At 61.5% G+C, this 47,419-nt stretch carries 46 protein-coding genes and 1 rRNA gene (1 of these 47 running past the window's edge); 26 read left to right on the top strand and 21 right to left on the bottom strand.

What is annotated here, in order from left to right; all coding sequences use genetic code 11:
- The first annotated feature begins 83 nt into the window (after nucleotides 1-83).
- Together rrf and LQT98_RS02615 are read left to right on the top strand one after the other, a co-directional pair.
- Nucleotides 84-198, top strand: a 5S ribosomal RNA gene (gene rrf / locus LQT98_RS02620).
- A 93-nt stretch (nucleotides 199-291) separates the two neighbouring features.
- Nucleotides 292-2,712, top strand: a complete 2,421-nt coding sequence (locus LQT98_RS02615) for an ATP-binding protein (protein WP_231461017.1) — start codon at nucleotides 292-294, stop codon at nucleotides 2,710-2,712.
- An 8-nt stretch (nucleotides 2,713-2,720) separates the two neighbouring features.
- On the opposite strand, the gene LQT98_RS02610 is transcribed toward LQT98_RS02615, so the two are convergent.
- From LQT98_RS02610 to LQT98_RS02590, 5 genes are all read right to left on the bottom strand, one after another.
- A complete protein-coding gene (locus tag LQT98_RS02610; protein WP_231461016.1) occupies nucleotides 2,721-3,719 on the bottom strand; it encodes a GlxA family transcriptional regulator in 999 nt (332 codons plus the stop codon).
- A gap of 88 nt (nucleotides 3,720-3,807) precedes the next feature.
- Nucleotides 3,808-4,596 carry an ABC transporter ATP-binding protein gene (locus LQT98_RS02605; protein ID WP_048407701.1) on the bottom strand — a complete coding sequence of 263 codons (789 nt, stop codon included), beginning with the start codon at nucleotides 4,594-4,596 and terminating at the stop codon, nucleotides 3,808-3,810.
- A 27-nt stretch (nucleotides 4,597-4,623) separates the two neighbouring features.
- The gene (locus LQT98_RS02600) at nucleotides 4,624-5,355 is read right to left on the bottom strand and encodes an ABC transporter permease (protein ID WP_082150787.1); all 732 of its coding nucleotides are present in this window, start codon (nucleotides 5,353-5,355) and stop codon (nucleotides 4,624-4,626) included.
- The gene (locus tag LQT98_RS02595; protein ID WP_048407702.1) at nucleotides 5,352-6,041 is read right to left on the bottom strand and encodes an ABC transporter permease; all 690 of its coding nucleotides are present in this window, start codon (nucleotides 6,039-6,041) and stop codon (nucleotides 5,352-5,354) included. The genes LQT98_RS02600 and LQT98_RS02595 overlap by 4 nt, the downstream gene beginning before the upstream one ends.
- Nucleotides 6,042-6,205: 164 nt before the next feature.
- Nucleotides 6,206-6,970 carry an ABC transporter substrate-binding protein gene (locus LQT98_RS02590; protein WP_048407703.1) on the bottom strand — a complete coding sequence of 255 codons (765 nt, stop codon included), beginning with the start codon at nucleotides 6,968-6,970 and terminating at the stop codon, nucleotides 6,206-6,208.
- Nucleotides 6,971-7,487: 517 nt separating this feature from the next.
- Between LQT98_RS02590 and LQT98_RS02585 the strand changes: the two genes are divergently transcribed.
- Nucleotides 7,488-12,299 (top strand): NAD-glutamate dehydrogenase, encoded by a 4,812-nt coding sequence (locus LQT98_RS02585; RefSeq protein WP_231461015.1) that lies wholly within the window; start codon nucleotides 7,488-7,490, stop codon nucleotides 12,297-12,299.
- Between the two features lie 64 nt (nucleotides 12,300-12,363).
- Here LQT98_RS02585 and LQT98_RS02580 read toward each other — a convergent pair whose 3' ends face one another.
- From LQT98_RS02580 to coaBC, 3 genes are all read right to left on the bottom strand, one after another.
- The gene (locus tag LQT98_RS02580) at nucleotides 12,364-13,377 is read right to left on the bottom strand and encodes a GGDEF domain-containing protein (protein WP_231461014.1); all 1,014 of its coding nucleotides are present in this window, start codon (nucleotides 13,375-13,377) and stop codon (nucleotides 12,364-12,366) included.
- Between the two features lie 121 nt (nucleotides 13,378-13,498).
- Nucleotides 13,499-13,954: a dUTP diphosphatase gene (gene dut / locus LQT98_RS02575; protein ID WP_019101154.1), complete on the bottom strand. Its 456-nt coding sequence runs from the start codon at nucleotides 13,952-13,954 to the stop codon at nucleotides 13,499-13,501.
- A gap of 66 nt (nucleotides 13,955-14,020) precedes the next feature.
- Nucleotides 14,021-15,205 carry a bifunctional phosphopantothenoylcysteine decarboxylase/phosphopantothenate--cysteine ligase CoaBC gene (coaBC, locus tag LQT98_RS02570; RefSeq protein WP_231461013.1) on the bottom strand — a complete coding sequence of 395 codons (1,185 nt, stop codon included), beginning with the start codon at nucleotides 15,203-15,205 and terminating at the stop codon, nucleotides 14,021-14,023.
- Nucleotides 15,206-15,362: 157 nt separating this feature from the next.
- Here coaBC and radC point away from each other — a divergent pair, with 157 nt between their 5' ends.
- From radC to LQT98_RS02540, 6 genes are all read left to right on the top strand, one after another.
- Nucleotides 15,363-16,037, top strand: coding sequence for a RadC family protein (radC, locus tag LQT98_RS02565; RefSeq protein WP_048407707.1), 675 nt, complete (start codon nucleotides 15,363-15,365; stop codon nucleotides 16,035-16,037).
- Between the two features lie 128 nt (nucleotides 16,038-16,165).
- The gene (locus LQT98_RS02560) at nucleotides 16,166-16,417 is read left to right on the top strand and encodes a hypothetical protein (RefSeq protein WP_019101157.1); all 252 of its coding nucleotides are present in this window, start codon (nucleotides 16,166-16,168) and stop codon (nucleotides 16,415-16,417) included.
- A gap of 162 nt (nucleotides 16,418-16,579) precedes the next feature.
- Complete coding sequence (locus tag LQT98_RS02555) at nucleotides 16,580-16,957, top strand: oxidoreductase (protein ID WP_048407708.1); 378 nt, start codon at nucleotides 16,580-16,582, stop codon at nucleotides 16,955-16,957.
- A 229-nt stretch (nucleotides 16,958-17,186) separates the two neighbouring features.
- On the top strand, nucleotides 17,187-17,645 hold the full coding sequence (locus LQT98_RS02550) for a DUF2844 domain-containing protein (protein WP_231461012.1): 459 nt from the start codon (nucleotides 17,187-17,189) through the stop codon (nucleotides 17,643-17,645).
- Nucleotides 17,646-17,662: 17 nt separating this feature from the next.
- Nucleotides 17,663-18,898 (top strand): DUF3443 domain-containing protein, encoded by a 1,236-nt coding sequence (locus LQT98_RS02545; RefSeq protein ID WP_331282518.1) that lies wholly within the window; start codon nucleotides 17,663-17,665, stop codon nucleotides 18,896-18,898.
- A 182-nt stretch (nucleotides 18,899-19,080) separates the two neighbouring features.
- A complete protein-coding gene (locus tag LQT98_RS02540; RefSeq protein WP_231461010.1) occupies nucleotides 19,081-19,644 on the top strand; it encodes a flavin reductase family protein in 564 nt (187 codons plus the stop codon).
- A gap of 58 nt (nucleotides 19,645-19,702) precedes the next feature.
- Here LQT98_RS02540 and tyrS read toward each other — a convergent pair whose 3' ends face one another.
- A complete protein-coding gene (gene tyrS / locus LQT98_RS02535) occupies nucleotides 19,703-20,977 on the bottom strand; it encodes a tyrosine--tRNA ligase (protein ID WP_231461009.1) in 1,275 nt (424 codons plus the stop codon).
- Between the two features lie 302 nt (nucleotides 20,978-21,279).
- Between tyrS and LQT98_RS02530 the strand changes: the two genes are divergently transcribed.
- Nucleotides 21,280-21,939, top strand: a complete 660-nt coding sequence (locus tag LQT98_RS02530; protein ID WP_048407713.1) for a cytochrome b/b6 domain-containing protein — start codon at nucleotides 21,280-21,282, stop codon at nucleotides 21,937-21,939.
- A 60-nt stretch (nucleotides 21,940-21,999) separates the two neighbouring features.
- On the opposite strand, the gene LQT98_RS02525 is transcribed toward LQT98_RS02530, so the two are convergent.
- Nucleotides 22,000-22,437, bottom strand: a complete 438-nt coding sequence (locus LQT98_RS02525) for a c-type cytochrome (RefSeq protein WP_231461008.1) — start codon at nucleotides 22,435-22,437, stop codon at nucleotides 22,000-22,002.
- Between the two features lie 83 nt (nucleotides 22,438-22,520).
- The gene (locus tag LQT98_RS02520) at nucleotides 22,521-22,949 is read right to left on the bottom strand and encodes a c-type cytochrome (protein ID WP_048407714.1); all 429 of its coding nucleotides are present in this window, start codon (nucleotides 22,947-22,949) and stop codon (nucleotides 22,521-22,523) included.
- A 173-nt stretch (nucleotides 22,950-23,122) separates the two neighbouring features.
- Here LQT98_RS02520 and LQT98_RS02515 point away from each other — a divergent pair, with 173 nt between their 5' ends.
- The 6 genes from LQT98_RS02515 to LQT98_RS02490 are packed head-to-tail and all read left to right on the top strand — an operon-like array spanning nucleotide 23,123 to nucleotide 27,207.
- Nucleotides 23,123-23,557, top strand: a complete 435-nt coding sequence (locus LQT98_RS02515; protein ID WP_048407715.1) for a transcriptional repressor — start codon at nucleotides 23,123-23,125, stop codon at nucleotides 23,555-23,557.
- 21 nt (nucleotides 23,558-23,578) lie between these two features.
- Nucleotides 23,579-24,496, top strand: a complete 918-nt coding sequence (locus tag LQT98_RS02510) for a CobW family GTP-binding protein (RefSeq protein WP_231461007.1) — start codon at nucleotides 23,579-23,581, stop codon at nucleotides 24,494-24,496.
- Nucleotides 24,493-24,663, top strand: coding sequence for a hypothetical protein (locus LQT98_RS02505; protein WP_156183680.1), 171 nt, complete (start codon nucleotides 24,493-24,495; stop codon nucleotides 24,661-24,663). Before LQT98_RS02510 ends, LQT98_RS02505 begins: the two co-directional genes overlap by 4 nt.
- On the top strand, nucleotides 24,660-25,403 hold the full coding sequence (locus LQT98_RS02500) for a metal ABC transporter ATP-binding protein (protein WP_231461006.1): 744 nt from the start codon (nucleotides 24,660-24,662) through the stop codon (nucleotides 25,401-25,403). Before LQT98_RS02505 ends, LQT98_RS02500 begins: the two co-directional genes overlap by 4 nt.
- Nucleotides 25,404-25,405: 2 nt before the next feature.
- Nucleotides 25,406-26,278 (top strand): metal ABC transporter permease, encoded by an 873-nt coding sequence (locus LQT98_RS02495; protein ID WP_197081335.1) that lies wholly within the window; start codon nucleotides 25,406-25,408, stop codon nucleotides 26,276-26,278.
- A gap of 23 nt (nucleotides 26,279-26,301) precedes the next feature.
- A complete protein-coding gene (locus LQT98_RS02490; protein WP_048407719.1) occupies nucleotides 26,302-27,207 on the top strand; it encodes a metal ABC transporter solute-binding protein, Zn/Mn family in 906 nt (301 codons plus the stop codon).
- On the opposite strand, the gene LQT98_RS02485 is transcribed toward LQT98_RS02490, so the two are convergent.
- Nucleotides 27,200-27,865 (bottom strand): sulfite exporter TauE/SafE family protein, encoded by a 666-nt coding sequence (locus LQT98_RS02485; protein ID WP_231461005.1) that lies wholly within the window; start codon nucleotides 27,863-27,865, stop codon nucleotides 27,200-27,202. The two genes, LQT98_RS02490 and LQT98_RS02485, sit on opposite strands and share 8 nt — an antisense overlap.
- A gap of 306 nt (nucleotides 27,866-28,171) precedes the next feature.
- On the opposite strand from LQT98_RS02485, the gene LQT98_RS02480 reads away from it, so the two are divergent.
- Entirely contained in the window at nucleotides 28,172-28,957 is a 786-nt protein-coding gene (locus LQT98_RS02480; protein WP_231461004.1) for an enoyl-CoA hydratase, read from the top strand.
- A gap of 126 nt (nucleotides 28,958-29,083) precedes the next feature.
- Here the strand turns inward: LQT98_RS02480 and LQT98_RS02475 are convergent, their stop codons facing one another.
- From LQT98_RS02475 to LQT98_RS02465, 3 genes are all read right to left on the bottom strand, one after another.
- On the bottom strand, nucleotides 29,084-31,162 hold the full coding sequence (locus LQT98_RS02475; RefSeq protein WP_231461003.1) for a prolyl oligopeptidase family serine peptidase: 2,079 nt from the start codon (nucleotides 31,160-31,162) through the stop codon (nucleotides 29,084-29,086).
- 178 nt (nucleotides 31,163-31,340) lie between these two features.
- A complete protein-coding gene (locus tag LQT98_RS02470) occupies nucleotides 31,341-32,033 on the bottom strand; it encodes a DsbA family protein (protein WP_231461002.1) in 693 nt (230 codons plus the stop codon).
- Complete coding sequence (locus tag LQT98_RS02465) at nucleotides 32,027-32,908, bottom strand: MBL fold metallo-hydrolase (RefSeq protein WP_231461001.1); 882 nt, start codon at nucleotides 32,906-32,908, stop codon at nucleotides 32,027-32,029. Before LQT98_RS02465 ends, LQT98_RS02470 begins: the two co-directional genes overlap by 7 nt.
- Nucleotides 32,909-33,672: 764 nt before the next feature.
- Between LQT98_RS02465 and LQT98_RS02460 the strand changes: the two genes are divergently transcribed.
- From LQT98_RS02460 to LQT98_RS02445, 4 genes are read left to right on the top strand one after another with little or no spacing between them, the layout of a single operon-like run.
- Entirely contained in the window at nucleotides 33,673-34,596 is a 924-nt protein-coding gene (locus LQT98_RS02460; RefSeq protein ID WP_231461000.1) for a branched-chain amino acid ABC transporter permease, read from the top strand.
- Between the two features lie 18 nt (nucleotides 34,597-34,614).
- Complete coding sequence (locus LQT98_RS02455; RefSeq protein ID WP_048407726.1) at nucleotides 34,615-35,715, top strand: ABC transporter permease subunit; 1,101 nt, start codon at nucleotides 34,615-34,617, stop codon at nucleotides 35,713-35,715.
- A gap of 3 nt (nucleotides 35,716-35,718) precedes the next feature.
- Nucleotides 35,719-36,489, top strand: coding sequence for an ABC transporter ATP-binding protein (locus LQT98_RS02450; RefSeq protein ID WP_048407727.1), 771 nt, complete (start codon nucleotides 35,719-35,721; stop codon nucleotides 36,487-36,489).
- Nucleotides 36,486-37,196 carry an ABC transporter ATP-binding protein gene (locus tag LQT98_RS02445; protein WP_048407728.1) on the top strand — a complete coding sequence of 237 codons (711 nt, stop codon included), beginning with the start codon at nucleotides 36,486-36,488 and terminating at the stop codon, nucleotides 37,194-37,196. The genes LQT98_RS02450 and LQT98_RS02445 overlap by 4 nt, the downstream gene beginning before the upstream one ends.
- Nucleotides 37,197-37,376: 180 nt before the next feature.
- On the opposite strand, the gene LQT98_RS02440 is transcribed toward LQT98_RS02445, so the two are convergent.
- Entirely contained in the window at nucleotides 37,377-38,270 is an 894-nt protein-coding gene (locus LQT98_RS02440; protein WP_231460999.1) for a LysR family transcriptional regulator, read from the bottom strand.
- Nucleotides 38,271-38,395: 125 nt separating this feature from the next.
- On the opposite strand from LQT98_RS02440, the gene htpX reads away from it, so the two are divergent.
- The 5 genes from htpX (at nucleotide 38,396) to LQT98_RS02415 (ending at nucleotide 44,260) form a co-directional block, all read left to right on the top strand.
- Nucleotides 38,396-39,277: a protease HtpX gene (htpX, locus tag LQT98_RS02435; RefSeq protein WP_231460998.1), complete on the top strand. Its 882-nt coding sequence runs from the start codon at nucleotides 38,396-38,398 to the stop codon at nucleotides 39,275-39,277.
- A gap of 101 nt (nucleotides 39,278-39,378) precedes the next feature.
- On the top strand, nucleotides 39,379-40,365 hold the full coding sequence (locus LQT98_RS02430; RefSeq protein WP_048407731.1) for a TerC family protein: 987 nt from the start codon (nucleotides 39,379-39,381) through the stop codon (nucleotides 40,363-40,365).
- 158 nt (nucleotides 40,366-40,523) lie between these two features.
- The gene (locus tag LQT98_RS02425) at nucleotides 40,524-41,243 is read left to right on the top strand and encodes a response regulator (RefSeq protein ID WP_048407732.1); all 720 of its coding nucleotides are present in this window, start codon (nucleotides 40,524-40,526) and stop codon (nucleotides 41,241-41,243) included.
- A complete protein-coding gene (locus LQT98_RS02420) occupies nucleotides 41,240-42,688 on the top strand; it encodes an ATP-binding protein (RefSeq protein ID WP_048407733.1) in 1,449 nt (482 codons plus the stop codon). The genes LQT98_RS02425 and LQT98_RS02420 overlap by 4 nt, the downstream gene beginning before the upstream one ends.
- Nucleotides 42,689-43,180: 492 nt before the next feature.
- Nucleotides 43,181-44,260: a porin gene (locus tag LQT98_RS02415; RefSeq protein WP_048407734.1), complete on the top strand. Its 1,080-nt coding sequence runs from the start codon at nucleotides 43,181-43,183 to the stop codon at nucleotides 44,258-44,260.
- Nucleotides 44,261-44,354: 94 nt separating this feature from the next.
- On the opposite strand, the gene LQT98_RS02410 is transcribed toward LQT98_RS02415, so the two are convergent.
- From LQT98_RS02410 to LQT98_RS02390, 5 genes are all read right to left on the bottom strand, one after another.
- The gene (locus LQT98_RS02410; RefSeq protein ID WP_048407735.1) at nucleotides 44,355-44,660 is read right to left on the bottom strand and encodes a hypothetical protein; all 306 of its coding nucleotides are present in this window, start codon (nucleotides 44,658-44,660) and stop codon (nucleotides 44,355-44,357) included.
- A 125-nt stretch (nucleotides 44,661-44,785) separates the two neighbouring features.
- Nucleotides 44,786-45,649 carry a Rossmann-fold NAD(P)-binding domain-containing protein gene (locus LQT98_RS02405; RefSeq protein WP_231460997.1) on the bottom strand — a complete coding sequence of 288 codons (864 nt, stop codon included), beginning with the start codon at nucleotides 45,647-45,649 and terminating at the stop codon, nucleotides 44,786-44,788.
- A 184-nt stretch (nucleotides 45,650-45,833) separates the two neighbouring features.
- On the bottom strand, nucleotides 45,834-46,781 hold the full coding sequence (gene lipA, locus LQT98_RS02400; RefSeq protein ID WP_231460996.1) for a lipoyl synthase: 948 nt from the start codon (nucleotides 46,779-46,781) through the stop codon (nucleotides 45,834-45,836).
- Nucleotides 46,778-47,401: a lipoyl(octanoyl) transferase LipB gene (gene lipB / locus LQT98_RS02395; RefSeq protein WP_048407738.1), complete on the bottom strand. Its 624-nt coding sequence runs from the start codon at nucleotides 47,399-47,401 to the stop codon at nucleotides 46,778-46,780. Before lipB ends, lipA begins: the two co-directional genes overlap by 4 nt.
- A gap of 16 nt (nucleotides 47,402-47,417) precedes the next feature.
- On the bottom strand, nucleotides 47,418-47,419 hold a 2-nt sliver of the coding sequence (locus tag LQT98_RS02390; RefSeq protein WP_048407739.1) for an HP0495 family protein. 265 nt of this gene lie beyond the right edge of the window; just 2 of its 267 coding nucleotides fall inside the window; its start codon lies off the right edge, out of view — the gene reads right to left on this strand; the stop codon is cut by the window's right edge — 2 of its three bases fall inside, at nucleotides 47,418-47,419.

Genomic DNA, 47,419 nt, shown 5'->3' with positions numbered 1-47,419 from the left:
GTTGTGCGACACAATTGAATACCGAATATATGTGGGTTGATCGAGTATCAACCTAGGCTTCTTTAAGTTTGTACCAGTTTATGTCTGGTGGCCATAGCGAGGTGGTCCCACGCCTTCCCATCCCGAACAGGACCGTGAAACGCCTTAGCGCCGATGATAGTGTGGCATTCGCCATGTGAAAGTAGGACACCGCCAGACGCCCCATTGCAAAGCCCAGCTCACTCGAGCTGGGCTTTATGCATTGGCGCGGTGGAAACGCCGACACGAAAGCCTCCCCTCGGGGAGGCTTTGTTGCGTTTGGGGCGTCGGGTGATACGTCGGCGCGTATCGGTCACATCGGTTCAAGCTTTTATCGACTTTCCCTTTGATTTTCAAGTTATTGCATGCCATTCCCTGTATTTATGGCCGGAATTGCGTCTAATTGCTCAGCAAAAACTATTGGTAATGAATAGAATTCCAGCATCAAGACTGGGAATCAAGGCGGAGATTTTGAGAAAGTTCAGGCGGGACGGGGTGCACTTGTTCGTACTGGCATGGGTGCTCAGCGCTTTGCTGGTGGCGGTGCTGTGGGGTATCGGCGAGTTGCAGCGCTTGAGGGATGAGTTCGAGTCGGTGGCGCAACGCGCGCATGCGCTAGTGGCGCGCAAGTTGGATCAGAACGAATCGGTGCTGGCGTCCGTGGATGCGCTGATGGTGGCCAGCCGGCCGTTTGAGGCAGCCGCCTTGGGCACCTTTGCCCGTGAGTTGCTGCCGCATTACCCGCAACTCCATTCCTTTGTGTTTTTCCAGAGTGTGTCCATGTCGGAACGGCAGGCTTTTCTACATCAGATGAGCGGCAAGTTTGGCGAAACCTTCTATATCCGCGACTTTGATGTGGCTGGACGCCGAGAGTGGCGGCCTGCGGCGGTGCGCCCGCAGTCACTGGTGATTTCTATGTTGGAGCCGGACCGTCCCGAGGCCGGCCCGATGTTCGGCTACGACATCCTGGGGGATGATTATTTCAGGCCTGCCTTGCTCCGTGCGCTGGAGTCGGGGCGGCGGGTATCCAGTGGTGCCTTCGAATTGCATGAGGGCGGTGGCCGCGCATATTTGTTATTGCAGCCGTTGTTCGAGCAGGAAGCCAGGACGCAGGGTCGTTTGATTGGGGTGGTGGGGCTGGTCGTGTTCTGTGATCGTTTATTGCAGGCTCCGGCCTTGGAGCGTCTGTTGCCTGGGCTGGACCTGGCCTTGTATCAAGGAGGGGAGGCCTCGGGTGGTCCACCGCTGTTCCAGCGTCTGCATACATCGTCCGAGCGTGATTGGTGGCCGGTATTGCGGCGCCTGGAAGCCAGGCTGCCGCTAGCGAGCGAAGCACAGCCTTTCGTGCTGGGGGTGGCCCGGGATCTGAGGGTAACGGATCTGGCTATCCTGCCTTTGCTGTGGCAGCAGTCGTTATTGCTGGCGTTCTTTGTGTTCGCCGGCCTGCTTCATCTGCAGCGCATGGCTTTGCGGCAGGAGCGCCTGCAATCGGACGAAGCGATTTTTCTGCAGAGCGAGCGAGCCTCGGTCACCTTGAGCGCGATTCATGATGGGGTGATCATTTTGCGGCAGGATCACGCGATTGAGTTGGCCAATCCGATGGCGCTGGAGTTGATGGGAATGGATGCCGGCGAGGTGGTGGGGCGGGTCTGCCACGAGGTGTTCCATTTGCAGGCGGAGTTGGCTGCCGAGTTTGCCGAGGATCCGATTCGCGAATGCTTCCGCACCGCGCAGCCGGTAGTGCTGGCGGAACGGATGCAGCTGACGTCGGCTCGCGGGCAGATCCGCTCGGTGGAGGGCGGGGTTTCGCCGTTGTTTTCCCGCGATGGCAGCCTGATAGGGGTGGTATGCGCATTGCGCGACCTGGGGCCGCTGCGTTTGCGGACGGTGGCGGCGCTGGAAGCCAGTGAAAGCAAGGTCAAGGAGCATCTGGAAAAGCTGTCGCATGTCGCTAGGCTACATACCATGGGCGAGATGGCTTCCGGCATCGCGCATGAGTTGAATCAGCCATTGACGGCGATTGCCAATTATTGCCAGGCCAGCATCCAATTACTGGAGGGGGTGGAGGATGCTCCCGCGCAAGTGAATGCGGCTTTACGGTTGGCGGTAGCGCAGGCGGAGCGGGCAGGGGAGATCATCAAGCGTTTGCGAGCCCTGGTCAGCAAGAGGGCGATCGAGACGCGGCTGATCGATTTGAATCAGGTGGTTGGCAATTGCATGTTCTTGGCCGAGTACGATTTGAAGGAGCGTGGCATCGAAGTGGTGCAGCTGCTGTCCGGATATCCGGTGGCGGTGTTCGCGGATAGCATCCAGCTTGAGCAGGTGGTGTTGAATCTACTGTCGAATGCGATGGATGCCTTGCGCGATGAGCCGGTGATGAAGCGCCATGTGATCGTGCATACCCGGCGCGAGGGCAAAAAGGCGATTCTGGAGGTCCGCGATACCGGACGCGGCATTACGCCGAGTTCGCTGGAGGTGCTGTTCCATCCATTCTTTTCCACCAAGCCGAATGGCATGGGGTTGGGTTTGTCCATTTGCCAGACGATAGTGGAGCAGTATGGTGGTTTGATCTCGGCGGAGAACATTCCAGCCAGCGGCGCCTGCTTCCGCATAGAGCTGCCGCTATCACGCCAAGGGGAGCCGGCGCGTCCGGTGATGCCTTCGCCGGACGGTTGCGGCGCTGGCGTGCTTTGACGCGTGGCTTAGGGCCGGATTTCCTGGATGGCGGTTTGGGTGCGGTGCGAGCGTTCTTCGCGCGGTGTGATGCCGAAATGGTTGCGGTAGGTGCTGGAGAAGTGCGGGCCGCTGGAGAAGCCGCAAGCGAGGCCGATCTGGACGATGGATTTGCTGGTTTGCTGCAATAGCTGGCGTGCTCGACTCAGCCGTAATTCCAGATAGTATTTCGAAGGCACCGTGCTCAGGTATTGCTTGAACAGCCGTTCTAGCTGGCGTCGGGAGACGCCGACGTAGTAGGCGATATCGTCGGTGCTCAGCGGCTCTTCGATATTGGCCTCCATCAGGCTGACCGCTTCCGTCAACTTGGGCTGGCTGCCGCCGATGCGGGTGGCGAGCGGAATGCGCTGACGCTCGTTGCCGGGGCGGATGCGTTCCATGCTGAACAGTTCCGACAGCTGAGCGACGAACTCATGTCCATGCTGGCTGCCCACTTGGGTCAGCATGAAGTCGAAAGTGGCCGCGCCGCCGGCACAGCTGAGGCGTTTGCCGTCGATCTCGAATAGATTGGACGAGGTAATGATGTCGGGGAATTCTTCGGTGAAGCGACTGATCTCGCGCCAGTGTATCGTGGCGCGTAGACCGTTGAAGTAGCCGGTGCGAGCCAGCCAGTAGCTGCCGCAGCCTATGCCTCCCAAGCTTATTTTGTCCGGGTTGCAGGAGGCCAGCCCTTTGCTCAGCGTGTCCAGACTGAAGTCGGGATTGATGTCATCGGCGAGCACCAGCAGGCAGTCCAGCTTGGGCGCGCCATCCAATGGCAGGTCCACGGCGAGCCGGGTGCCGTTGGAGAGCGGCACCGCTTGTCCGTCAAGGGAAAGCAGCAGGGTTTCGTAGAGTTTCTTTTCCGCTAGCCAGTTGGCGTGCAGCAGGACCTCGGAAGCCATGGCGTAGTCAGCCATCGAGGCATGGGGCAAGAGCAGGAAGCCGTAGCGCATTGGCTTGACGGGGTGGGACGGATGCTGACCCATGGGTTTTCGCGGAAGAAGAATGGATATTATAAAAACACACCATGCCGGGTGGCCCGGCATGGTGTGCGACATTTTCCTATTGTACGATTTATTTCAGGCTGCCGGAGAGGAATTGTACCAATCGCTCGCTCTGCGGACGGACCAGCACTTCCTTGGGATGGCCTTGTTCCTCGATCCGCCCCTGGTGTAGGAAGATGACGTGGTTGGATACTTCGCGCGCAAAGCCCATTTCATGGGTGACCACCACCATGGTGCGGCCTTCGCCGGCAAGGTCCTTCATCACGCGCAGCACTTCGCCGACCAGTTCCGGGTCCAGCGCCGAGGTGGGCTCGTCGAACAGCATGACTTCCGGCTCCATGGCCAGCGCGCGGGCGATGGCGACGCGCTGTTGCTGACCTCCGGACATATGGGCCGGATATTTGTCCTCCACGCCGCGCAGGCCGACCTTGTCCAGGTATTTGCGGGCGCGGGCGCAAGCTTCGTCGCGGCTCAGTCCCAGCACGTGAATCGGAGCCTCGATGATGTTTTCCAGCACTGTCATGTGTGCCCACAGATTGAAATGCTGGAATACCATGGCCAGTTTGGTGCGGATGCGCGCCAACTGCTGGGCGTCGGCGGCCTTGAGCGCGCCGTTCTTGCGGTCGGTGATCAGCTTGAGTTCTTCGCCAGCAGCCAGGATGCGGCCGCTATTGGGTTGTTCCAGCATGTTGATGCAGCGCAGGAAGGTGCTTTTGCCTGAGCCGGAGGAGCCGATGATGCTGATCACGTCGCCGGCGTGCGCGGTTAGCGACACGCCTTTCAGCACTTCGTGCGCGCCGTAGCTCTTATGCAGATCGCTGACTTGCAGCTTCAGGTTTTTATCGGTGGGGGTGTGCATGATGGTATTCCTGTATTGCTATCCGCATTAATGCTTGCGTGGGGCCAGATAGGCCAGCCAGCGTTTTTCCGCCTGCTTCATCAGCCAGACCAGCAGGAAGGTGAGCGCCAGGTAAATGGCGGCTGCGGTGAGGAAGGGCTCGAAAGCCATATAGCTGTCGGCATAGATGCGGCGCGCCACGCCGGTGATGTCGGCCAGCGTCACCAGGCCCGCGATTGCGGTGCTTTGCAGCATCATGATGACTTCATTGCTATAGGCCGGCAGCGCGCGGCGCAGCGCGGAGGGCAGCACGATGCGGCGCATCATCAGCCATTTGCTCATGCCCATGGACTGGGCTGCTTCGATCTCGCCCCAATGGGTGTTGCGGATCTGACCGGCGATGATTTCGGTGGTATAGGCCGCGGTGTTCAGGGTAAAGGCGAGGATGGCGCAGAAGTACGCGTCTTGCAGGTAGTTCCAGGCCCAACTGTCGCGAACCCAGTTGAACTGGGCCAGGCCGTAGTAGATGATGAAAAGCTGCACCAAGAGCGGCGTGCCGCGGAAGATGTAGCTATAGACGCGGACGAAGCCAGAGGCCAGGCGGTTCTTGGACACCCGCATCAGCGCCATGGGTACCGCCATCGCCATGCCTAGCAGCAGGGAGATGAACAGCAGTTCCAGCGTCAGCAACAGGCCGTCGCGGGTGCTCATGACGGCGTGGCCGTCGCCGCCGCCGAAGAAGGCGGGCAGCTTTTCCAGAACCAGTTGGAAGTCGATCACAGTTCGCTCTCCTTGACGCCCAGCGAGTAGCGTTTTTCCAATTGTCCAAGTACCAGATTGGATACCCCTGTGATCAGCAGGAATAGCAGGCCGACGATCATATAGACGGTGAAGGGCTCCTGCGTTGTCGATTTGGCCGCGTCGGCGCGGTACATCACGTCGTTCAGGCCGATCACGGACACCAGGGCGGTGGATTTGACCAGCACCAGCCAGTTATTGGAAAAGCTGGGCAGCGCGAAGCGGATCATTTGAGGAACGGTAATGCGGAAGAACACGCGCAGCGGCGTCATGCCGTAGGCCATGCCGGCTTCCATCTGCCCTTTGGGCACTGCCATCATCGCGCCGCGGAAGGTTTCCGTCATATACGCGCCGAAGATGAAGCCCAGGGTCAGCACGCCGGCGATGAAGGGATCGATATTGGGGCTAGTCCAGCCCATATAGCCGCAAAAATCGTTGATCATCATCTGGACGCCGAAGAACAGCAGAAACATCCAGACCAGGTCCGGCACGCCGCGGACCACGGTGGAGTAGAGTTCCGCCAGCCAGACCAGCGGCTTGGAGTGAGCGGATTTGAACAATGCGCCAATCAGGCCCAGCACGATGGACACGGCCAGTGCTGAGCCGGCCAGCTGCAATGTGAGCACCGCTCCTTGCAGGATGCTGGGAAGGTAACCTTGCAAAAACATAGTGATACTGCCTCGTTCGTCAACCTTGCGCGCAAGGCTGGTCCTTGCCCTGCCGGCCTTGGGGCTGCAGAGCAAAAAAATCCCGGCTTGCGCGCGGATCGGGCGGCAGTAAGCCGCCCGGCGCCTAGTGGTCAGCCGGGACGGTTGCGATCGCTGTTGGGGGATTAACCGCCGTAGACGTCGAAGCTAAAGTACTTGTCCTGCACCTTCTTGTAGCTGCCGTCCTTGCGCACTTGGTCTATGGCCTTGTTCAGGCGCTCGGCCAATGCCTTATTGCCTTTCTTGACGGCGATACCCGCGCCCAGGCCGAAGTATTTGACGTCGGCGTAGTTCGGGCCGACAAAGGCGTATCCCTTGCCGTTCGCGGTTTTCAGGAATTCCTGGTCGCCTACGGCGCCATCGACGAACACGGCGTCAACGCGGCCGGACTTCAGGTCCAGGAAGGATTCCGGAGATTTGGCGTACGGCACGATGGTGGCGCCGGACTTGCCCCAGTAGTCCTTGGCGAACTTTTCCTGGGTGGACGCGCGCAGCACGCCTATCTTCTTGCCCTTGAAGCTGTTCTGGTCGACCGCAGTGCCGGACTTGGCGACGATGCGGCTGGCGATGTTGTAGTACTTACGGCTGAAATCGACGGCTTTCTTGCGCTCCTCGGTGATCTGCATCGAGGACAGGATGGCGTCGAACTTGTTGGCGTTGAGGGCGGGGATCAAGCCGTCCCAGTCTTGCGGAACGATTTGACAGCTGACTTTCATGGCGGCGCAAAGGGCATTGGCCATATCGATGTCGAAACCTTGCGGTTTGCCATCGGCGCCTTGTTTGGAGAACGGCGGGTAGTTGAGGTCAACCCCAAAACGCAGAGTCTCTGCTTGGACGGAAAAACCGGACAGCAGAGCTGCCGCTGCGGAGGCGATCAGGACTTTTTTCATGGAGTGAATTTCTACTTCTCTATCGGGCGGTTGGTCTGGATATGAATCGGACGCAAACCCAAGCTTGTAAACCCGGCGCTTGAAACGAGGCTGCTCACGATGTCTCGCCCAAGCCGGAACCATTGTAGTTTTTTCTACTTTTGCCAGTAGTTGGCCGCAGCTTGCAACGGTTATCCGCCGTGCGCAAGATGGGGCCATTGTCTGGCAATCGGTGTGAGCAGGTGGTTGCATTCTACCTGATATTGGGGCTTGGTGTGAAATTGCTTGAAAATCAATGATTTATATTTTGTTTTCGGACTTGTGTACAATGTGGCGCCAGGAAAGGAACTTGTAAGCTGCCGTCGCATTGCTGTAAGCAAAAAAGTGGTGTTTGCCGCCATTTATCGTTTTGGCATCGGTCGGCCGCGCACAGCTTTTCCACGAAACTGTACGTCCACGTCGCATTAAGGAAATCCCAGCATGATGGGGGTATCTACAATGCCTCGACACACTCCGTGCACACAACAAGAGAAGCAACATGTCGCTTACCAATAAGACCGAACTCGCGAGCCTGATCGCCGATATTCAGGCCGTAGCAGAGACCAAGCTTTCCGAAAAGGAGAAACACCAGCTCGAACCCTTCTTCCCGATTTACTTCGAGGAAGCCGAGCATGCCGACCTCCGGCAGTTTTCGTCGCTGGACTTGTTCGGTGCGGCGTCGGCGCATTATGCGTTCGGCGCCAAGCGCAGCGCCGGCCAACACAAGGCGCGCATCTACAACCCCGATTTCGAGCGCGATGGCTGGCAAAGCACCCATACCGTGATTGAAGTGGTCAACGACGATATGCCGTTCCTGATCGACTCCATCACCATGCTGCTGTCGCGCCACAATCTGAATCTGCACCTGCTGGTGCATCCGGTGCTGTCGGTCGGCCGCGACAAGAGCGGCGTGATCCAGGCGGTGAAGCGCACCGAAGACCGCAGTCTGCCCCTGGAGTCCTTCATCCATGTGCAGATCGACCGAGTGACCGATCCGGTGGCCTTGAAGCAGCTGGAAACGGATTTGAACCGCGTGATCGCCGATATCCGCCTGGTGGTAAGCGACGAACCCAAGATGCGCGAAGTGCTGGCCGAGATCAGCAAGGATCTGTCCGTGGTCAAGGGCAAGCGCGCGACGGAAGCCAAAGAGGCGGTGGACTTCCTGGCCTGGATGTCCAAGCGCAATTTCCTGTTCATGGGCTATTGCGATTACGATCTGGTGCGCCGCGACGGCAAGGACAGCCTGCGCATCGTCAAGCAGTCCGGCCTGGGCATCCTGCAAGACCAGGGCGATAAAGAGTACTCCGCCAGCTTCGAACAGCTGCCGCAGGAATTGCGCGAGCTCGCGCATCTGCCGCAACTGATCATTCTGAACAAATCGCAGACTCGCTCCATCATCCATCGTCCGGCCTATATCGATTTCGTCGGCATCAAGCGTTTCAACGACAAGGGCGAGGTGATAGGCGAGCGTCGCTTCCTGGGCCTGTATACCGCCAGCGCCTACCAGGATTCGCCGAAGGATGTGCCCATCCTGCGCCAGAAAGTGGCGACCGTGGTCAACAACTGCGACTACGTCGACGACAGCTATAAATCCAAGACGCTGGGCTTCGTGCTGGAAAGTTATCCGCGCGACGAGCTGTTTGAAATTCCGTCCGAGGTGCTGGGGCCGATCGCCGAAGGCATCGTCAGCCTGCAGGAACGTCCGCGCGTGCGCCTGTTCGTGCGCAAGGACCGCTATCACCGCTATGTCAGCTGCCTGGTCTATGTGCCGCGCGACAGTTTCAATACCGAGGTGCGCCTGAAGATCGAAAAAGTGCTGATGAACGCCTTCAACGGCACCAGCGCCGAGTTCAGCGTGCAGATCAGCGACAGCTCGCTGGCGCGCGTGCATTACATCATCCGCACCAATGCCGCCAAGCTGCCGGAGTTCCACGAGTCCGACATCGAGGCGGAAATCGCCCGCCTGGTGCGCGGCTGGGTGGAGGAGTTGCACCAGCTGCTGGTGGAAACCCATGGCGAGGAGCAGGGCAACGCGCTGTTCAACCGCTACAAGGGCGCGTTTCCGGTGGCTTATCGCGAAGAGTTCGCGGTGCGCAACGCGGTGCTGGACATCCAGCATGTGGAATCGGTGAATGCCGATTCGCCGCTGGCGATGAAGCTGTATCGCCCGTTCCACCGCGGCGCGGCGGTCTTCAATCTGAAGCTGTTCCGCGAGGGCGAGGCGTTGGGCCTGTCCGCCAGTCTGCCCATCCTTGAGAATATGGGCGTCAAGGTCCGCGACGAACATCCGTACTGCGTGCAGCGCGCGGATGGCCGCCAAGTATGGATCAGCGATTTCGGCCTGGATGTTGGTTCCGCCGACGAGCAGATCGCTCGTGAGGAAGTGCAGCAGGACTTCCAGGAGCTGCTGACCCAGGTATTCGCCAAGCGTTGCGAGAACGACGGTTTCAACCGTCTGGCGCTGGTGGCCGGACTGGATTGGCGTGAAATTTCGCTGGTGCGCGCCTTGGCCAAGTATCTGCGCCAGGGCGGTCTGACCTTCAGCCAGGCTTACATCGAGCAGTGCGTGGCTAACTACCCGGCCATCACTCGCCTGCTGGTCGAACTGTTTGCCGTGCGCCTGGATCCGGCCCATGCCGACGATGCTCGCGCCGATGCCCTGCTGGCCAAGTTGCGCGAGCAACTGGACGGCGTGGCCAACCTGGATGAAGACCGCATCCTGAACGGTTTCCTGTCGGTGATCCTGGCCACCCGCCGCACCAACTTCTGGCAGAAGGGTGCCGACGGCGAGTTCAAGTCCTATATCTCGTTCAAGCTGGAATCCAATCTGATTCCCTTCCTGCCGCAGCCGCGCCCGATGTTTGAGATCTGGGTCTATAGCCCGCGCGTGGAGGGCGTGCATCTGCGCGGCTCCAAGGTGGCGCGCGGCGGCCTGCGCTGGTCCGATCGCATGGAAGACTTCCGCACCGAGGTGCTGGGCCTGGTGAAGGCGCAGATGGTGAAGAATTCGGTGATCGTGCCCATGGGTTCCAAGGGCGGTTTTGTCGGCAAGCAGTTGCCGGCGCCGAGCGAGCGCGAGGCCTTCCTGGCCGAAGGCGTGGCTTGCTACAAGATCTTCATCTCCGCCTTGCTGGATGTGACCGACAATCTGGTCAACGGTCAGATCGTGCCGCCGGTCGATGTGCGCCGCCTGGATCCGGATGATCCGTACCTGGTGGTGGCCGCCGACAAGGGCACGGCTACTTTCTCCGACATCGCCAACGGTATTTCCGCCGATTACGGCTTCTGGCTGGGAGACGCTTTCGCCTCCGGTGGCTCGGCAGGTTACGACCACAAGGGCATGGGCATTACCGCCCGCGGCGCTTGGGAATCGGTGAAGCGTCATTTCCGCCACCTGGGCATCAATACCCAGGAGCAGGACTTTACGGTGATTGGCATCGGCGACATGGCCGGCGACGTGTTCGGCAACGGCATGCTGCTATCCGAGCACATCTGCCTGAAAGCGGCGTTCAACCATCTGCACATCTTCCTGGATCCGACGCCGGACGCGGCCAAGAGCTATGCCGAGCGCGCGCGCCTGTTCAAGCTGCCGCGTTCCAGCTGGACTGATTACAACCGCGATCTGATCTCCAAGGGCGGCGGTATTTTCGAGCGCTCCGCCAAGTCCATCCCGCTGTCGCCGGAAGTGAAGGCCTGGCTGGAAACCGACAAGGACAGCATGGCGCCGAACGAGCTGATCCATGTGATCCTCAAGGCCAAGATCGACCTGCTGTACAACGGCGGCATCGGCACCTATATCAAGGCGTCGACCCAGAGCCACGCCGACGCGCGTGATCGCGCCAACGACCCGGTGCGTGTCGATGGTCGCGATTTGCAAGCCCGGGTGGTGGCCGAGGGCGGCAACCTGACTTGCACCCAGCTGGGACGCGTTGAGTTTGCGTTGAACGGCGGCCGCATCGCCACCGACGCCATCGACAACTCCGCCGGCGTGGATTGCTCCGACCATGAGGTCAACATCAAGATTCTGCTGGGCGGCGTGATGCAGGCCGGCGACATGACCTTGAAGCAGCGCAACCAGTTACTGGCGGAGATGACGGACGAGGTGGCGCAGCTGGTGTTGCGCAACAACATCCAGCAAACCCAGATTCTGGCGATCAAGCGTCAGGAAGCGCCTGCGATGCTGACCACCCATGCGCGCATGATCGCGCACATGGAGAAGACCGGCGAGCTGAACCGCGAAATCGAGTACCTGCCGTCCGAAACCCAGATCAATGAGCGCCGTCTGGCGCGCCAGGGTCTGACCGTGCCGGAAATCGCGGTACTGCTGTCCTATAGCAAGATTTCTCTGGATCAGGCGATTCTGGCCACCGATGTGCCGGATGACGCGGACTTCCTGCCCATCCTGACCAATTACTTCCCGAAACCGCTGCAGCAGCGCTTCGGCGCGCAGATGCAGCAGCATCAGCTGAAGCGCGAGATCATTGCCAACCAGTTGGCCAACCAGATCATCAACCGCATGGGCACCACCTTTGTGTTCCGCATGCAGGAAGAGTCTCCGTTCTCCGCCGGCGATATCGCCCGCGCTTGGTGGATCGCCAGCCGCGTGTTCGATGCCGAGCGTCTGTGGAGCGAGATCGAAGCGTTGGACAACAAGGTGCCGGCCGATCATCAAGTGGAAATGATGGTGCTGGTGCGCACGCTGGTGGAGCGCGTGACGCGTTGGGTGTTGCGCAGCAAGCGTCCGTTCACCTCGGTGAACGCGGTGATCGAGCAATACGCGGCCAAGGTGCAGGCGCTGTTGGCGAAGCTGCCGCAGCTGATCGCCTCCGACAGCTACCCGGCGGTCGCCGCGCTGGAAGAGAAGCTGACGCAGCCGGGCATGCCGCAGGCGCTGGCGCAGGTGTTGGCGCGCCTGGAGTTCGCGGTGCCGCTGACCGACATCATCGAAATCAGCGAAGGCAGCAAGCTGCCGCTGGAACTGCTGGCCAAGAACTACTACCAGTTGGGCCATGCGATGCAGCTGGATTGGCTGCGCGACGCGATCACCAGCTTGCCGCGCGACAACCGCTGGCAGTCGCTGGCGCGTTCCGCGCTGCGCGACGACTTGTATCGCGTGCACCGCAATCTGGCGGGACAGGCCTTGCAGGACGCGGCCGGAGCGGAAGCCTTTGCCCAGCAGTGGATGGAGAAGCGCCACCACGAGGTGGAGGTCTGCGCGCAGATGTTCGCCGAACTGCAGTCGTTCAGCGCGCTGGATCTGGCGATGCTGTCGGCCGGCATGCGCGAATTGAGCAACCACCTGCTGTCGTAAGCGCTTAGCGTTCAGCAAGCAAAAGCCGGCTCGTCAGAGCCGGCTTTTTTGCGTCCGTGAAATGCTAGAACAGATCGATTTCGCCGAAGCGCTGGGTATTGTCGAGCAGGCCGCCCGCAATCAACTCCTCGTAGCCGTGTACCTGATTGCGGCCATTGGACTTGGCGTAATACAGCGCCCGATCCGCTTGTTCCACCAATTGCCCCGGCAGCAGTTGCGGCAGGATGCGGGTATAGCCCAGGCTGACGGTGAGGCTGCCCACTTGCGGGAATGGGTATTGCTCGACGCGGACACGGAAGCGCTCCAGCGCCACCGCGGCCTGTTCGGGTGCCAGCCCCTGGAAGATGATGGCGAACTCCTCGCCGCCGTAGCGGAACAGGCTGTCGTCTTCGCGGAAGGATTGCTGCATCAACTGCGCCAGCAGCAACAGCACCTCGTCGCCAACCATGTGGCCGTATTGATCGTTGACCTGCTTGAAGTGATCCACGTCCAGCAAGGCCAGAGTGCAGTGCGTCTGCTCCTCGGGTGACTGCAGCTGCGTCGCCATCAGATTGAACAGGCGCAGATCGAATTTACGGCGGTTGTTCAAGGCGGTGAGCATGTCCCGGTCCGCTTCGAACAGCAGGCGCAGGAAGTTCTCGTGAATCCTGGCCATGGCCTTGAGCATGGCCTTGTTGACCTTTTGCTCGGAGCCGGCGTGGATAATCAGCAGGGAAATGATGCTGCCCATGCAGCGCAGCGGCAGGCACAGGCCGTGCGGGATGCGGAAGATGCCGTCGTCCTTGTCCAGCGCGTTCAGCAGGTCGTAGAGAAAGATGGGCGGCGGCAGCCAGCTATCGTGGGCGGTTTCGGCAATCTGGGCTTTGCCGTCTAGGGCTGCGGCGCTCAGGCGCCGGCGGATGTAGGGTACGCCGTTGACCCAGCGGCAGGCGAACAGCTCGACCTTGTCCACGCGCATCACCTCGACCAGGGTGGACAGCAGGCTGCTTTCCAGCATGTCCTGTTCGCGCTGGGAGGTCAGCTCGACCAGATTGTCGAGTATCCGCTTGCTGTCATCCTCGTTGGGACTCTGCTTCATGCCGGCGCATCCTTTGCGAGCGGTTGGTGACGGCGCTGTGCGGCTGACAAGGCTGCGGGCGCGGAGCGCGCGGGTCCGCGCCGCCATGGAGCCAGTATAGGCAATCGCGCGGCGCGCGGCCTCAGTTGCGGCCGGTGCTGCCGAAGCCGCCGTCGCCGCGTTCGGAGCTTTCGAAATCGTCGACGATATTGAAGCCGACCTGAACGATGGGAACGATGATCATTTGCGCGATGCGTTCCAGCGGTGTCAGGCGGAACGGTTCGTGGCCGCGATTCCACACCGACACGAACAATTGGCCCTGATAGTCGGAATCGATCAGACCCACCAGGTTGCCCAGCACGATGCCATGCTTGTGGCCGAGGCCGGAGCGCGGCAGCAGCATGGCGGCGAGATTGGGGTTGGCGATATGGATGGCCATGCCGGTGGGGATCAGTTGGGTTTCGCCGGGGGCGATGGTGATGTCCTGCTCAATGGCCGCGCGCAAGTCCAGGCCGGCGGAGCCTGGCGTGGCGTAGTTGGGCAGGTTTTGCTTCAGACGCGGATCCAGGATCTTGACGTCGATAACGGGTTTTTTCATTGCATGTCCTTAAATCTGGCCGGGGGCGCGTGGCTGCCCGACCGGGGGAGGTTGATCGGTCTGCGTTTATGGCTTGTGACGCAACAGCTGGGCCAAGTGTTCAACGATGGCTTGGGCTACTTCCGGTTTCGGCATCGCCGGCAGCGGATGGGCGCCGGCGTGGTCCAGCAGCACCACTTGATTGTCGTCGGCGCCCATGGCTTGTTGCGCGAGGTTGGCGACCAGCAGCGGCAGCTTCTTGCGCAGGCGTTTGGCTTCGGCGAATTCCAGCAGATTCTGGCTTTCGGCGGCGAAGCCGACGCAGAACGGGGCCGCGGGCAGGCTGGCGACGGTGGCGAGGATGTCCGGGTTTTCCTCCAGCTCCAGGCTGGGCGGCGCGTCGCCTTTCTTGATCTTGTGGGCGGAGGGATTCTTGACCCGGTAGTCGGCGACCGCGGCGACGGAAATGAAAATATCGCTGCGGCCCACCTCGGCCATCACCGCGTCATGCATTTGCCGGGCGCTGGCGGCGTCGATGCGGCGCAGCCCCAGCGGCGCGGCCATGCCTGTGGGGCCAGAGACCAGCGTGACTTCGGCGCCGGCATCGCGGCAGGCGCGCGCCAGCGCATAGCCCATCTTGCCGGAGCTGATATTGGTGATGCCGCGCACGGTGTCGATCGCTTCGTAGCTGGGGCCGGCGGTGAGCAACACTTTTTTTCCGGACAGGAGTTTGTCGCGGAAAAAACCTTCCAGCAATTCGGCGATCTCCACCGGCTCCAGCATGCGGCCCTCACCGGTTTCTCCGCAGGCCTGGGCGCCGCTGGCAGGGCCGAACACGCTGATGCCGTCGGCGCGCAGCTGGGCAATGTTGCGCTGGTTGGGCGGGTTGTCCCACATCTGCCGGTTCATCGCCGGCGCCACGATCAGCGGGCAGGCGCGGGCCGCAGCCAGGGTCGACAGCAAATCGTCACAGGCGCCGTGAGCCAGCTTGAACAGCGTATTGGCGGTGGCGGGAGCGATCAGGAACACATCGGCGCGGCGCGACAGATCGATATGGGCCATCGCGTTGCTGGGGCGCTCGTCCCACAAGTCTGTGTACACCGCGTGGCCGGACAGCGCTTGAAAAGTGGCCGGGGTCACGAAGCGGGTGGCCGACTCCGTCATCACCACTTCCACGCTGTGGCCGGCTTTGACCAGCAGCCGGGTCAGTTCGGCCGACTTGTAGGCGGCGACGCCGCCGGTGATGCCTAGCAGGATTTTCTTGCTTGTCATGGGCTTGTCGAAACAGGCGGTAAATGAGCAATTTTAGCGGATTTCCGCGGACTGGGCGCGCTGGCCGGCATCTGGCTTCGATGATATGGTGGCAGATGCCGCATCACGTTTGGTCTGATCCTGAAAACAGTGCTATAGCCAGAAGAGGAGCGTGCCGATGTCTATCGCCAATTGGCCGGAAGCCGAGCGTCCCCGTGAAAAGCTGTTGGCTCGAGGAGCGGCGGCGCTGTCCGACTCAGAATTGCTCGCCATCTTTCTGCGTACCGGGATGCGGGGGCAAAGCGCGGTGGAGATGGCCAGGCAGCTGATGTTGGATTTTGGTTCCTTGTCCGGCTTGTTGAACGCCAGTCTCGAGGAGTTCCAGGCGCGGCGCGGCCTGGGAGCCGCCAAGTACGCACAACTGATGGCCAGCAAGGAGCTGGCGCAGCGCGCGCTGGCCGAGAACATGAGTTTGACGGATGTGTTGCACAATCCGCGACAGGTGCGGGATTTCCTGCGTCTGGCGATCGCGGGCAAGGATGTGGAAGTCTTCGTCGCCGTGTTCCTGACGGCGCAGAATAGAGTCATTGCGGTAGAAGAGTTGTTTCGAGGCACCCTGACCGAAACCCGGGTCTATCCGCGCGAGCTGGTGCGGCGGGCTCTGGCCAATAACGCGGCGGCGGTGATCATTGCCCACAATCATCCTTCCGGCGTCTGCGAACCATCCGCGGCCGATCATTCTCTAACCAAGACGCTCAAAGCGGCGCTGCTGCTGGTCGATATAAGATTGCTGGATCACTTCGTCGTCACCGGCCGGCATGCGGAATCATTTGCCGAGCGCGGCTGGCTGTAGCCGCCGTTGAACGGAGGGCGGCGGGAACTAGGGCGGCGTGCTTGACAGTGCGCGTCGCCGTGGCGGATCCGGCGCCGTGCTCACTGTCTGTTGGACCTTGTCTCCCACCGCATCATTAGGAGGTCGCCATGAACATCCTGCGTTTGCTGAATGAGTCCGACTATATTCAGGTCAACAACCAGTTCGTGAAGCCGGACTTTCATACCGCTTCCGAAGAGTTTTCCGACGACGACGATGTGGTGCTGGAGGCCAATCTGGATGGCCAGGAGTTGGTGCTGACGGTGGCGGATCTGGAGGAGGCGACGCCGCTGGCCGATGGCGGCTTCTGGCTGGAGGGCGTTGGCTATCTACGTTTCCTGTCGCAGCAGAATCTGCATTGAACACGTGTGATCTTACCGTTACAGGCCCGGCATAGTCCGGGCCTGTTTCATTTGATGGCGGCGCGGACTGTTGGACTCTGCTTGATTTGGCTCAAATAGTCGTGGCCGGCAAAGCTGTTACAGTGTGACGTTTATTTGATAGGCATAATTCGGGTGGGCCGCATGGAACAGATCAAAGTGGGAATGATAGGCGCGGGCGAAACCGGCACGCCGCTGTTGCGGCAGTTGCTGGATGCGCCGTTTGTCGAGATGGTTGGCGTGGCGGACTTGAATCTGGAGTCGCCTGGCATCCAGTTGGCCCGGCAGCGTGGCATCTCGGTTACCGATAATTTCATTGAGCTGGCGGAGCAGGGCACGCGCATAGACATCATCATCGATGTCACCGGCTCGCGCAAAGTGCGTGAGGATTTGCGGCGCTATATGCAGTTTTCCGGCAATACCCATACCGTGATCGTGCATGAGCGCGTTGCTCTGTTGATGTTGTCGCTGGGCGCGGGCAAGCTGGTGACGACCCGGCATGACGACTCGCTGGCGTACTGACAGGCCATTCGGATTTGACCGGCGGGCAGCTGGTTGAATTTTGAGGACGCTGGGGGGCTTTGGCCCCCCTTTTTTATTGTCGATTTCGATCGCTCCGCTGTGATGGGGCGGCTGTTTCATGCTGGCGTGCTATATTTTTAAAGCGGTGCCGGCACCGCGCGCACCTAGCAAGCTCGGGCCAAGCATCCGGGCTGCGGCTGTCTTTCCATCCTGATTTGGGGGCTCATCCATGGAGATTTCTCGTATCGTGGGCGGCGCGCTGCTGCTCGGCCTGGGCTTGCTGCCCGCTGCAGCCCTGGCCACGCTGGGGCAGGCGCTGCCACCAGGCGCGGTGGCCGGCAATTCGCCGCAGCCGCTGGCGCTGAGAGCCGTGCCGCAAGCCGCTTATTCCGTGGCGCATAGCCAGGATCCGGCTGGCCGCCGCATTCGCGAATTCGCCGGGGCGGACGGCATTGTGTTCGCCGTCGCTTGGCAGGGCGCGTCGTTGCCCGATATGCGGCAGTTGCTCGGCGATTATTTTCCCGCCTATGTTTCCTCACAGCAGTCCAACCGGGCCGGCCTGAATCGGCTGGATGGCCACCGGCCGGGCCTGGTCGTGATCTCGGCCGGCCGCGCGCGCGCTTTCCACGGCTTGGCCTATGTGCCGGCACTGCTGCCGGCCGGGCTAGATATCGAACAACTCAAATAATCCGACGGGAGAGCGAGATGAGACAGGGGATGTTGTGGCTCGCGCTGGCGTGCACGGTGGTGTTGACTGCATGCGGAGGGGGGGGCGGAGGCGGCGGTGGCGGGATTGCGCCGCCGAATAATGGCGGCTCGACCGCGAACTCGGTGACGATGACGATAGACCGCGGGCCGGTGGCCAATGTCTATCAAATAAATATGCCTTATGTGTCGGTCACGGTGTGCGCTCCAGGCGGCGGCCAATGCCAGACCATAGACCGGGTGCTGGTGGATACCGGCTCCAGCGGGCTGCGCTTGCTGGCCAGCGCCGTGAACGGCGCTACCTTGTCCAGCCTGCCTGGCGTGGCGACAAACAGCCGGCAAGTGCTTGAATGCATGCAGTTCGCCAGCGGTTTCACCTGGGGAAGCGTGCGCTACGCCGATGTCAAGATGGCGTCCAAGACGGCGTCTTCGCTGCCTATTCAGATCGTGGGTGATTCCGCCTACAGCACGATTCCCACCGCCTGCAGCAATACCGGGACCAATATCGGCAGCCAGTCCGTCCTGGGCGCCAATGGCGTTCTCGGCGTCGGCTTATGGCGGCAGGATTGCGGCAGCGCTTGCAGCAGCATCAGCAATAATGGTTTCTATTACGCCTGCCCGACGGCGCTGACTTGTCAGCCGGCGACGGTGGCGGCTTCGCTGCAAGTATCCAACCCCGTGATCGGCTTTAGCGGCGACAATAACGGCGTGATGCTGCAACTGCCCGCCGTGGCCGTCAGTGGCGCGCCCAGCGCCACCGGTACCTTGTACTTCGGCGTGGATACGCAGAGCAATAATGCCTTGGGCACGGCCAAAGCCTTTCCCACCACGCTGGACGGCAATGGGCAGGCGGTGATCGCGACCAGTTATAAATCGTCCAGTTACGGCAGCTTTCTGGACAGTGGTTCCAACGGCCTGTTCTTTCCGGATGCGACGATCAATACCTGCACGGTGGGCGGTGGTACTTGGTTCTGCCCGGCCGGCACGCTGGCGCTCAGCGCCACGCTGAGCAATGCCAGCAATAGCAATAGCAGCGTGGTGTCCTTTGGCCTGGGTAATGGCGGCACGCTGTTGTCGCAGGGGTATTCCGCCTTGCCGGGCTTGGGCGCGCCTGCCGGTGGTGGCCTCAGTAATTACTTTGATTGGGGCTTGCCGTTCTTTTACGGACGCAATGTCTATATTGGCCTGGAAGGGAGCAGCAATACCTTGGGTGGCGGGCCTATGTTCCTGTTTTGATTGGAGATGCAAGGCTTCTTGCAACGCAATATAAAGCATCCTATATCTGGATAGTCATCTCGATGACTTCTCCTTTGTTGAAATTAGCAATCCATATGCCCGGCTAGAGCCGGGCTTTTTTTGCAGACGCCGGCTGTGACCTCTCGCTAGAATGGCCATCGTGATTTAAGCCGAGTCCATCCATGTCCCGTTTACGCGCTGTTGAGCTGAGCAAGTCCTACCGTTTATTGAACCATGGCCCCACGGTGCTGGTGTCCAGCGCGGCGGGGGAGCGTAGCAATGTGATGGCGGCGGCGTGGGCGATGCCGCTGGATTTCGACCCTCCCAAAGTGTTGGTCGTCATCGACAAGGCCACCCATACCCGTGAGTTGATCGAAGCCTCCGGCGAATTCGTGCTGAATATTCCGTGCCGCGCCCAAGCCGCGGCGGTGCTGCGCGCCGGCGGCGCCGATGGCCGGCTGGTGGACAAGTTCGCCTACAGCGGGCTGAGCCGGCGCCTGGCGCAAAAAGTGGCTGCGCCGCGCGTGGATGGCTGCATCGCCTATTTGGAGTGCAAGGTGATCAGCGAGCCGCATAATCAGCAGTGCTATGATCTGTTCATCGGGGAAGTGGTGGCGGCGGAAGCCGATGAGGAAGTGTTCGTCGACGGGCGCTGGCATTTCGATGATGAAGCCAAGCGCAGTCTGCATTACATCGCCGGCGGCGCCTTCTTCGCCACCGGCGAGGCCTTCGAGGTGGAAAAGTGAGGCGCGGCTAATAAAAAAGCGGCCGTGAAGGCCGCTTTGTCTTATGCATTCACCGCGCTCAGCGCCATTCCAGCAGCGCGTAGTTCTTCTTGCCGCGCTTGAGCAGGGTGTAGCGGCCAAACAGGCGTTCTGCGTCACCGAACTGATGCTCAAGGCTGTCGGCCTTGTCGCCATTGACGCTGACCGCGCCGCTCTGGATGAAGGTGCGCGCCTCGCTCTTGGACTTGGCCAGGCCGCCGGCGGCCAGCGCGTCGATCAGGCTGTCGGCGCCGTGCTCCAACTGGACGCAGGGCAGGCCGTCCTGGGCCAGTTGCGCGAAGTCGTCGGCGGTCAGGCTGCTCAGATCATTGTTGAACAGGCTTTGGGTGATGCGCTGCGCCGCTTCCAGCGCGCTCTGGCCATGCACCATCGCCGTCATTTGTTCGCCAAGGATGCGCTGGGCTTCCGGCTTGCCGTCGCGGGCCTGGTCTGCGGCTTCAATCGCGGCGATCTCTTCCAGCGACAGGAAGGTGAAGTAGCGCAGGAATTTGTAGACGTCGGCATCCGCCGTGCCCAGCCAGAACTGGTAGAAGGCATAGGGCGAGGTTTTGCTCGCGTCCAGCCAGATGGCACCGGATTCGGTCTTGCCGAACTTGGTGCCGTCGGACTTGGTCACCAGCGGCACGGTCAGGCCGAAGACTTGCTGTTGCTGCAGGCGGCGGGTGAGGTCGATGCCGGCGGTGATATTGCCCCACTGGTCGGAGCCGCCGATCTGCAGCTTGCAGCCGAAGCGGCGATTGAGCTCGGCGAAGTCGTAGCCTTGCAGCAGGCTGTAGGCGAATTCGGTGAAGGAAATGCCCTGGTCGTCGCGGTTGATGCGCTGCTGCACCGATTCCTTCTTGATCATTGCGTTGACCGAGAAGTGCTTGCCGATATCGCGCAGGAAGTCCAGCGTGTTCATCTGGCCGAACCAGTCGTAGTTATTGGCCATCAGCGCGGCATTGTCGCCTTCGAAGCTGAGGAAGGGCGCCACTTGGCCGCGGATTTTCTCCACCCAGCCCTGGATCACGTCCGGGGTGTTCAGCTTGCGTTCGGCGGCCTTGAAGCTGGGATCGCCTATCATGCCGGTGGCGCCGCCCACCAAGGCCACCGGACGGTGGCCGGCCAGTTGGAAGCGCCGCAGCATCAGCACCGGCACCAGGTGGCCCAGGTGCAGACTGTCGGCGGTGGGGTCGAAGCCGCAATAAAGGGTTACCTGCTCCTTGCTCAGAAGTTCTTCCAGCGCAACGGCATCCGTGGTTTGCGCAATCAGGCCGCGGGCCTGCAGATCCTGAATCAGGGGGGCATGGTTCATTTATCGGGTCTCCAACAAAATCGTGACGCGCGGCCAATGACGTGTTTAAGGCGTCGCCGCAAAAAGTTAGGCCGCCCGTTGGCGGGCGGCGTAGCTGGACCCGCCGAGCGAGTCCAGTCAATGATATTAACCGAAAATCGATGGTTCTTGAGCGCTTTTTCTCGGTAAAATCGGAATAAAACCCCATTGGTATCAGGGATGCTGCGCGGCGCAAGGAGTTATCATGTTGCGATGCGGGATGCCGGGGTGGCTTGAACGCAGGGTATTCAGGATTTTAAGGTGTGAGGGGGAGTGAGGGCGCAATGACGCAAATGGTAAAAGTGTGGGATGTTCCCACCCGCTTGTTTCACTGGGCGCTGGTGATCTTGTTTGCCGGCATGTGGTATAGCGGCGAGCAGGGCGGCGATTGGTTGCAATACCATATTTGGTGTGGGGCCGGCCTTGCCAGCCTGCTGCTGTTCCGGCTGATTTGGGGCGTGATCGGCAGCCAGACCGCGCGTTTCAGCAATTTCATCAAGGGGCCGCGCAGCATTCTGCGCTATTTGCGCGGCGAACTGAGCGAGAATGAGCAGCCGGGTCATAATCCGCTGGGCGGCCTGATGGTGCTGGCGATGCTGCTGGCCTTGCTGGCCCAGGTGAGCAGCGGTTTGTTCGCCGCTGATGTCGACAGTTATCTGTACGACGGCCCACTGGCCAAATTGTTGAGCAGCGATATGGCCGAGACGGCGACCTGGTTTCACAAGAACTTTTTCAATGTGATCCTGGGCCTGGTCGGCCTGCATCTGCTGGCCATCGTTGCCTACCGGGTGTTCAAGAAGAACAATCTGGTCCAGGCGATGATTACCGGGCGCAAGCCGATTGCCGGCGAGGTGCCGCGGCTGGAATTCGTGCCCGCCATCATCGCGCTGGTGGCCTTGCTGGTGTCCAGCGGCGGCATCTACGTGTTGTTGACGCGCTTGTAAGCGTCAGGCGCATGGTTGTGGAGCAAAGGGCGGGTATCCGCCCTTTTTTCATGCCACCAATTATTTTTCCGGGCCGCGGAAGGCGTCGTGACAAGATTTGCAGCTCTGCGCCACTGCGCCGTAGTTTTTCTTGATGACGGCGAGATCGCCACGGTGCGCCGCCAGGTTCAGCTCGGACACCGCTTTCAGGAAGGCGTCCTTGTCGGCCTGGAACTTGGCCGGCTGGCTCCAGATCTCCGGTTTGGCGCGGCTCTTGCCGCTGATGTTGTTGGTGGGGAAGTGATTGAACGGCTCGGCGGCTAGCTGCTTCAGCGTGTCGGCCTGGCGGATGAAGGCATCCTTCTGGTAGGGATCGCGTCCGCGCACCACCATGCCCATGGGCTCGAAGCTCAGCAGTATCTTCTTGAAGGATTTGGTGCGGGTTTCGGCCGGGGTGTCGGCCAGGGCGAGCGGCGTCGCGATGGCGCCCAGCAGCAATACGGTCAGCAGTTTTTTCATTTCACGGTCTATACGGGCGGGGGTGGCTGGCGCGTCACCTGAAGGTGAACAGCCCGCCGGATGGCGGGCTGGAAAGGCCGCGCTTAATCCTTGCGGAAGGCGTCGTGGCAGGCTTTACAGGTTTTCTGGGTGGCGCCGAACTGTACCTTGATCGCCGCCAGGTCACCGCCAGCCGCCACTTGCTTCAGCTTGGCGGTAGCCGCTTTGTGGTTGTCCACGGCTTTCTGCCAGTCGGCGGGCTTGCTCCAGATTTCCGGTTTGGCATCGGTCTTGCCCGTGCCGCTGCCGGCCGGGAAATACTGCCACGGCTTCTGGGACAGGGCTTCCAGTTCGCCGGCCAGCTTGGCGAATTCATCCTTGTTATAGGGCGTTTCGCCCTTCACCATCTTGCCCATGCCACCTACCACCGGCTTGTATTGCTTGAAGACGTCCTTGCGCTGGGCGATCGGGTCGGCGGCAAAGGCCTGACCGGCGAGTGTGGCGGCAACGGCGAGCATCAACAGCTTTTTCATGTCATTTCCTTATATGAGCGATGGGTGATAGGCCATAAGACTATCATGGACATTCCGGAGCACAAAGCTATCACGATGGTTCTGCATGATAAACCGATGAATGATTAATCCTTGTGAAGGTGAGATGTTATACAGTAACATTGTGTTTTGATTCATCGAGACGAGCGCCCGGCATGGACCATCTCGCCTATCTGGCCGCCGCGGAGCGGCATTGCGAACAGCGCGGCAGCAAGCTCACCGCCTTGCGCCGCCAAGTGCTGGAATTGGTGCTGCGCTACCGCGGAGTAGTCAAGGCTTACCAGATACTGGCGGATCTGCAGCAAGAGCGCGGCGCGGCCGCGCCGCCCACCGTGTACCGGGCGCTGGACTTCCTGGTGGAGCACGGTCTGCTGCACAAGGTGGACGCCTTGAACGGCTTCATCGTCTGCAACCATTTCGAGTGCCAGCACGAAGGACTGATCCTGGTGTGCGGCGAGTGCGGTCAAGTCCAGGAAATCGACGCCACGCCGGCCTTGAGCGCGTTGCGCCAGGCGGCGCAGGCGGTGGCTTTTTCTTTGTGTCCGCAAAATCTGGTGCTGGCCGGCCGCTGCCAGGCCTGCAGCGCTTGAATCTACCGAACACCCTTACCCATGAAAAAAACCATAGTCAACTTGTTCACCGGCTTTCTCGGGGTGGGCAAGACCACGGCATTGCGCCATTTGATCGAGCATCGTCCCGAGCACGAGAAATGGGCGATCATCGTCAACGAATTCGGCGAAGTCGGCATCGACGGCGCGGCGCTGAGCCAGGACGACCTGGCGGTGGCGGAAATCGCCGGCGGCTGCCTGTGCTGCGTGGCCGGGCCGCAAATGACCGCCACCGTGGCGACCCTGCTGCGCCGCGAGCGCCCGGACCGCTTGCTGATAGAGGCCAGCGGCCTGGCGCACGCGGCCGGCGTCATCGACGAACTGCGCGCCAAGCCCTTGGGCGATGCCTTGGAAGTGGGCGCGGTGGTGACCCTGGTGGATCCGCGCCAGTTCATCCAGTCCGACTACCATCGCCAGCCGCTGTACCGGGATCAGATTTCGATCGCCGATGTGCTGGTGGCCAATAAAATAGATACCGCCGACGTGCCGACGATGCAGGCTTTCCGCCAGCAGGCGGCGGCCTTGTTCCCGCCCAAGTCGCTGATCAGCGAGGTGCGCAACGGCGAGCTGGATCCGGCCTGGCTGAATGCGGCCGCCGTGCCCAAGCCGCGCTATCGGCCGGCGGTGCCGGAGGATGCCGCCGCGCAATGGCGCGCGATGGGTTGGACCTTCGCGCCGGAGCAGGCTTTCGACGGCGAACGGCTGACTCGCTTCTTCGACGGCCTGCCGGCGCTGGTGCCGGGCCTGGTGCGCGCCAAGGGCGTGTTCAAGGTGCTGGACAGCTGGGTGTGGCTGAACTGGGCGGCAGGACAGTGGGGCGCGGCCCAGGTGTCCTGGCGGCGCGATAGCCGCTTCGAGCTGATCGCCGAGGATTTCGACGCCGCCGTGGTCGAGGCCAAGCTGCGGGAGTGCTTCGAATGACGCCCAAACATAGCCATGGCCATGCGCATCAACATCTGACGCCGGCCAATTTCAAGGCGCCGTTCAGCCTGCTGGCGATGTCGGCCTGGCAGCGGCTGGCGCTGGTCAGCGTCGCGCTGGCGGCCTTGTGGCTGCTGGTGGCCTGGGCCTTGCAGGAGGCGGCATGAGCATCAGCCTGCAAAACCTGACCGTTTCCTACCAGCGCCACCCGGCGGTGCACCATGTCAGCGGCAGTTTCGCCGCCGGCGACGCCACCGCGATTTTCGGCCCCAACGGCGCTGGCAAGAGCACCTTGCTCAAAACCATGATAGGCGCGTTGAAACCGGATTCCGGCTGCGTACAGCTGGGCGGCTTCCGGCGTCGCGATATCGCCTATCTGCCACAGCAGTCGGAAATCGACCGCTCCTTGCCGGTCAGCGTGCTGGATCTGGTGTGTACCGGGCTGTGGCATGACACCGGTGTGTTCGGCGGCGTCAGCCGCCGCGGTCGCGACCAGGCCTTGCAAGCCTTGGAGCAGGTGGGCTTGGCCGATTTCGCCTTGCGGACAATCTCGGCGCTGTCCAGCGGGCAGTTCCAGCGGGTATTGTTCGCCCGCATCCTGGTGCAGGACGCGCAACTGATCCTGCTGGACGAGCCGTTCAACGCGGTGGACGCCAAAACCACCTACGATCTGTTGGAGCTTGTTCGCCACTGGCGGGAAGAGGGACGCACCGTGGTGGCGGTATTGCACGATTACGAGCAGGTGCGCGCCTATTTTCCGCACACCTTGCTGCTGGCGCGCGAAGTGGTGGCCTGGGGCGATACCGCCACGGTGCTGTGCGACGCCAATCTGAAGCGCGCGGTGGACATCGCCGCGCATTGGCAATCCCAGGCTGCGGTCTGCGAAGTGGATGGAGCGCCTGCCTGATGTTGCACTTATACGATTTGCTGGTGGCTCCGTTCGCCGAATTCGCCTTCATGCGCCGGGCGTTGGTGGGCTGCCTGGCCCTGGCCCTGGGCAGCGGGCCCATCGGCCTGTTCCTGGTGATGCGGCGCATGAGCCTGATGGGCGACGCGATGAGCCACGCGGTGCTGCCCGGCGCCGCGGTCGGCTTCATGATGGCCGGCCTCAGCCTGCCGGCGATGAGCATAGGCGGTTTCTTCGCCGGCGTGCTGGTGGCCTTGCTGGCCGGCCTGGCCACGCGTTTCACCAGCATCAAGGAGGACGCCAGCTTCGCCGCCTTCTATTTGCTATCCTTGTCCATCGGCGTGCTGCTGGTGTCGCGCGGCGGCAGCAATGTGGACTTGATGCATATCCTGTTCGGCTCGGTGCTGGCGGTGGACGACGCCGCGCTGTATCTAGTGGCCGGCGTGGCCTCGTTCACCCTGGCCACGCTGGCACTAATCTATCGCCCGCTATTGCTGGAAAGCCTGGACCCGGTCTACCTGCGCGCGGTGGGCGCGCGCGGCGGCCTGTGGCACATGCTGTTCCTGATGCTGGTGGTCTTGAACCTGGTGGCCGGCTTCCAGGCCTTGGGCACGCTGATGGCGGTGGGCTTGATGATGCTGCCGGCGATCACTGCCCGGCTATGGACCGAGCGCATCGAGGCCCTGCTGGGGCTGTCGGTGGCCATCGCCTTCCTGTCCGGCCTGGGTGGCCTCTTGTTGTCCTATCACTTCGAACTGCCTTCCGGGCCGGCCATCATCTTGCTGGCCGGGCTGGTTTATCTGCTGTCGCTGCTGCTGGCGCCGGTGGGCGGGGCCTTGCCGCGCTATATCCGCGCCCGGCATCTGGAATCCTGAACCCTTAGATAAGGAAGTCGTCGATGAAGAAATCAATCATGGCCCTGCTGCTGCTGGGGCTGCCTTTATCCGCCTGGGCCAAGCTGCCGGTGGTGGCCAGCTTCAGCATCGTGGCCGACATGACACGGGAAATCGGCGGCGATCGCGTCGAAGTGTCCTCGCTGGTGGGGCCGGATCAAGATGCTCACGTGTTCCAGCCATCGCCGGCCGATGTCAAGAAAGTGGCCGCGGCCAAGGTGCTGGTCACCAATGGCCTGGGGCTGGAAGGCTGGATGGTGAGACTGAGCAAGGCCGCTCATTTCAAGGGCGTGCAAGTGGAAGCCGGCAAGGGCATCAAGGTCCGTGAAGCCGAGGAAGAAGAGGGGCACGATCACGAGCATGGTCATGCGGGCCACGATCATGGCGCCATCGATCCGCATGCCTGGCACGATCCCAAGCGCGTGCTGACTTACATTCGCAATATCGAGGCCGGCCTGAGCCAGGCCGACCCGGCCGGCAGGCAGGAATACGCGCGCCGCGCGGCCGACTACGCGGCCAAGGTCAAGGCTGTGGACGATTGGGCGGCCAAGGCCTTCGCCGCCGTGCCCGCGGCCAAGCGCAAGATGCTGACCTCGCACGACGCTTTCGGTTATTTGGGTGAGCGCTACCAGCTGCAAGTGCTGGCGATTCAGGGCGTCAGCACCGAGTCCGAGGCATCGGCCAAGGGCGTGGCGCGGCTGGTGCGCCAAGTGCGTCAGGAAAAGGTGGCGGCGATCTTCATGGAGAACATGACCGACAAGCGCCTGTTGGAGCAGCTGTCGCGCGAGGCCAAGGTGAAAATCGGCGGCAAGCTGTACGCCGACGCGCTGTCCGGCCCGTCCGGTCCGGCGCCCAGCTACCTGGCGCTATTCCGCTACAATGTGGACACCATTCTGAAGTCGTTCAAATAAGCGCGCGCAGTAACTGCCAGGCGCCTATGCCCGCAACGACCAGTCCCGCCGTCAGGCGGACTGGTCGTTGTTGCATCCAGCGGCGCAAGCTGTCGGCGAAGGCGCCCATCAGCAGCAGATTGGGCAGGGTGCCGAGGCCGAAGGCCAGCATGGTCAGCGCGCCGCCATGCGCGCTGCCGCTGGCCAGCGCCGACAGCGAGGCGCTGTAGACCAGGCCACAGGGCAGCCAGCCCCACAGCATGCCGGCCAGCAAGGCGGCCTGCGCCGAGCGCACCGGCAGCAGACGGCCCAGCAGCGGCTGCAAGTGCCGCCAGATCGGCACGCCCAGACGTTCTATCAGGTTGACGGCGCCTGACAGACCGGCGAGGTAGAGGCCCATGGCCACCAACATCAGATTGGCCAGCAGCGCCAGTCCAAGCTGCAGACCGCGGATGTCCAGCAATGCGAGGCCGGTGGCGGCGAGGCCGCCCAATAGCGCGCCGATCAGCGCGTAGCTGCCGATGCGGCCCAGATTGTAGGCCAGCATGATGCGCCAGCGGCTGGCGTTGGGCGGCAGGTTCAGCGTGAGAGCTGCGACGATGCCGCCGCACATGCCCATGCAGTGGCCGCCGCCCAGCAAGCCCGCCAGAAACAATACCCATCCGCTCGTTTCAATCATGCCGCAACCTGTCGCAGAAAGCTCTATGGTAACAGAGTGGCGATTCAGGCCACGCTGAAGCGCCTGTTATTTGCTTTTGGCATTTATGGACTTTGACAAAATTTTACTTGGCATTGTCTTAAAGAAAGTTATAAAAAAAATGATGGTCTTGTTGACTGACTACTGGTCAAAAGGTCAGTTTGCAAAGAAAATGCTGCTTTGGCTTTGGACCTATGCGCAATGGGTTCCACATAAGGATCCAGGCAGCCGGCCTGGCTAAAACATATGCATCAGCGATGCAATCCATGGGGATAGAGTGAGGAAAATATGGCCAAGTATCTGACACTGGAGCGGCTGGGCCAGTCTGCGATCGTGACGCTGAAGAATGCGCCGGCGAATCTGCTGACCACGGAGAGCCTGAATGAACTGGCAAGCACCGTGCGCTCGCTGGATGCGGACCCCGCAGTGCGCTCGCTGGTGCTGACCGGCGCCGGAGAGACCTTCTTTTCCGCCGGTGCCGACTTGAAACAATTCGCTTCCGGCGACGCGGCCGAGGCCGACAAGGTGTTCGATGCCTTCGCCGGCGCTTTGCATGCCTTGCGGCAATACCGTGGCGTCACTGTGGCCGCCATCAACGGCTATGCCTTGGGCGGTGGCCTGGAGTTGGCGCTGGCCTGTGATTACATGGTGGCCGAACGCGGCGCCAAGCTGGGGCTGCCGGAAACCAAGGTGGGCATCATTCCGGCCGCGGGCGGCACCAAGACGCTGGCGGACAAGGTGGGCGTGTCCTGGGCCAAGCGCATCATTCTCGGCGGCGAGGTGGTGGCCGCGGAAAAGGCGCTGAGCATAGGCTTGATCGAAGAAATCGTGGACCAGGGTTTCGCCAAGATCGTGGCGATCAGCCTGGCCAACAAGGTGGCGAACCAGGCTCCGGGCGCGGTGGCCGCCGCGCGCAGGCTGATCGAGGACAGCTCCAATCTGACCTTGACGCAGCACCTGGAGCGCGAGCGCGCCGCGGTGCGTCAATTGATGGGCGGCGCCGAGCAATTGGAAGGCGTGGGCGCCTTCATCGCCAAGCGCAATCCGAGCTGGGCCGAATCCGGCGACGATTGACGCGCCGACGCTACAAACGCAAACCGCCTGCCGCCGTTTCGGCCGCAGGCGGTTTTTCTTGGCTGGCGCCGTTTTTAAAGAGCGCGTTCAGCGTCCCACGACGCGCAGCGGAACGTAAACTGGTTTTTAGCGCAACTGCTGTAGCAGAAAGGCGTATTCCATCGCCGCGATATCGGCTTCCTGCTGATGGTTGGCCGCGGCTCCGTGTCCGCCCTCGGTGCGCTCGAAGTAGCGCACGTCGGCGCCCATCGCCTGCATGGCCGCGTGAATTTTGCGGGCATGGCCGGGGTGCACGCGGTCGTCTAGCGTCGAAGTCATGAACAAGGTGGCCGGGTAGCGCGTGTCCGGCTTCAGGTTGTGGTAGGGCGAATAGCGGCGGATATAGGCCCAGTCTTCCGGCAGGTCGGGGTTGCCGTATTCGTCCATCCAGCTGGCGCCGGCCAGCAGTTGATTGAAGCGGCGCATGTCCAGCAGCGGCACCTGGCAAACCACGGCATTGAACAGTTCCGGGCGCTGGGTCAGCATCACGCCCATCAGCAGGCCGCCGTTGCTGCCGCCCTTGATGCCGAGATGGCGAGCGTCGGCCACGCCGCGCTTGGCCAGGTCCTCGGCGATGGCGGCGAAGTCGTCGTAGGCGTTCTGCCGCCGCTGCTTGCGCGCCGCCTCATGCCAGGCCGGACCGTATTCGCCGCCGCCGCGGATATTGGCCAGCGTGTAGACGCCGCCGCGTTCCAGCCAGGCCTTGCCCAGCGCGCCGTTGTAGCGCGGGGTCAGCGAGACCTCGAAACCGCCGTAGCCATACAGCAGCGTCGGGTTGGTGCGGTCCAGCTTGAGGTCTTTGCGGCTGATCAGGAAGTAGGGCACTCGAGTGCCGTCGCGCGAGGTGGCGAACCATTGCTGGACGCGGTAAGGGCTGGCGTCGAAAAAGCCGGGCTGCTGTTTCAGCACCTGGCGCTGATCGCTGCCGGCCTCGGCCAAGGCCAGCGTTGGCGGCGTCAGAAAGTCGGTGAAGCTGTAGAAGTACCGGTTGTCGTGGTCGGGATCGACGGCGCTGACCGTGAGGCTGCCGAAGGCCGGCGTGGCCACCGGCCGCGACTGCCAGTGTCCGTCAACGACTTTCCACTCCCGCAGCCGGCTGCTGACATTGTCCAGCGTGGTCAGCAGCAGGCTGTCGCGGGTCGCGGTCTGGTTCGCCAGCGATACGGTGTCGCTAGGTTCGAACAGGGGGCTGAAGTCGCGCGCTCCGGCCAGATAGGCGCGGCTGTCTATCGCCAGCAGCGAGCCGCCGCGCCAGGTTTTATCGCCGATTTTCCAGTCCAGCTTGGGCGTCAGCAGCAGCCAGTCGCCGAAAAAGTCGATGCCGACATGGTCGGGCTTGTCCAGCTTGCGCCATTCTCCGTCCACCAGCAGCCGCGCCTCGGTGCTGAAGAAGGTGGGCGCGCGCGTGATCACATCATAGCGGCGGCCCTGGGTTTCTATCCGCGCGGCATGAACCGAGACATCGGCGCGCTGGCCTTCGAACACGGTCTGCGCCTGGGCCAGCGGCTGACCGCGGCGCCAGGTCTTGACGATGCGCGGATAGCCGGAGTCGGTGAGGGAGCCGGGGCCGAAGTCGCTCATCACGTACAGGGTGTCGCGGTCCTGCCAGCTGAGTTCGCTCTTGGCTTCCGGCAGCTGGAAGCCATCCTTGACGAAGGCCTTGGCCGCGGGGTCGAACTCGCGCACCACCGCGGCATCGCCGCCGCCGCGGCTCAAGCGCAGCAGGCAGCGTTCCTGGCTGGGGCGCAGGCAGTCCGCGCCTTGCCATACCCAGTTCTCCTGCTCCTTCTTGGCCAGTTGGTCCAGATCCAGCACGGTTTCCCACTGCGGCGCGGCCTTGCGATATTCATCCAGCGTGGTGCGCCGCCACAGTCCGCGCGGGTGGTCCTTGTCGCGCCAGAAGTTGTAGTAGAGCACGCCTATCTTCTCGATGCCGGGTATGCGGTCATTGGAGTCGAGTATGGACAGCAAGTCCCGGCGTAGCGCGGGGTAGTCGGCCTGCCGGCTCAGATCGGCGCGCGTGCGCGCGTTCTGTTCTCCAACCCAGCTTAGCGCCTGCTTGCCCTGGATGTTTTCCAGCCATAGATAAGGGTCTGTTTCGCCGGCGGCGGCGTGGGCCGCAGTGGCGAGCAGGCTGAGGTAGAGCGCGCATCCCATGATTTTCATCGCTAAAGATTCCCTCTATTTCGGCAAGTCATAATGGTGTGTAGACAATCGATTTGTTCTGGTTTGACCGAATACTGTAGCGTCCGTTAATCTGTTTGTCATCAATGGCCGCGCGGCGGGGAAAAGCAAACGGCGGCCCTCGATGAGGGCCGCCGTGTTTCGGGCTGCTTGTCAGCGTTTAGCAGCCGTCCAGCCCGCACTGCGGCGCTTGGCCGGTTTCGGCGCGGGCGGCGCCGTTTTGCTGTAAATACTGGCGGAACGCTTCCGGCCGGCCCAGGTAGGCGCCCAGGTCCAATTGCTCGAAGCGACCGTCTTGTTCCAGCACGGCGGAAGGGAAGCCGCGCAGTTCCAGCCGGTTCATCAGTTGACGGCTGTGCGCAATATGGGTGGCGCTGCGTTCCAGCGCGGCGGCATAGGCATCGGCGAAGCGCCCGGCATCAGCGCCCAGCTCAGCGGCGATGATGGCGAGCACGGCGGGGTCGGCGATTTCCAGGCCGTGCAGGTAGTGGCCGGCTTGCACGGCGGCCAGCATGCGCTGTGGCGCAATGTCCAGTTTGGGCGCGGCCAGGATGGCGGCGATGGGCGGGGTGGAGTCCAGCCGCGCTTCGCTGCGCAGCAGGCCTTCATAATAGGCGTCGCCGAAGGGCTGACCGCTGATAGCGGCGATGCGGCGATCATGCGGCATCACATAGCCGCGCCATTCCATGTTCACGCGGCGGTTGTGCGGCGCGCTGAGCATGCCGCCGCCGTGCAGCAGCAGTTCGATTTCCGGCAAGTCCGCCGCGGCCAGCAGCAGCGGCGAGGCGCCATAGCACCAGCCGCACAGCGGGTCGTAAAAATAGTGCAGCCGGAGCGGGGCGACGCTTACCATTTCATTTCGCCCTTGTTGACCTTGGCGCCGATGTCCAGCGACATGTCCTCGCCCGCCTGCGGAAATTCCCGTTTCATCGCCGCGATCAGTTCGCCGCTATTTGCCGAGGTAGCCAGATTGGCTTCGAAGCGTTGCAGATACAGGCGGGTGAAGCGCACGGCGCTCAGGTCGGTCTTGTCGCCGGCCTGCATGTGGCCGGGCACCACGGTGGCCGGTTTCAGCGCTTCCATTTCATCCAGTTGCTTGATCCAGGCCTGGCGTTCCGCCTTGCTTTGGGTGTCCGCGGTCCAGACATGCATGCTGGCGCCGGTGACGCCAACATTGCCGACAATCGCGCGAATGGACGGAATCCACACATAGCCGCGGTGCGCCAGCACGCCGCGCGTGCCCTTGATTTCCAGCGCCTGGCCTTCCAGTTCCAGGCGATCTCCTTTCAGCTCTTCCGGGAGCAGCGCGGTGGTTGGCGCGTTGTCGCCCATCTTGGGACCCCAATAGGCCTGCTTGCCCTGGATATTGGCCTTGATCTTGGCCAGGGTGGGGCCGTTGCTGAGCACGGCCGCGCGCGGGAAGATTTTCTTCAGTTCGGCTGCGCCGAAGTAGTAGTCGGGATCGGCCTGGCTGATATAGATGGCTTTCAACTGCTTGCCGCTGTCCAGCACCTTGGCGGCGATGCGATAGGCGTCGGCGCGGGTGAAACCGGTATCGATCAGGATGGCGTCTTTGGCGCCGCTGACCAGCACCGAACTGACATTGAAGCTATTGCCGTCGGCATTGTAGATGGATAGTTGCAGCGGTTCTGCGGCGTGACTGGCGGCGGCGCTCAGCGCCAGCGCGCCGGCGATCAGGGTTGGGCGGAACATCGTGTCATTCTCCATGAAGCCCGCGCCTGCAGCAGGCCGGGAGGGGGTATCGAGGCCTCACTATAGCGGCTGCGCGTTATCATGATAAACCATCTAAATCGTACTAGATTGTTGCTTGAAACGATCAAGTGAAGTGAAGGCGCGCTTGATGGCAGCGATGTGGGTGCTGCCGGCTCTGCTTTTGCGGGAGGGGCGTGCAGACTGTTACAGCCAAGAGCAAGCGGATCGACTATGTTTCAGCCATAAAAGGGCTAGAGTTGAAATGTCGGATGGGCGCGTTTGGATGGCCTCGTTCTTGCTTGATGCGCAAGCGTGTCGGCATTGCCTATTTTGCCTTGCGCATGTTTTAAATTTAGGAGATTGTATTCATTCGAATCGCGGGCGCGCTTGAATGTTGCAATTCGAATTATTTGATTATTGTCTTTTCGAAAGTGAACATGGTTTGCGTCGGAGCATGATCAAAATCTGAAAAACGGCTTACTGACTGAGGGTTTTTCTTTATCCAAAGAAATTCAAAAGTTCTTTGGGTGTCAATCGCGTATTTTCATAAAAAACACAATAAAATCAAATGCTTGTGTTTGTGTTAAATGAGCTTGATTTTGTGCCGTTTTAACCAATCTTTAAGATTGACAGTCGCTTGAATACGCCTCCATAATCCGTTCGCCTGTCTGACAGAATCCAAATAATCAAGGCTCGTCCGGGCACTAAGAACAGGCAGCAGCCATAAGAGGGGAAGCCCCGCAAGCTGTCGGTCGTCAATACAAAGGAGATCTCCCAACGTGGACATTTTTCTGCAACAAATCCTGAACGGTCTCGTTCTGGGTAGCATTTATGCGCTCATCGCATTGGGCTACACCATGGTGTACGGGATCATGGGGCTCATCAACTTCGCCCACGGCGAAGTGGTGATGTTCGGCGCCATGGTCACCATCTCCGTCATCAACGCCTTGTCCGGCACCGGCTTGCCCGGCCCGGTCCTGGTGTTGATCGGTCTGCTGGTGGCGATTGTCGCCTGCATGCTGCTAGGCTTCACCGTCGAGCGCATCGCCTACCGCCCGCTGCGCGGCAAGCAAAGGCTGGCTCCGCTGATCACCGCGATCGGCCTGTCCATCGTGCTGCAACAGGTGGCCATCCTGATCTGGGGACGCAACTATATTCCGTTTCCGCAAATCCTTGACCACGACGTGGTGTCCTTCTTCGGCGCAAGCATCACCAAGCTGCAGATCACCATCATCGTGCTGTGCCTGGTGATCATGGCCGGTCTGTTGCTGATGGTGGAACGCACCAAACTGGGCCGCGCGATGCGCGCCACCAGCCAGAACCCGGCGGTGGCCGGCCTGATGGGCGTCAACGTCAACACCATCATCTCCGCCACCTTCGTCATCGGTTCCGGCCTGGGCGCGGTGGCTGGCGTGATGGTCGCCACCAATTATGAGCAGGCCCATTACTACATGGGCTTCATGATTGGTCTGAAGGCCTTTACCGCGGCGGTGCTCGGCGGCATCGGCAATCTGGGCGGCGCGGTGGCCGGCGGCTTGCTGCTGGGCATCATCGAAAGCCTGGGCGCCGGCTATATCGGCACATTGACCGGTGGCTTCCTCGGCTCCAACTATCAGGACATCATCGCCTTCATGGTGCTGATCCTGGTGCTGATTTTCCGTCCGTCCGGCTTGCTGGGCGAAAAGATGGCCGATCGTGCCTGATCCCGGAGCAGACATATCATGACCATGGCACTCAATATCAATAAGATGGACACCGGCAAGAAAGTCGGCCTGTTCGTGCTGTCCGCGGTGGCGCTGGCGGTGCTGCCCTTCCTGGTGGGCGGCGTGCTGGGCAATTCCTGGGTCCGCATCGTCGACTTCGCCTTGCTCTACGTGATGCTGGCGCTGGGCCTCAACATCGTGGTGGGCTTTGCCGGCTTGCTGGATCTGGGCTTCATCGCCTTCTACGCGGTGGGCGCTTACGCTTTCGCCTTGCTGGGTTCTCCGCACTTTGGCCTGCATCTGCCGTTCTACATCAGTATTCCGCTGGGCGCGGTGCTGGCCGCTTTCTGCGGCATTCTGCTGGGCACGCCGGTGTTGCGGCTCAAGGGCGACTACCTAGCCATCGTGACGCTGGGCTTCGGGGAGATCGTGCGCATCTTCATGAACAACCTGAACACCCCGGTCAACATCACCAACGGTCCGCAGGGCATCAACCTGATCGACCCGATCAAGGTGGGCGGCGTGTCCTTGGGCGATACCATGGAGTTGTTCGGCCTCAGCTTCCACAGCGTCTACCTTTACTACTACCTGTTCCTGGTGCTGACCGTGGGCGTGGTGATCATGGCCTGGCGCTTGCAGCATTCGCGCATCGGCCGCGCCTGGGTGGCCCTGCGCGAGGACGACATCGCCGCCGCGGCGATGGGCATCAATATCCGCAATATCAAGTTGCTGGCCTTTGCGCTGGGCGCCTTGTCCGGCGGCGTGGCCGGCGGCCTGTTCGCCTCGTTTCAGGGCTTCGTGTCGCCGGAATCGTTCAGCCTGCTGGAATCCATCATGATTCTGGCGATGATCGTGCTGGGTGGCATGGGTCATATCCCGGGGGTGATCCTGGGAGCGGTGGTGCTGACCATCGCGCCGGAAATCCTGCGCGACGTGATCGGCCCGTTGCAGATGAAAACCTTCGGCAAAATGCTGATCGATCCGGAAAACGCCCGCATGCTGCTGTTCGGCCTGGCGATGGTGGTGATGATGCTGGTGCGGCCCGAAGGCATGTGGCCGTCCAAGCGTCGCAAAGCCGAGTTCCGTGACGATAGAGAAACCGCTGGGCAGAAAGGTTGAGCCATGGCTGAAGTTTTGCTGAAGATAGAAGGCATCCATAAACGCTTTGGCGGCCTGCACGCGCTCAACAATGTGGCGCTGACCATCAACAAGGGCGAGATTTACGGCCTGATCGGCCCCAATGGCGCGGGCAAGACCACGCTGTTCAATGTGCTGACCGGCCTGTATGTGCCGGACGAGGGCGCGTTCGAGTTCGACGGCCACAATCTGTTCCAGCAGAAACCGCACGTGGTGGTGGCCGCCGGCATCGCCCGCACCTTCCAGAACATTCGTCTGTTCGCCGAAATGACGGCGCTGGAAAACGTGATGGTGGGGCGTCACATCCGTTCCAAGGCCGGCGCGCTGGGCGCGGTGCTGCGCGACCGCCGCACCATGGCGGAGGAGAGGTCCATCACCGACAAGGCGTGGGAGTTGCTGGAATATGTCGGCATCGCCGATGTCGCTCATGAGCGCGCCCGCAACCTGTCCTATGGTCATCAGCGCCGTCTGGAAATCGCCCGCGCGCTGGCCACCGAGCCCAAGCTGCTGGCGCTGGACGAGCCGGCTGCCGGCATGAATCCGCGCGAAACCGAAGAGTTGAAAGCCCTGATGTCCAAGATTCGGGACGGCGGCGTGACCGTGCTGCTGATCGAGCACGACGTCAAGCTGATGATGGGCTTGTGCGACCGCATCGCGGTGCTGGACTACGGCAAGAAGATTGCCGAGGGCGTGCCGGAAGAAGTGCGCAAAAACCCGAAAGTGATTGAGGCCTACCTGGGAGCGGCACACGCATGAGCATTTTGGAAGTCAAAAACCTGCAAGTGGCCTATGGTGGCATTCAGGCGGTCAAGGGCATCGATTTTCACATCGAACAGGGCGAGCTGGTGACCCTGATCGGCGCCAACGGCGCCGGCAAGACCACCACGCTGAAAACCCTGGTGGGCATGGTGAAGAAATCCGGCGGCAGCATCCAGTACGATGGCAAGGATATCGCCAGTATTGCGCCGCACAACTTCGTGCGTCATGGCTTGGCCATGGTGCCGGAAGGCCGTGGCATCTTCGCCAAGCTGACGGTGGAGGAGAATCTGCTGATGGGTGCTTATTATCGCGACGACAAGGCCGCGATCCTGAGCGAAGCCGAGCGGGTGTACGAGCTGTTTCCGCGCTTGAAGGAGCGACAGAAGCAATTGGCCGGCACCCTGTCCGGCGGCGAGCAGCAGATGGTGGCGATGGGCCGCGCGATGCTGTCCAAGCCCAAGCTGTTGTTGCTGGATGAACCGTCCATGGGCCTGGCGCCCATCATCGTGGAAAAGATCTTCGAGATCATCCAGATGGTGGCCAAGGAGGGCGTCACCATGCTGCTGGTGGAGCAGAACGCCAAGCTGGCGCTGGAAGTGTCGCAACGTGGCTATGTGATGGAAAGCGGTCGCATCACCATGAGCGGCCCGGCCAAGGATCTGCTGAACGACGAACGGGTGCGCAACGCTTATCTGGGCGAGTAATCCAGCGCCGCGTCGTCAAACCCCGGACTTGTCCGGGGTTTTTGCTTTTAGAGCCTGTTCAATGTCTGCTGCGTATCGGCGGAATTTTAGGCAAGGGCGTTGAAAGCGGCTTCGAAATGCTTATGTAGCATTCGTACATGCCGCTTTCTCAGCCATAAGGTCTTGTCTCGTTTGAACGGCTCAGAGCGGGGCTGCCTCGATGGCGGCCTGCAGCATGGCCTGCACGCCTGGATGCTGCAGCCGACGGCGGTTGGCAATGGCGTAATAATGTTCCCAGACGCCGTCGATCTCGCCCAGCGCCTGCGGCATGTGCGCGTCGCCGCCGGTATGGGCGGTGGAGGGGAACAGGCCGAAGCCCTGGCGGCCGAAGGCGTCGAGCAAGGCACCGTCGTCGAACTCGGCGACGATGTCCGGCTTGATGCGGCGTTCTTCGAACCATTGGTCCAACTGGCTGCGTAGCACATGATGGCGGCTGGGCAGCAATATGGGCGCCTGATTGAGGCTGTCGGGAAAGCCGGCGGCGTAGCGCTGCCACAGCGCGGCCGCGCCAGCTATCATCACCGGGCTGCGCATCAGCAGCCAGGACTGAAACGCCTGGGTGCCGCCGGCGGGCAGCGGCCGATCGGCCAGCACCACATCCAGCCGGTGACGGGTCAGATCGGCCAGCAGTTCGTCGAAATCGCCTTCGCCGCATTGCAGTCTGACCTTGGCATCCAGCCGCAGCGCCGGTTCCAGTAGTTGTAGCGCGATGGTTTTGGGCAGTACGTCCGAGATTCCGGCCGCCAGGCGGATGGTTTTATCCAGTTGGGCGTCTTCCAGCGTTTCCTGTAGTTCCTCCCCCAGCATGAAAATCTGGTCGGCGTAGCGCAGCGCCACGTGGCCGGCTTCGGTCAGAACCAGCTGGCGTCCTTGTTGTCGGAACAAGGTTCGCTCCAGGCTCTGCTCCAGCCGTGAAATCTGGCCGCTGACGGTCTGGGTGCTGACCCCCAGCTGTTCAGCAGCCCGGGTGACGCCGCCGGCATGGGCGACCGCCCAAAAATAATGCAGATGCTTGAAGTTGATCTGTTCGGACATGATTGTTCGAAAAAACTTGATGTATTTTCTGATTATATTTGATTTTTTCTGTGGAACGCAGCGTCTAGAATGCACTGTGTCGGGCGTTCCGCGGAATGTCGTCGAATTAAACAAGGGCCAACACCATGAAACGAGTCATCCTATTAATCGCCACCAACATCGCCGTGATGGTGGTGCTGAGCATTGTGGCCAGCTTGTTGGGGCTGAACCGCTTCATGACCGGCAATGGCCTGAACCTGGGCACGCTGCTGGGCTTCGCCGCAGTGATGGGCTTCGGCGGCGCCTTCATCTCGCTGATGTTGTCCAAGACCATGGCCAAGTGGAGCACCGGCGCGCGGGTGATCGAAACTCCGAGCAATGAAACCGAGCGCTGGTTGGTGCATACCGTGCAGAAGCTGGCCAGCCGCGCCAATCTGCCGATGCCGGAGGTGGCGGTGTACGAGGGTGAGCCGAACGCCTTCGCCACCGGCCCGAGCAAGTCCAATTCGCTGGTGGCGGTGTCCACCGGCCTGCTGGCCTCGATGACGGAAGAAGAAGTGGAAGCGGTGCTGGCGCACGAAGTCGCCCATATCCAGAACGGCGATATGGTGACGCTGACGCTGATTCAGGGCGTGGTCAACACCTTCGTGTTCTTCCTGGCGCGCGTGGTCGGTTATCTGGTGGACAGTTTTCTGCGCCGCAATGACGAACAGTCCAGCGGCCCGGGCATAGGCTATATGGTCACCGTCATCGTCTGTGAGATCGTGTTCGGCATCCTGGCCTCGGCCATCGTGATGTACTTCTCGCGTCAGCGCGAATTCCGCGCCGACGCTGGCGCGGCGACCCTGCTGGGCGGCGCGCGCCCCATGGTCAACGCCTTGCGCCGCCTCGGCGGCGTCGCCGCCGGCGACCTGCCGCAGAATATGGCGGCTTCCGGCATCTCCGGCGGGCGCGGTGGTCTGATGGCGCTGTTCTCCAGCCACCCCAGCATCGAGGAGCGCATCGGCGCGCTGGAACACGGTCGTTAAGTCTTGATTCGCCGTCGCGATAGCGGCGGCGGATGGTTTGAATTCAGGCCCCGGGGCGGTTTGCTCGGCCCGGGGCCTTTCTGTTGCCAAAAGGAATGCGTATGGAATGGTTGAGCGCCGGTTTTGCCGGCTATCCTTTGTGGGTGTGGCTGATGTTCATGGCCATTGTGCTGGCGCTGCTGGCTTTTGACCTGGGCGTTTTGCACAAGGAAGAAAAAGAGATCGGGGTCAAGGAAAGCCTGATGCTGTCGGCTTTCTACATCGGCGTCGGCCTGGCCTTCGGCGGCTGGATCTGGTGGTATCAGGGCGCGGATGCCGGCATGCAGTATCTGACCGGCTACGTGGTGGAGAAGTCGCTGTCCATGGACAATGTCTTCGTGATGTCCCTGATCTTCTCCAGCCTGGCGGTGCCGCGGCTATACCAGCACCGCGTGCTGTTTTGGGGGATTCTCGGCGTCATCGTGATGCGGGCGCTGATGATAGGCCTGGGCGCGGCGCTGGTGGCGGAGTTCCAGTGGGTGCTGGTGCTGTTCGGCCTGTTCCTCATCGTTACCGGGGTCAAGATGCTGTTTTCCGATGACGAACACGCGCCTATCCAGGAAAACCGCATGTATCAATGGCTGCGTGGCCATCTGCGGCTGACCCCGGACCTGCACGGCAAGCAGTTCCTGGTGCGCGGCGAGGCGCACGGCCTGGCGCGTGGATGGTGGGCGACGCCACTGTTGCTGGCGCTGATCATGGTGGAGAGCGCCGACCTGGTGTTCGCGGTGGACAGCATTCCGGCCATTTTTGCCATCACTCAGGACCCGTTCCTGGTGTACACCTCCAATATCTTCGCGATTCTGGGCCTGCGCGCGCTGTACTTCGCGCTGGCGGCGATGGTGCATCGCTTCCATTACCTCAAGTACGCCTTGTCGCTGGTGCTGGTGCTGATCGGCATCAAGGTGGGGCTGGTGTTCTTCAACGATGTGGGTTGGGTGAGCTTCAAGATTCCCACCGCCTGGTCCCTGGCGGCGACGTTGGGCCTGTTGCTGGCCGGCGTGCTGTACTCGCTGCACAAGACGCGGGATCAGAACCCCAACGATTGAAAGACGGTCTAGCCGCCTTTTGCCGGCCCGGCGCGCTTGCGTCGGGCCGTTTTTTGTAAACCCGGTGTAAACCCAGGCTATTTCGCCACGATTTCTCCATGGCTCCCGCGGGTGGGCGCGGTATCCTAATAATAAAGCCGCAATGGAGATGAGCTGTTATGACTGTCGATTTACCAAGACTGCTGGTGGTGGATGACGATCCGGACTTGCGCGAACTGCTGTGCGAATATCTGGGCAAGCAAGGTTTCGCCGTGGATGCCGTCGGTGACGGCCAGGCGATGCAACAGGCGATCGCCGCGCAAAACTACAATATGTTGATCCTGGACCTGATGCTGCCGGGCGAGGATGGCCTGACTCTGTGCCGCAATCTGCGCGAGCGCTCTTGCATGCCCATACTGATGCTGACCGCGCGTGGCGATGAGCTGGATCGCATCATCGGTCTGGAAATGGGGGCCGACGATTATCTGACCAAGCCGTTCAGCCCGCGCGAGTTGTTGGCCAGGATCAAGAGCATTCTGCGGCGGGTATCGGATCAGCCGGCGAATGCCGCCAGCGTGCGCCGGCTGCGTTTCGCCGGCTGGACGCTGGATCTGGGCGCCCAGCACCTGCTGGACGAGGCCGGCGTGGTCACGCCGCTGTCCGGCGGCGAGTTCAAGCTGCTGCAGGCCCTGGCGGAGCACGCCAACGCGGTGATGTCGCGCGATCAGTTGATGGAAGCGATGAATGGCAAGGAGGCCGGGCCCTTCGACCGCACCGTGGATGTGATGATAGGCCGGGTGCGCCGCCGCCTGGGCGAGGACGCGCGCGAGCCGGCCTTGTTGAAGACCATACGCAGCGGCGGCTATATGCTGGCCTGCGAGGTGGAAGCCTTGCGATGAAGTGGTTGCCGCGCACGCTTTACGGCCAGATCCTGCTGACCCTGGTTGGCGGGTTGCTGTTGGCCAACGCCTTGGGCATCTACTTCATCCTCAGCGACCGCGACCGGCTCAGCAATTCCTTGCGGGTGCAATACACCGCTCAGCATATCGCCGACATCGTCAATCTATTGGACGAGTGTCCCAGCAATTATCGCGAACAAGTGATTTCCACGTTGAATCAGCCGACGCTGCTGGTGCGCATGGACCGGTTCTGGGAATCGCAGGACCAGCCTCTGAGCCTGCATGGGCGTTCGTTTCAGCAATTGATCAGGCGCGACCTGATCAAGCCCTATCCGCTGCAAGTGCTGTCCAAGCAGCAAGACTCGTCGGCAGGCGGGCGGGCCACCTGGATGGACCATGCCGGGGCCGGCCTGCAAAGTTTCTCGCCCACGCGCGAGGCCGGCGCCGCCGGCTCCATCGTCAGCGAAGAATTGAGCGCGCTGGGGCCGCTGGCTGAATTCAAGACGCATCTGGCCACGGTGCAAGCCAGGTTGAGCGACGGCACGATCTTGACCTTCAACGCTTCGCGGCCGATCTCCCTGGCGGATCAGCCGGCCCGCATCCTGGCCTGGATGCTGCTGGTGGCCTTGACCGCCGCGTTGCTGGGGGCGTGGGCGGTACGGCAATTGATCCGGCCGCTGGACCTGTTCTCGCGCGCGGCTCGAGGCTTGGCCAGCAATCTAAACCAGAAACCATTGCCGGAGACCGGCTCCGAGGAAGTGGCGGAGGCGGCCAGGACCTTCAATCGCATGCAGACCGAGTTGCAGCGTCTGCTGAAAACCCGCAGTCAGATGCTGGCGGGAGTGTCGCATGATCTGCGCTTGCCGATCACCCGCATTCGCCTGCGTCTGGAAGGCTTGGAAGAGTCCGCGGAGAAACAGGCGATCGAGCGCGACTTGTTGGAAATGGACCAGCTGATCAATGACTCGTTGACCTATCTGCGCGGCGGCTGTGGCAGCGAGGGCGTGGTGAAGCTCAATCTCAACGCCTTGCTGGAGAGCGTGGTGGAAGACATGGAGGCCCTGGGCTCCAATATTCAGCTACACAGCGAGCCGGCGCCGCCGGTGATGGGCAAGGTCAGCGCGCTGCGCCGCTGTCTGGGCAATCTGCTGGAGAATGCGCGCCGTTATGGCGGCGATGCGATCGAGGTCAGCCTGCGGCAGCGGGCGGAATGCGTCGAGGTGAAGATCCAGGACAATGGACCGGGCATTGCCGAGGCCGATCTGGAACGGGTGATGGAGCCTTATGTGCGGCTGGAAGGGTCGCGCGCGCGTCATACCGGCGGCAGCGGGCTGGGCTTGGCGATTGCCCGCGCCATCGCGCGCGATCATGGCGGGAACTTGGTGTTGAGCAATCGTCCGCAAGGAGGCTTGTGTGTGCTGCTGAGTTTGCCTTTGCGGTGTTGAAGAGGGTTGTGTGTCGAAACAGCCGCGGTAGCGGCTTTTTTTGTGCCCGGCTTTGGGCGTGGCGATGTTGCCGTATTGTGTGCCGCCGGGGTTATGACCGCAGATATTCTTAAATATTGGGATGTATTCACACTCTATTTACAATATAAGGCTATTGTAAATGGACATTTACAAAGTGATCGATTACAATCGTGTTCAGAATTCACTGATTCCAGATTCTTTTTCGATTCTCTGAATTCGAGTCAAGTCTATCCAATCTTTGCCCGCCGCGAGCGGGCTTTTTTTTGCTCAAATGCTTGCAGTTAATGGATTTTAACAATTGTGAGCTGCAACTTTCCTGCTGCGTTACAGTCTGATTGCCTGATGTTATCTGTTGTTTTTTTGACACGACCTGTTGTTTAATGACCACAAGTTAGCAAGCCTAGTTGCAAATGTGAAACACAGGAACTAGTATTCGCTCACTTCCTAAGTAAACAGAAGGATAGCCAAATCATGAAAAAAAGTCTGATCGCCCTGATGGTTGCCACCCTGCCGGCAGCCGCTTTCGCCGATGTAACCGTATTCGGCACCATCAAAGGCGGCGTTGAATACGTCGACAGCAACAACGCTACCAAGCAAACCAATATCGATGATCTGGGCTCGCGCCTGGGTTTCAAAGGCAATGAAGACCTGGGCAACGGTCTGAAGGCCATCTGGCAAGTTGAAACCGGCTTCGGCATCGACGGCCAAAGCCGCACCGGCGACAGCAGCGGCACTTTCGCCAGCCGCGAATCCTTCGTTGGTCTGTCCTCCAACTTCGGTACTTTCCGTCTGGGCCACCTGTCCACCTACGGCGAGTCCGACATGGCTCAGGTTAACCCGTGGGAAAGCAGCAGCAACGCGCTGCAACTGAACGCCTTCACCCGCGACGACGGCTATGTTAAGAACGCCGTGCGTTTCGACACCCCGGAATTCTCTGGCTTCAAGGCTGCCTTCCTGTACGGCACCAAAGAGAACAAGCAAGCTGTTGGCAACACCAACGGCGCCGACCGTGAAATGTACAACCTGGGCCTGTCCTACGAGAACAGCGGCTTCTTCGGCAAGTACCAGTTCATCCACGAAAGCCCGATTGCCGTTGCAGTTGACGCTGGCAGCAAGGCCAACAACAAGCACCGCATCGAAGCTGGCTACAACGCCAACAATATCTTCGTGGCGCTGGGCTACCGCAATGACAAGGGTGACTACTCCGTTACCCCGTACAGCTTCCTGAACAAGGGTGCTTCCGACGTCGTGATCAACGATGGCCGTAAGTACGAATCGCAAGAATACGCGCTGACCGCTGGTTACCAGATCGGTGCCTTCATGCCCAAGTTCACCTACGCTCAGGGCAAAGACTACAAAGTTGACGGCGCTACCCAAGACAACACCGGCTACAAGCAGTACCTGCTGGGTGTTGACTACAGCCTGTCCAAGCGCACCGTGGTTGGCGCTCAGTACGGCGAAATCAAGGCTGACAGCGCGTTCCTGAACAGCAACGGCCAGAACACCGACAAGGTTAAGGCCTTCGGTCTGAACGTCGTACACAAGTTCTAAGCGTTACGGGCTAGACGTAAAGCTGCGAACAGTTTGGAATGCCGCCCCTGGCAACAGGGGCGGCATTTTTCATGGCTGGACGAAATGAGGGAGCTCAGGTCAGCAGCTTGGCGACCGCGGAGATGGCCTTGGCGGTCAGGCCTATGGCTCTGCCCACCTGTTGCAGTTGCTGCGCGGCCTGGTCGGCGGCGGCGATGGCCGCCTGCAGCGCTGCGATGGCGGTTTGGAAGTCGGCGGTGTCGGCGTTCAGTTCGCGGGCGATCAGCGCCAAGGTCTGGTTCGCCAGTTCATCCTGTTGCGCCAACAGCGTCCTGCTGTCCGCGCCCAGGCTGGCGACGGCCAGATTATTGATGCGCGACGCCAGTCCGCCGACGAGTTCGACTGCTGTGTGTTGGTCCATGCTCGTTCTCCATGCTTGGAGCCCCGTTCAAGGTCTTGAGAACAAGGGCGAAACAAGGTGAAAGTGGCCGAGAAAGCGGAATGTGCTGCAGTGGTGCATGAGCATTTCGAAGTGGTGCTCGCTCATTATTTGTCGGGCAGCTCGCGATAAAAATCGCGCAGCCGCCGCGCTTCGGCGGCGAAGGCGCGTAGCGCCTGCAGACTTGAGGCGGGCGCGTCCAGGTTTTGCAGCAACTGGCGATTGGCGGCGGGGAAGCCCTGAATCGCCTGGTCGCTGGCCTGCAGCGCGGCTTCTATCCGCTCGAGCTCGCGCAGCCTGTCGGCGATGGCGAGGTCGAACTGATAGCGCTGCCAGCTGCCGTAGGGCGGCCGGCTGAAGTTGGCGTGGCGCAGCAGGCTGTCCCGGATCACGGTCAGATAGGCGGGCAGCATGCTCAGAGCGCGGTGGCTGTTGTCGGCCAGCAGTTCGAGCCCGGGCTGGGCTGTCGCCATGACCTTGCGCAGCGCGGCTTGGCGTTGCGCGGCTGTCAGTTGTCTGCCCAGCGCGTCGGCGGCGGTGGCGAGTATTTTGGCGGCATCTTCGTTGCCGCCTTGCCGCTTGAGATCCTGGATGCTGTCGGCCAGATCCTGGGCGGCGGCATCGACCCGGGCTTCGGCCTCCCGGTCGCCGGCTAGGCCGTTCAGGGTGCGCGCGTACAGTGCCAGCGTGTCCAGCGTGGCCTGCAGCTGCCCCAGTGCGGGTGCCAGGTCGTAGCCAGCGCCGCTGCCGGTTTGAAGTCGGAATGTGTCCGGGTTCAGCGGGGCGTTGGGCGCAGTGAGCACCGCATTGAGGCGGGCGTTGTGCTGGATGCGCTCCAGGGTATTGCCGGTGCTTAGTTGAACCTTGCGGGTAGCCTGGTCGAAATCGGAGAAGGGCTTATTGGGCGGGGTGGCGCAGGCGGCCAGCAGTAGCAGTGGCAGCAGGGCCGGCAGGCGAGGGCGGGTGGGCATGGCGCGGCTCCATCAGCAGGCGGGCGTGGCTGCGTCCGCGCGGTTTGCGGGATGAAACGTGTGCTGGCGCCCCGGTGGGCGCATGCCATGGTATAGCCGATTCGCCGGCGCCGCATGCCTGTACCAAAGACACGAAATGAAAAAAGGGAGCCCTGGAGCTCCCTTGGTCCGGCGGGGTCGGCGTTTACACGCCGGCCTCGTGCGCCTGCACGTCGGCGTGGTAGCTGGAACGTACCATCGCGCCCACCGCGGCGTGGACGAAGCCCATTTCATAGGCCTTGGTCTCGAACATCTTGAACACGTCCGGATGCACATAGCGCAGTACCGGCAGGTGGCCGTCGGAAGGTTGCAGATACTGGCCTATGGTCAGCATGTCCACATTGTGGGCGCGCAGATCACGCATCACTTCCAGAATCTCTTCGTCGGTTTCGCCCAGGCCCACCATCAGGCCGGACTTGGTGCGGACATTGGGGTTCTTGGCCTTGTAGTCCTTCAGTAGTTGCAGCGAGTGCGCGTAATCCGAGCCCGGACGCGCCTGCTTGTACAGCCGCGGCACGGTTTCCAGATTGTGGTTCATCACATCCGGCGGCGTCTGGCTCAGGATGTCGACGGCCACGTCCAGGCGGCCGCGGAAGTCCGGCACCAGGGTTTCGATCTGGGTGTTGGGCGACATTTCGCGCACCGAGCTGATGCAGTCGGCGAAATGCTGGGCACCGCCGTCGCGCAGATCGTCGCGGTCCACCGAGGTCACCACCACGTATTTCAGCTTCATCGCGGCCACGCTTTCAGCCAGATGGCGCGGCTCGTCCGCGTCCAGCGGGTTGGGGCGGCCGTGGCCCACGTCGCAGAACGGGCAGCGGCGGGTGCAGATGTCGCCCATGATCATGAAGGTGGCGGTGCCTTTGCTGAAGCACTCGCCGATATTCGGGCAGGTGGCTTCTTCACAGACGGTGTGCAGCTTCTGTTCGCGCAGGATCTGCTTGATCTCGTGGAAGCGCTGGCCGTTGGGCAGCTTGGCGCGGATCCATTCCGGCTTTTTCAGCTTTTCGTCCAGCGGGACGATCTTGATGGGGATGCGCGCGGTTTTGGCCGCGCCCTTGTGTTTGACCCCAGCCTGGTTTTCCGGCTTCATGTCAGTTCCTCGGTGCAGTTCAGGAGGCGCTCCAGATGCGGCAGCAGCGTATCGGCGGCGGCGGCAAGGCTCAGCTCCACTCCCAGTTGTTTCAGGTCGGTCACCTTGAGGTTGGCGTAACCGCAAGGATTGATGGAATCGAAAGGCGCCAGGTCCATGTCCACATTGAAGCTGAGGCCGTGGTAGACCGCGTGGTTCTTGATGCGCAGGCCCAGCGAGGCGATCTTGGCGCCGGCCACGTAAACGCCGGGGGCGTCCACATCGCCATTGCCGTGGATGCCCAGCTCCGCCAGCGTGTCTATCACCGCTTGTTCGATGCGGCGCACCAACTCGCGCACGCCTATGCCCATGCGCTTGAAGTCCACCAGCAGGTAGACCACCAATTGGCCAGGACCATGATAGGTGATCTGGCCGCCGCGGTCGGTTTTCACCACCGGGATGGCGGTGGCGTGCAGCAGATGCTCCGGCTTACCGGCTAGGCCCTGGGTGTAGACGGGCGGGTGCTCGACCACCCACAGTTCATCCGGGGTGTCGGCGTTGCGGGCGTCGGTGAACGCCTGCATGGCGCGCCAGGTTGGCTCGTAGTCGACCCGGCCCAGATGTTTGACGATGCGCGACACGGCAATCTCCTGGTGCTT

This window comes from Chromobacterium aquaticum, from assembly GCF_021129195.1.
Taxonomy (GTDB): Bacteria; Pseudomonadota; Gammaproteobacteria; order Burkholderiales; family Chromobacteriaceae; genus Chromobacterium; species Chromobacterium aquaticum.
This window is presented reverse-complemented; position numbering and strand designations above follow the sequence as displayed.

Bases quoted from the DNA above. Each gene is read 5' to 3' on its own strand.
- LQT98_RS02525 (WP_231461008.1), bottom strand. From the start codon at position 22,437: ATGAAAAAACTGCTGACCGTATTGCTGCTGGGCGCCATCGCGACGCCG.
- LQT98_RS02605 (WP_048407701.1), bottom strand. From the start codon at position 4,596: ATGCACACCCCCACCGATAAAAACCTGAAGCTGCAAGTCAGCGATCTG.
- radC (WP_048407707.1), top strand. From the start codon at position 15,363: ATGTCTATCGCCAATTGGCCGGAAGCCGAGCGTCCCCGTGAAAAGCTG.
- LQT98_RS02485 (WP_231461005.1), bottom strand. From the start codon at position 27,865: ATGATTGAAACGAGCGGATGGGTATTGTTTCTGGCGGGCTTGCTGGGC.
- LQT98_RS02585 (WP_231461015.1), top strand. From the start codon at position 7,488: ATGTCGCTTACCAATAAGACCGAACTCGCGAGCCTGATCGCCGATATT.
- LQT98_RS02480 (WP_231461004.1), top strand. From the start codon at position 28,172: ATGGCCAAGTATCTGACACTGGAGCGGCTGGGCCAGTCTGCGATCGTG.
- LQT98_RS02515 (WP_048407715.1), top strand. From the start codon at position 23,123: ATGGACCATCTCGCCTATCTGGCCGCCGCGGAGCGGCATTGCGAACAG.
- LQT98_RS02560 (WP_019101157.1), top strand. From the start codon at position 16,166: ATGAACATCCTGCGTTTGCTGAATGAGTCCGACTATATTCAGGTCAAC.
- LQT98_RS02420 (WP_048407733.1), top strand. From the start codon at position 41,240: ATGAAGTGGTTGCCGCGCACGCTTTACGGCCAGATCCTGCTGACCCTG.
- LQT98_RS02425 (WP_048407732.1), top strand. From the start codon at position 40,524: ATGACTGTCGATTTACCAAGACTGCTGGTGGTGGATGACGATCCGGAC.
- LQT98_RS02490 (WP_048407719.1), top strand. From the start codon at position 26,302: ATGAAGAAATCAATCATGGCCCTGCTGCTGCTGGGGCTGCCTTTATCC.
- tyrS (WP_231461009.1), bottom strand. From the start codon at position 20,977: ATGAACCATGCCCCCCTGATTCAGGATCTGCAGGCCCGCGGCCTGATT.
- LQT98_RS02590 (WP_048407703.1), bottom strand. From the start codon at position 6,970: ATGAAAAAAGTCCTGATCGCCTCCGCAGCGGCAGCTCTGCTGTCCGGT.
- LQT98_RS02455 (WP_048407726.1), top strand. From the start codon at position 34,615: ATGACCATGGCACTCAATATCAATAAGATGGACACCGGCAAGAAAGTC.
- LQT98_RS02545 (WP_331282518.1), top strand. From the start codon at position 17,663: ATGAGACAGGGGATGTTGTGGCTCGCGCTGGCGTGCACGGTGGTGTTG.
- LQT98_RS02410 (WP_048407735.1), bottom strand. From the start codon at position 44,660: ATGGACCAACACACAGCAGTCGAACTCGTCGGCGGACTGGCGTCGCGC.
- LQT98_RS02450 (WP_048407727.1), top strand. From the start codon at position 35,719: ATGGCTGAAGTTTTGCTGAAGATAGAAGGCATCCATAAACGCTTTGGC.
- LQT98_RS02540 (WP_231461010.1), top strand. From the start codon at position 19,081: ATGTCCCGTTTACGCGCTGTTGAGCTGAGCAAGTCCTACCGTTTATTG.
- dut (WP_019101154.1), bottom strand. From the start codon at position 13,954: ATGAAAAAACCCGTTATCGACGTCAAGATCCTGGATCCGCGTCTGAAG.
- lipA (WP_231460996.1), bottom strand. From the start codon at position 46,781: ATGAAGCCGGAAAACCAGGCTGGGGTCAAACACAAGGGCGCGGCCAAA.
- LQT98_RS02475 (WP_231461003.1), bottom strand. From the start codon at position 31,162: ATGAAAATCATGGGATGCGCGCTCTACCTCAGCCTGCTCGCCACTGCG.
- LQT98_RS02405 (WP_231460997.1), bottom strand. From the start codon at position 45,649: ATGCCCACCCGCCCTCGCCTGCCGGCCCTGCTGCCACTGCTACTGCTG.
- LQT98_RS02550 (WP_231461012.1), top strand. From the start codon at position 17,187: ATGGAGATTTCTCGTATCGTGGGCGGCGCGCTGCTGCTCGGCCTGGGC.
- LQT98_RS02470 (WP_231461002.1), bottom strand. From the start codon at position 32,033: ATGGTAAGCGTCGCCCCGCTCCGGCTGCACTATTTTTACGACCCGCTG.
- LQT98_RS02430 (WP_048407731.1), top strand. From the start codon at position 39,379: ATGGAATGGTTGAGCGCCGGTTTTGCCGGCTATCCTTTGTGGGTGTGG.
- LQT98_RS02610 (WP_231461016.1), bottom strand. From the start codon at position 3,719: ATGGGTCAGCATCCGTCCCACCCCGTCAAGCCAATGCGCTACGGCTTC.
- htpX (WP_231460998.1), top strand. From the start codon at position 38,396: ATGAAACGAGTCATCCTATTAATCGCCACCAACATCGCCGTGATGGTG.
- LQT98_RS02465 (WP_231461001.1), bottom strand. From the start codon at position 32,908: ATGGAGAATGACACGATGTTCCGCCCAACCCTGATCGCCGGCGCGCTG.
- LQT98_RS02510 (WP_231461007.1), top strand. From the start codon at position 23,579: ATGAAAAAAACCATAGTCAACTTGTTCACCGGCTTTCTCGGGGTGGGC.
- LQT98_RS02415 (WP_048407734.1), top strand. From the start codon at position 43,181: ATGAAAAAAAGTCTGATCGCCCTGATGGTTGCCACCCTGCCGGCAGCC.
- LQT98_RS02500 (WP_231461006.1), top strand. From the start codon at position 24,660: ATGAGCATCAGCCTGCAAAACCTGACCGTTTCCTACCAGCGCCACCCG.
- LQT98_RS02595 (WP_048407702.1), bottom strand. From the start codon at position 6,041: ATGTTTTTGCAAGGTTACCTTCCCAGCATCCTGCAAGGAGCGGTGCTC.
- LQT98_RS02530 (WP_048407713.1), top strand. From the start codon at position 21,280: ATGACGCAAATGGTAAAAGTGTGGGATGTTCCCACCCGCTTGTTTCAC.
- LQT98_RS02505 (WP_156183680.1), top strand. From the start codon at position 24,493: ATGACGCCCAAACATAGCCATGGCCATGCGCATCAACATCTGACGCCG.
- coaBC (WP_231461013.1), bottom strand. From the start codon at position 15,205: ATGACAAGCAAGAAAATCCTGCTAGGCATCACCGGCGGCGTCGCCGCC.
- LQT98_RS02580 (WP_231461014.1), bottom strand. From the start codon at position 13,377: ATGAAGCAGAGTCCCAACGAGGATGACAGCAAGCGGATACTCGACAAT.
- LQT98_RS02445 (WP_048407728.1), top strand. From the start codon at position 36,486: ATGAGCATTTTGGAAGTCAAAAACCTGCAAGTGGCCTATGGTGGCATT.
- LQT98_RS02440 (WP_231460999.1), bottom strand. From the start codon at position 38,270: ATGTCCGAACAGATCAACTTCAAGCATCTGCATTATTTTTGGGCGGTC.
- LQT98_RS02555 (WP_048407708.1), top strand. From the start codon at position 16,580: ATGGAACAGATCAAAGTGGGAATGATAGGCGCGGGCGAAACCGGCACG.
- LQT98_RS02520 (WP_048407714.1), bottom strand. From the start codon at position 22,949: ATGAAAAAGCTGTTGATGCTCGCCGTTGCCGCCACACTCGCCGGTCAG.